This window comes from Virgisporangium aliadipatigenens (assembly GCF_016863615.1).
Classification (GTDB): Bacteria; Actinomycetota; Actinomycetes; order Mycobacteriales; family Micromonosporaceae; genus Virgisporangium; species Virgisporangium aliadipatigenens.
The window spans coordinates 1-55,299 of the sequence record NZ_BOPF01000026.1 but is presented as its reverse complement, the minus strand read 5'-3'; the positions used below and the strand labels follow the sequence as shown (position 1 = coordinate 55,299).

The following is a 55,299-nucleotide window of genomic DNA, read 5'->3' as shown; positions in this document are numbered from 1 at the left end:
GACCGCTTCCACGGCCGGGTTGCCGGCAGCGTCACTCACAGCTGGCCGGTCCGCTCACGCCAGGCGCGCTCCTTGATGATCCACTCGTTGTCCTGCGGGAACTCGTCGATGCCCGGCACCCGCCGGACCTCCGCCTTGAAGCCGGGCAGCGACGGCAGCCGCTTCGCCCACTCGACCGCCTCCGCCTTCGAGGCCACGTCGATGATCCAGTAGCCGCCGAAGAGTTCCTTCGTCTCGCCGTAGGGGCCGTCGGTCACGACCGGCGTCTCCCCGCTCAGGTCGACGACCACGGTCTCGGCCGGGTCCTCCAGCCCTTCGGCCGCCACGAGCACCCCCGCCTTGATCATTTCCTCGTTGATGCGACCCATCGTCGAGAGCATCTCCTCGAACGGCGTCTCCATCATCGCGGCGTTCGTCTCGTCCGTACCCCGCATGATCAGCATGTAGCGCGCCATCGTCGTCTCCCTTGTCCTCGCCGGCGTCCTGGTGATCGCCGGTCGACCTTCTCACCCACAGGTCGAACGGGCCCCGCCACCGATCGACACGGCCGGCAAAATTTTCCGGATCAGTTTTCGCCGGGGCTCACGAGGCCCGTTTCGTACGCCAGCACCACCGCCTGGGCGCGGTCCCGCAGCGAGAGCTTCGCGAAGATGCGGGCCACGTGCGTCTTGACCGTGGCCTCACTGAGTGTGAGCGCCTGGGCCAGTTCCGTGTTGGACAGGCCTCTGCCGAGGAGGGTGAGCACCTCGCGCTCGCGCGGCGTGAGGGCGGCCAGGTCCCGGTGCACGCGCGGCTCGGCGGGCAGAGCGTCACGGCGATTCTCGGTGGCGAAGCGTTCGACCAGGCGTCTCGTGATCGAGGGGGCGAGCAGCGCGTCACCGGTGTCGACGAGGCGCACCGCCGCCGCCAGGTGATCCGCCGTCACGTCCTTGAGCAGGAAGCCGCTCGCGCCGATGGCCAGCGCGGCGTACACGTAGCGGTCCAGGTCGAACGTCGTCAGCATCAGCACCCGGCAGCGCGGTGAACGTTCGAGGATGCGGCGGGTCGCCTGCAGGCCGTCCATCGTCGGCATGCGGATGTCCATCAGCACGACGTCGGGGTTGAGGCGGCGTTCGGCAGCGACCGCCTCGACACCGTCGGCCGCCTCGCCGACCACGTCGATGCCGCGGGCCGTGAGGATCAGTCGGAAGCCGGTGCGGATCAGCTCCTGGTCGTCGACGATCAACACCCTCGGGCCGTCGGTGGGCGTCTCCGGGCCGGGGGTGGGCACGCGCGGGCCGGCGCTCACGGGGCCTCCACCGGGATACGGGCGCGCACGCGGTACCCGCCGCCGAGCCGCCGCCGTGCGTCCAGGCTGCCGCCGTAGACGGCCACGCGCTGGCGCAGCCCGATGAGGCCACGACCGGCGCCGTCCCCACCCCGCGGCCCCGGCCCGTCGCCCTGGCCGGCGTGATCGTGCTGACCGCCCTGACCACCGTGGCCGGGTGGGGCGGGGGTGAGCACGCTCGGGCCGGTGGTCAGGATCTCCACGCGGAGCGAGTGTTCGGCGTAGCGGATCGTCACCTCGGCCTTGCCGCCGGAGCCGTGCTTCAGGGCGTTCGTCAGGGACTCCTGCACGATGCGGTAGGCCGTCACGTCCACACCGCTGGGCAGCGGGCGGGGTTCGCCCGAGATCCGCACCTCGACCGGCAGCCCGGCGAAGGCGATCTTGTCGATCAGTGTGCTCAGCCGGCTCAGGCTCGGCTGCGGGTCGAGACCGCCCTCGTCGCTTCCGTCGGCGGCCGGTGCGAGCAGGCCCAGCAGGTGGCGCAGCTCGGTCATGGTGGTGCGGCCGGCGTTCTCGACCGCGGTCAGGGCGGCCGACGCCTCCTCCGGCAGGCTGGTGAGCACCTCGCGGGCGGCGGCCGCCTGCACGATCATCAGGCTGACGTTGTGGCTGACGATGTCGTGCAGTTCCCGGGCGATCCGGGCGCGTTCGGCGTCGACGGCGGTCTGCGCCGCTGAAGAACGTTCCCTCTCGAGAAGCCACCCGCGCTCCTCCAGCGCGCGGCGGTGCCGGCGCCCGGCGCGGACGGACGCCACCGCGAACCACACGGCGGCCGCGCACGCGAGAACGAGCGCGACGGACAACCAGAGCATGCCCACACCTTCGCAAACCCGGACCGGCCACACATCATCCCCGGCGCCCACCGCGTACATCTCCGGGATGACGGCGACGCAGGGTTACATCCCGCGCCCGACGTCCCGGAACCGCGTCCGCCCGTACGGTGCCGTCATGACCACTGACACGGACGTCGTGCACCTCACCGACGTGCGCAAGGAGTACGGCGACACCACCGCCCTGAACGGCGTCACGCTGAGCGTGCGCGCCGGCGAGGCGGTGGCGGTGATGGGCCCCTCCGGCTGCGGCAAGTCCACGATGCTGAACATGATCGCCGGCCTCGACCGGCCCACCTCCGGCACGGTGCGCGTCGGCGGGGAGGATCTCGGCCGGCTCAACGAGACGAAGCTGGCCCTGTTCCGCCGCCACCGCATCGGCATGATCTTCCAGTTCTTCAACCTGCTGGACGACCTGCCGGCCCTCGACAACGTCGCGCTCGCCGCCCAGCTCACCGGCACCAAGGCCGGCCCGGCCCGGCGGCGCGCCACCGAACTGCTCGACGAGTTGGGCATCGCCGACCGGCGCAACGCGTTCCCGGCCACGCTCAGCGGCGGCGAACGCCAGCGGGTCGCGGTCGCCCGCGCCCTCATGAACCGGCCCGCGCTGCTGCTCGCCGACGAACCCACCGGCGCGCTCGACAGTTCGGCCGGCGAGCAGGTGATGGACCTGCTGCTGGACCTGCACCAGATCGGCCAGACGCTGCTGATCGTCACGCACGACGAGCGCCTCGCGACGAGGTGCGCCAGCCGCGTCATCGAACTGGCCGACGGCCGGATCACCCGGGAGCGCACGCTGGAGCGCACGTCCGTCTCCGGGGCCGGGGCATGAGCGCGGTGTGGCGGGCGTCGCGCGCGGCGGTGCGGAGGCGCCGGGTGCAGACGTTCGTCATCGGGCTGGTCGTGCTCATGTCCACCATGACGGTGGTCATCGGGCTGACCCTGCTGGAGGCGTCGTCGGCGCCGTTCGATAGGGCGTTCGCGCAGCAGCGCGGGCCGCACGCGATCGCCGTGTACGACGCGTCGGCCGTCACGGGTGCCCAGCTGGCCGCCGCGAAGACGGGGGTGGCGGCCAGCGCGGGGCCGTTCGGGACGGCGACGCTGGAGTGGACCGCCGGTGGCGAACCCCGGCGGGCCGACGGGCCGATGACCATCGTCGGGCGGGCCGACCCGAACGGCCCCGTCGACCGCCTCAACCTGTGGCGGGGACGCTGGGCCTCCGCACCCGGCGAGATCGTGCTCGCCTCGCAGGACCACAGCGGCGACGGCTTCCCGGTCGTCGACTCGATCACGCTGAGCGGCGTCGCGTACCGGGTCGTCGGCTGGGCGTACAGCCTGAGCGGCACCGCCGACGGCTGGGTCACGCCGGCCCAGATGGAGACGCTGCGGCCGACCTCGGTGCAGATGCTCTACCGGTTCGCCGGGGACGTGTCGACGCGGGCCGCCGTGCAGGCGCGGCTGGACGCCGTCACCGCCGGGCTGCCGGCGAACGCGCTCAGCGCGGCGGAGCCGTACCTCGTCGCGAAGGAGCAGATCGCCGCCGACATCGGGGTGTTCCTGCCGTTTCTGGCGACGTTCGGCGTGCTGGCCCTGATCGTCGCGGTCGTCATCGTCGGGAACGTCGTCAGCGGCGCCGTCGTCTCCGGTCTGCGCCAGATCGGGATCCTGAAGTCGTTGGGCTTCACGCCACGGCAGGTCGTCACCGTGTATCTCGTCATGGTGTCGGTACCCGCGGTCGTGGGCGCCGTTCTGGGCACCGTCGCCGGCAGCCTCGGCGCGCAGCCGCTGCTCGAGGAGGGCTTCGAGGGGCTCGGGCTGGAGGCCGGGATCCGGGTCAGCCTCTGGACCTGGGGCGTCGGGCTGCTCGGGGTGCCGGCGCTGGTCGCGCTGGCGGCGTTCGTCCCGGCCGTGCGGGCGCACCGCCTGTCGGCCGCGGAGGCGATCAGCGCCGGCAGTGCGCCGCGGCGCGGGCGGGGTACCCGCGCGCAGCGGTGGCTCGCCGGGCTGCGGCTGCCCCGGTCGGTCTCGCTCGGGCTGGGCGTGCCGCTGTCCCGGCCGGGGCGCACGGCGTTCACCGTCGTGGCCGTACTACTCGGTGTCACCACGGTGACGTTCGCGAGCGGGCTCGCCGACTCCCTCGAACGCATCGCCACGGTCCAGGAGAAGGCCTCCGGGCAGGTCCTCGTCATCCCCTCCGACGGAAAGTCGCGGATCGCGGGCCCCAGAGACGTTCCCCCGACCGGTGAACCGGCGAAAACCACGCGCACGGACGCGGAGGTCGAGCAGCTCCTGCGCGGTCTGCCGGACGCGGCCCGGGTCTCCGCCGTGCGCGGCACGACGGTGCCGGCCGTCGGGCAGACCGAGCCCGTGCGGGTGCTCTACTTCCGCGGCGACTTCGCCTCGATGGGTTATCGCGACGAGCTGACCGCGGGCCGCTGGATGTCCGGACCCGACGAGACGGTGGTGCCGTCGGAACTGATGAAGGAGCGCCGCCTCGCCGTCGGTGACACGATCACGCTGGAACTCGGCGGGCGGCGGGCCGCGCTCACGATCGTCGGCGAGGTGATGGACGGGCCGAGCGGCCAGCCCGGCATCTTCGCGGACTGGTCGGTGTTCACCTCGCTCGAACCGGACCGCGTCGTCGCGCCGCACGAGATGGAGTACCAGGTGCAGCTGAAGCCGACCGGCAACGTGGCGGCCTACGCTGACGCGGTGCGCGCGGCCGACCCGGGGCTCGACGCGCTCGACATGTCGGAGCGCCGCAGCGACTTCCAGTACATCGTCGTCGGCTTCTCCTCCACGCTGTCGCTGCTCCTGGCGGCCGTCGCCGCGCTCGGCGTGTTCAACACCGTCGTCCTGAACGTCCGCGAACGCCGCCGCGACCTCGGCATGCTCAAGTCGATCGGGATGACCCCGCGTCAGGTCGTCGCGATGGTGCTGACCTCGATGGCGGCCGTCGGCGTGGTCGGCGGGCTGCTCGGGATCCCGGTGGGCGTGCTGGCCCACGGGTACATCATGCCGGCGGCGGCCGACGCGGCGCAGGTCAGCATCCCGCAGTCGGTGATGGACGTGTGGCAGGCGCCGATGCTGCTGGCGTTGGCGTTCGCCGGGGTCGTGATCGCGATGCTCGGGGCGTTGCTGCCGGCGCGTGGGGCGGCGCGGCTGCGGATCGCCGAGGTGCTGCACAACGAGTAGCCCCTAGAGCGCCGTCCCCGGCCGCGACCAGCCGGCCAACATGTCCAGCACATCGAGAATGGGCTCCTCGTCCTCGTCGCTGCTTCGACGGCTCGCCTGCGCCTCGAAGCGGACGGCGTGGACGAGGGCCTGCAGTTCCGTCTTCACCCGTTCCCGGGTCTCCCCCGCGGCCAGCCGGCTCTGCGCCTCGGCGCGCAGTGCCGCCACGGGTTCCTCCGCCGCCAGTGCGGCCCGCCATGCGTCGTACGTCACGGGTTCCATGATGAGGCTCTCAGTGCGCGCACAGCGCGGCGGAGCGATCATGCGCTCATGACCAGGGTCGTTCCGCTGCTCGCCGTCTCGCGGCCGTGGTTCTGGCCGGTCTCCTGGGTGCCGGCGTACCTGGGCACCGTGCTGGCCGGCCGGGAGTGGTTCCCGGCCCGCGCCGACCTGCCCCGGGCCGCCGTGGCGCTGCTCGTCCTCGGCCCGCTCATCTGGGGCGCCGTCCTCGCCCAGAACGACCTCCACGACCTGCGCAGCGATCTGGCCAACCCGCGCAAGCGGGACGCCCCGCTGGTGACCGGCGCCGTCACCCCGCGACGGCTGCGCGTCTGGTACCGCTGGATCGCCGCGGCCTCTCTCGGCACGGCCCTGTTCGTCGGGCCGCTGTTCGTGCTCGGCGTCGCGGCGGTGCTGGTGCTCGGCTGGGCGTACAGCGCGCCGCCGCTGCGGCTCAAGACGCGGCCGGGCTGGGACGTCGCCGTCAACGCGCTCGTCGTCGGGGTCGTCTCGCCGGCCGCGGGTTGGTCGATCACCCGGCCGCCGTGGGAGTTCCCGTGGCAGTTCGGGCTGATCGGGCTGCTGTTCGCCGCCGCCATGTACACGCCGACGACCGTGGCCGACCTCGGGCCGGACTCCGGTGCGGGTGACACGACGTTCGCGGTGCGCTTCGGGCGGCGGCGGGCCTACCGGGCCGGGGTCGGCATGTGGGCCGCCGGGCTGGGGGTGTCGCTGGTGTGCGCGTATCTCGACGCGGTGGTGCCCCGGTCGACGTTCTGGCCGCAGGTGGTGACGGTGCCGGTACTGGTCGTGGGGTACGCGCTGCTGACCCGCCGGCCGACGCTGCTGTCGCTGGCTGTGCTGTCGGTGCTGTTCGGCGTTCCGACGGTGGGCTTCGCGCTGGCGTACATCGGCTGATCCGCGCGGCGGGTCGGCGACGGCCGTCCCGATGGGGTGAACATCGACGGTCCCGGAACTATCGAACTGCGGAGTTTCGGAGTACCGTAGTCGGGCATGAAGGATGTCCAGAAGCGGCTCGACGAGCTCGCGAAGAGGGTCAGCGCGCTCGAGAAGGCGGCACCGCCGGCGCCGACGGCGAACGCCACCGGCTGGCAGGACCTCACCCCGGAGACGTTCGTCTACGGCGGCCTCGGCGGCTGGGACGAGCGCACCATCGCGTGGCAGATCGCGCGCGGGTGGGACGAGATCCGTGCCGCGCCGGCGGAGCCGAGCGCCGGGGTGCTGGCCGCCCTGGGCAACCCCACGCGCGTGCGGATCGTGGCCGAGCTGCTCCGGCGGCGCCTGACGACCGCGGAGCTGGCGCGGCTGCTGGACCAACCGTCGTCGGGGCAGCTGTTCCACCATCTCAAGGAGCTGCTCGCCGCGGGCGTCATCCACCAGCCGGTGCGCGGGACGTACGCCGTTCGGGAGCACCATGTGGTGCCGCTACTGGCCGTGCTGTGCGCGGTCATGGATCTGCGTCCCTCCGTCGCGGAGGAGTCGTGATCGCCGAGACCGTCGCGCGGCACCGGCGCCGTACGGATGTCCCCGCGATCGCGGCGGCGTTGCTGCCCGCCGTCGGCCCTCCGGAGATCGTCGCGTGCGGCGAGCGGATCCGCGGCGGCGCACCGGTCACCACCGCCGACCGGTGGCACATCGGCTCCTGCATGAAGGCGATGACGGCGGCGACCGTGGCCCTGTTCGTCCAAAGTGGACGGTTGCGGTGGGAGACGCCGCTCGCCGAGGTCTTCGACGGCGTCCATCCCGGCTGGGGTTCGGTGCCGGTCGCGGCGCTCCTCACCGGCACGTCGGGCCTGCCGGCCCACCCGGGTCCGGACGAGCTGCGGTCCGCGCTGACCGATCCGGCGCCGTTGCCCCGGCAGCGTTCCCTTCTGGTCGAACGGTATCTGTGCCGGCCGCCCCGCCACCCCGGCCGGTTCGTCTACTCCAACCTGGGATACGTCGTCGTGGGCGCCGCGTTGGAACGGCTCACCGGTGCGCCGTTCGAGGAGGTGCTCACCCGCGAGCTGTTGCGGCCGCTTCGCATCGGCAACGCGGGCTTCGGGCCGCCGACCGGTGCGCAGCCCTGGGGACACCGCGCCCGGCGCACGTTCCTGGGGATCGGCATGGGGCGCGGACCCGCGATCGACCCGGCCGACCCGTCGCCGGAACATCCACCGGACAACCCGCCGCTGCTCTCCCCCGCCGGGCGGCTGCACGTCGACCTGGCCGGCTGGGCGGAGTTCGTGCGGCTGTTCCTGAACGGCCCCGAGCGGCTGCTCACCGCCGACTCCCTGCGCCGCCTCACCACCCCGCCCGGGACGCACACCCGCCAGGCGATGGGCTGGGCGATCCCGAAGGGCCCGTTCGCCTTCGCGCAGCAGGGATCCAACGCCCGCTGGGTCGCGACGGCGGTGGTCGACCCCGGCCGTTCGACCGCGGCTCTTGTCGTCTGCAACGACGGACGGACCCGGATGCTGCGCGCGAGCCTGGACCTGGCGCTGGCGCTACTGCGCCGGCGGGACGACCCGCGGCCATAGCGGCGCGAGCGCGTCGTGGAACCCTTTCGCCACCACGGCGATGTCGGCGGCGCGGTCCTGGCCGTTGATGACCCGGCGCGCGCCCTTCCACTGCGCGAGCATCGCGGCGTCCCGTTCCTCGGGCGTGTCCGCGCTCCGCGGCAGCTCGTCGGGGATGAAGTCGCCGAGGTCCCGGCCGGTGAAGGCGCCCTCGGCCGAACCGACGACGAGAATCTTCGAGGCCACCTCGGGCACCTCGTTGACGTGCGTGAAGTTGGCGACCAGGTCGATCGGCGGATTCCCCCGCCCACCGAACGTCTTCCCGTCGTGCGTGTAGGAGAAGCCGAGTTCGTTGAGCCTCCTCGACATCTTCTCGTAGTTGTTCCGGAACGTCAGCTGCACATACCCGCGCCCCCGGAAGTCGCTCGCGTCGGTGGTGCCCGCGCGGTTGCCGTTGCGGCCGCCGTACATCCCGTCCCAGTACTCGGCGTCCAGCTCCGCCTCGGTGTCGGCGCCGACCTTCGTCCGCGAACTGTTGTGCAGGTTCGCCCCGTACGTGCCGTCGTCCTGCCTGCGGTACGGGTTGTGGTCCTCCACCCGCGACTCGCTACGCTCGTACTCCCGCGTGCCGAAGCGCGACTCGTGGAACGCCGTCGCCAGCACGTACGCCACCTGCCGGACGTTGTCCATGCCCTGCGCCACGCAGTCGCGCACGATCAGCGGCGCCTCGGCACGGATGTGCCCCTCCGCCTCGGCGCGCTTCGCCTTGCGCGGCTCGTCGAGCATCTCCATTGCCTGCGCCACGACGGCCTCCTCCGCCGCCCGCAGCGCGGCCGAGCCGTCGGCGGCCTTGTCCGCGGCCCGCGGCGCGGCCGAGCCGTCGGCAATCGGGGCGGCGGTCGATGAGTCGCCGCGCGCGGTCGACTGTTCGTCGAGCCAGCGGCGGAACGCCCCGTTGCCGGCCCGCAGCATCTCCGACACGCTCAGCAGCCGCGCCCCGGCCGGCACCTCGTCGGCGGCCGGCTGCTTCCCGGGCTGTGCGGGCACGCGCTCGGCGGTGATCCGTTCGGGCATGGCGCAAGTGTGTCCCGGCCCGCGCCCACCGCCCCGCACTTGCACCGAACCGTGCCGGCCGGCGGCTCCCATCAGCTGGGACAGCCATGATCGTTGTGCACTGTGTCAGCCGATTTCGGCCCGCACGGCTGACGGATTGCACAACGATCATGAGAGGGACCTCATCGGCGGCTCGCGACGAATAGAGTGGGCGATCGATGTCTGAGCTGACGGACGAGATCGTCGAAGAGCTGGCCGGGCCGGTCGTCGAGGCGTTCGGCGTGGTGCTGGCGCGGATCCCGCCGGCCCCGGCCGCAGAGCTGGGGCGGCTGCGCGTCGCCGGCGGGAGCGGGCCGTCGGTGCGCGACCGGGCGCGTGCGGTACTCGCCGCCCGTGGACCGCAGGCCGCCGACCCCGCCGTCCGTGCGCGCGGGCGCGACGACTCGCCGCTCGGTTCGCTCCCGCCCCTTCTGGTCGAACGCCTCCTCGGCACGCTCGAACTGACCGTCGCTGCCCTGGAAACAAACGCTGCCCTGCCTACACCGACGCGCTCGGCCACCGCCTGCGCGGCGAACCGGTGCCGGTGCGGCCGGCGCTGCCGGAGGAGGCGTTCGGGTGGCTGCGCCGCAGCGTCATCGCGCAGGGGGCCACGGTCACGGTCGTCACCGGCCTGCCGACGGACGAGGTGGTGCGGGCGTTCGGGGGCGACCCGCGCGAGCCGGTGTCGCTGCGGCGGATCAACCACGTCGTCCCCACGGTGGCCGTGCTCGACCGGTGCCGATGAACGACCTGGACTTCGGCGACCTGCGCCGCAACAAGCGGGCGATGGGGCTGCTGGCCGTGCGGCGGTTCACCGGACACGAGTTCACCACGGAGGAACTCGAACGCATCACCGCCGCCGACACCGGCTACCGCATCGATCAGCCCTAGTTCTGGTGCCCGTTCAGCACGGACACGACCTCGTCGTAATCGCCGCGCACCTCCGCGTACCGCAGGTACTTGACCCGTTCGACCTGGATCTCCGTGGCGTCCGGCCGCCGCTCGATCAGCTCCACGGCCTCCGCCGTGAACTCCGAAAGCGGCATCGCCAGCGGGTTCTCCTCCTGGCCGGGCAGCAGGTTGGTGCGCACCGACGGCGGCACCAGTTCGAGCACCTTCAGCGACGTTCCCGCGTACTGGACCCGCAGCGATTCGCTGAGCAGGTGGATCGCCGCCTTGGACGCGTTGTAGCTCGGCGTCGGCCCGTACGGCACGAACGCCAGCCCCGACGACACGGTCATGACGGTGGCGTCCGGCCGGCCGAGCAGGTGCTCGACGAACGCGCCGATGAGCCGGATCGGCCCGAGCACATTGGTCGTCACGACGGCCTCCGCATCGGCGAGGAACGTCGACGGGTGCGTCCAGTCCTCGGCGCGCATGATGCCGGCCATCGTGACGAGCACGTTCAGCTCGGGGTGGCGGGTGAGCACCTCCTTGGCGGCGGCCTCGATCGAAGCCGGGTCGGCGGTGTCGATCCGCACGGTGTCGATGCCGGGGTGCTCTTCGGCGATCTCCGCGAGGAGTTCGGTGCGGCGGCCGCCGACGATGACGGTGTTGCCGCGCTCGTGCAGGGCGAGCGCGAGCGCGCGGCCGAGGCCGCCGGTGGCGCCGGGGATGAAGACGGTGTTTCCGCTGATGTCCATGCGTCGAGCGTCGACAACGCGCGGGTGCCGCGGCAGAGTCCGGTCATCGGGGGATCGCCGGTCCCTGGCTGGCCGCCCTCCTTCCGCCGATACTGATCCGATGGAACGGGCGACGCTGGCCGACTTTCTGCGCCGACGCCGTGCGGCGTTACGACCGGAGGACGTCGGGCTCTCCGCGGGGGTGCGCCGGCGCACGGTGGGGCTGCGGCGCGAGGAGGTCGCCGCCCTCGCCGTCATGTCCACCGACTACTACACCCGGCTCGAACAGCGCCGCGGCCCGCAGCCGAGCGAGCAGATGCTGGCGTCCCTGGCCCGGGCGCTGCGGCTGACGACCGACGAGCGCGACTACCTGTTCCGCCTCGCCGGGCACGGCGCGCCGACGCCGGCCGTCGCGGCGACGCACATCGCCCCCACGCTCCTGCGGGTGCTGGACCGGCTCGACGACTCGCCGGCCCTGATCCTCACCGACCTCGGCGAGACCCTCGTGCAGAACGGCATGGCCGCCGCGCTCTTCGGCGACGCCACGGAGCTGACCGGGCCGGCGCGCAGTGCGGTCTACCGCTGGTTCACCCGGCCCGAGGAGCGGCTGATCTACCCGGCGGAGGACCGGGCCCGGCAGGGCCGTGCGCTCGTCGCGGGCCTGCGTGCCGCGCACGGCCCGGCCGGCGCCGGATCGCGCGCCGACGAACTGGTGCGGTTGCTGCACCGGGAGAGCGAGGAGTTCACCGAGGTGTGGGAGCGGCACGAGGTGGCGCGCCGGTTCGAGGACCACAAGACGCTGATCCATCCGCGGCTCGGGCCGATCGAGGTGGACTGTCAGGCGCTGTTCACCGAGGACCGGTCGCAGGTGCTGCTGGTGCTGACCGCCGCGCCGCGCAGCGAGAGCTTCGAGAAGCTGCGGCTGCTCTCGGTGCTCGGCACGGAGCGCTTCCCCGACGGTCAGATGATCAGCAGCGGCACCGCCCGGCCGGCCGATCCCGCGCTCAGGTAGAAGTCGCGCAGCGTGCGGTGATGGGCGATCGCCCCGTCCAGGTCGTCGGCACCCGCCGGGTCGATCCCCACGCTTCGGAGCCTTTCCCGGTCGAACGCGCGGCGCAGCCGATCAACGTCCTCCCCACGAGGGGACTATTCCCCCGGGGTGTCCAGGTCAGTCAGCCAGTCGCGGCTGGCGCGGGCGATGCGGGGCGGGACGCCGAGCGCGTCGAGCAGTTCGGCCGCCGCCGCCATCTCATGGGTGCGCCGGCGGGCGTGCGTGCGGGAGCCGTCGACCAGCCGGTCGAGCGTCGAGGCGTCGGCGCGGATCAGTTCGCCCGCGATGTTCCCCCGGAGCCACTCCTCGAGACCGGCGGCCCGCGCGGCGGTCAGCGCCTCGACCACGGCGGCGGCCATGCCCTTGTAGAAGACGCTGCGCAGCAGCTTGCGCGTCGCGGCGGCACCGACCGGGCCGGCGACGACCTCGACCCGCGCGCCGAACGCCCGCACCGACGCGGCGAACCGCTCCGCGGCCGGCCCGCTGACCGACAGCGGCGTCCGCAGCCCGGTCCCCGGCACCGGCGCCATGATCGCCACGTCGACGACCTCGACCCGGTCGCCCGCGACGGCCGCCACCTTCTCCTTCAGCGCCGGCGAGGCGGTGTTCAGCTCCGCCCAGATCGCCCCGGAACGGCACCCCGGCAGGCCGCCCGCCAGCGCCGTTAGCGCGTCGGCGGAACTGTTGACGCTCAGCACCACGTCGGCGTCGCGACACGCGTCGGCCTCGTCGCGGGACGGGCGCACGCCCTCCGGCGCCGCGACGCGCGGGTCGTAGCCGTGCACCGTCGCGCCCGCGCGCACCAGGTCGCCCGCGAACCGGCTGCCCGCCTCACCGAGCCCGAGCACGGCGAACACGGTCGTCATGCTTGCCTCAACGGCTGTTGACCCCCAGCGCCTCCATCGAACGCAGCGCCTCGATGACGCTGGCGATGTGCTCGCGCATGGCCGCCTCCGCCGCCTTCGGATCGCGGTCGCGGACGGCGGCGATGACGCGTTCGTGCTGCGGCAACGACACGTGCGGCCGCCCCGGCAACAGCGACAGCATGAACTGGTGGCGCACCAACTGACCGCGCAACGTCTCGATGATCCCGTCGGCGGTGCGATGCCCGGCCACCGTGCGGATCAGGGCGTGCAGCCGCTGGTTGAGATCGCTGTACCGGCGGAACTCCCCCGCGGCCACCGCCTCGCGCATCAGCGCACCGATCTCCGCCAACTCGGCCGAGTGCGCGTCGGTCACCTTCTCCGCGGCGCGGGCGGCCACCAGCCCTTCCAGCACCATCCGGACCTCGGTGATCTCGACGGCCTCCTCCAGGGAGACCTTGCGCACCTGGGCACCACGATTGCGCTGAACCTCGACCAGCCCCTCGCCGGCCAGCTCCTGGATCGCCGCCCGCACCGTGAACCGGCTCGCGCCGAAACGCTCACACAGCTGGGCCTCGACGAGGCGTTCGCCGGGCAGGTACTCACCGCTCAGGATCGCCTGGCGCAGCGCGTCACGGGTGTCCGCCGCAGTGGTCCCGCTGCCCGGCCGCGTCGTGCGGCGTCTGTCGGCTTCGTGCTCGGGCGACATGCGTCCTCGGTCGTCGTGGGGCATCGGCGCCCGTAGAATACCCCGCGATCGGCCCGCCCGTTCGTCAACCGGCCGCGTGCTCCCGCTCTGTCAACCGGTCGCGTACGACGCGAGGTCGCCGGCCACCTCGGCCGGCGAGGGCATGCGGGCGATCTCGTCCCGGACGGCGCGGGCGGCGTCGCGTTCGGGGGCGGTGCGCGCGAGCAGCCGCACGACGGCCTCCCGCACGGCCTCCGGGCCGCCCGCCGGATCCGGGCACCCGCCGGCGCCGACCCGCCGCACCGCGTCGGCGTTGCCGAACTGGTCGGCGCCCTGCGGCAGCAGCACCTGCGGCACCCCGGCGGCGAGCGCCCCGAGCGTGGTGCCGCTGCCGCCGTGGTGCACGACGACGTCGGCGTGCGGCATCAGGGCCGCCTGCGGCACCCAGCGGTGCACGGTGGCGTTCGGCGCGGCGGCGCTCACCTCGGCGGGGTCCACCCGGCCGGCGGCCACCACCACGCGTGCATCCACTGTGGACAGTCCACGCAAGACGGTGTCGAGCAGTTCCGCCGTCCCGAACGCCGTCCCGAGCGTCACGAACACCAGCGGGCCGGCGCTCTCCACCGGGAAGCCCGGATCCGGCGGGGAGAACGGGACCGGCCGCAGCGGCAGGCGTTCCACAGTGGACAGGAACGCGGGGTCCTGCAGCGACGGCGGGCAGATGTCGACGTGCGGCAACCCCGGGGCGACCCGCACCGGGGACTCCAGCCCGATCCCTTCCGCGAACATCCGCCCGAACCCGTGCCACAGGCTCGGAATTCCCGCGCGCCGCGCCGCGACGGCCGCGTCCGGCACACCCCAGCCGTGTACGACCAGGTCGGGGCGGAGCCGTTCCAGCTCGGGCGCCAGATCCTCGGCGTAGATCCCGTAGAACGCGTCAGCCGGCCGGAACGGCCGCAGCCCCTCGGCGGCCAGCTCCGGGTGCACCGCTTCACCCACGGCGAAGTGCACCTCGTGGCCGGCGGCCCGGGCGGCCCTCGCCAGCGGCACCATCGGATACGTGTGCCCGACCGAACCGAGGCCGACGAAAAGAACGCGCACCCGCAAGAACCTATCGGGCATGCTGGCTGCGTGACGGGGGCACTGCACGGTTTGGCCATCAATCCCGCGTTGCCGACGGACCTGTTGGACCGGTTCGTGATGGTGGCCGGGCCGGGGATCGGGCAGCGGCTCGCCGAGCGGGACGACCTGTCGGCGGCGCACGTGCGGGTGCTGGCCGCCGGCAACGAGCCGTGGACGCTGGCCGCATTGGCCCGCCGCGGACTCGTCACGACGGCCGACGTCGACCCGGGCGACCCGGAGGTGGTGCTCGCACTGGCGGACGCCGGCGCCGCCGCACACGCCTGGCTGCGGAGCCCGGCGCAGGACGGCACCGCGCGGGTGCGGGAGCGGCTGGCCGAGGCCGCCGGGACACCCGTCGAGATCCTGCGGGCGCTCGCCGGGGACGCCGACATCGACGTGGTGGCGGCGGTCGGCCACGCCGCACACCTCCCACCCGACCTGGCCGAACGCCTCGCCACCCACCCGCATCTCCGGGTCCGCCACGCCGTCGCGGGCAACCCCGCCACCCCGGCGCCGGTCCTCGACGCGCTCGCCACGGGCAGCCTGCCGCCCGCCGGCTCCTGCCCCGGCTGCGACGGCAACGCGTACCCGCCGCCCGGCTGGCACTGCGCCGGTGCGCACGAGGACGGCACGACCGGCGTGCGGCAGGCACTCGCCGCCAATCCCGCCATGCCGCCGCAGGCGTTCGGGGTAGACGTCGACCGGGAGCACACGTTCACCCGCTGGGCCCTCGCCGCACGGGTGGACCTCACCGAGGAGGCCTACCGCCGGCTGTCCGTCGACCCGGTGCCCGGCGTGCGGTCCACGCTCGCCGCCAATCCGGCGATCGCCGCGGACCTCCTCGCGGCCCTCGCCATCGATCCGGATCCCGAGGTGCGCCGGCAGGTAGCGCACCATCCGCACGTGGCGCTCGAGGTGCTGGCGCAGGTCGTTTCAACGACGAAAATCGGGGCGACACTCCTGCCGCGCATCGCGGCCGCGACCGCCGGCGAGGTCCGGTGCTGCGCTGTGGTGCTGCGGGCGCTCGTGGCCGAACGCCGCGATCTCCCGCCGGACGTCGTCGACCGGTTCACGCGCGACCCGGACGCCAAGGTGGTCAAGGCGATCGCCCCACATCCCGGCATCCCGGAGGAACGCCTCCGCGCGATGCTCGCCCGCCACGGCCACCAGGTCGCCACCCGAGTGGCCCGCAACCCCGGGTGCCCGCCCGACCTGCTGCGGGAGTTCCTGCCGTTGCGCCGGGCGCTGCGGGTGATCGCCGCCCATCCGCGCGCCGACGCGGACACGCTCGACGCGTGCGTCCGCCATTCCGACGAGCAGACGGCGCACGCCGCGGCCGCCAACCCGTCCCTCCCCCGGGATGTCATGGCACGCCTGCTCGACGCTTACACTGCCCGCGGCACGCCGTAGCGCGGAGGTCGACGCACCCGTTTGCCGAGCGGAGGGACGCCGGTGCGAACCGGTCGAGGAGACGCCGGGCCCGGCACCGGCGGCGGCGCGGGACCGGCACCACCAGACGCTGCTGCACTCCGCGGTGACGCACGGGTCGCCGGCCTCTGGTGCGGGCGCCGCTCGGGACCGGGGCGGATCGGGTCACGTACGGCGGTCATCCCTACTGACGCGCGGCCGCCGCCACATACCGCCCGGACCTGGGATTCCTCCGCTCACCGAGCTGAACCGCCACGTCCCCGGCCGCTCCGGCGGCCTCGGACGCGGCGCGATCCCGCTCGGCGGCGACCGGCACGGGACCGCCCGACGCGGCGGGGACCTTCGCGGCGGACGGCACGGCGGCGAGCGGCTTGGTGAGCTGCGGCGGGGTGGGTAGTGGGCGGAGGCGGAGGGCGGCCGCCGCGCACATCAGCACCAGGGCGAGCGCCAGCCCGACGACGGCCGCCCAGCCGCCGGCGCTCCACGCCCCCGCCGCGGCGTTGCCGAAGAGGGACGACCCGGCGTAGTAGCCGACCAGGTAGAGCGACGCGGCCGGCCCGGAGGCGACCCCGGCGGCGTGCGCCCGGGCCGGCACCCAGCCGCTCGCGACGCCGTGCACCGTGAAGAACCCGGCCGTCAGCACGGCCAGCCCGGCCACGAGGATCACCAACGGGCCCGCGAGCGTCAACGCGATGCCGGCACCGGTCACCACGCAGCCGACCAGGAGCACGACCTGCCGCCCGAACCGGTCGGCCAGCCGCCCGGACACCGCCGATCCGAGCGCGCCGACCGGATACACCAGGAACGTCAGCCCGACCGCGGTGAGGCTCAGCCCGTACGGCGGCGCGGTCAGGCGGAACGCGAGCGTGTTGAACGTGGCGATGAAGGCACCCATGGCGCAGCACCCGATGGCGTACAGGGCGAGCAGGCGCGGGTCCGACGCGGCGCGCCGGATCAGGCCGGCCAATTGTCGGGGCCGGGCCGGCACCGGCACGAACCGCCGCGACGGCGGCAGCGCCAGCCGCACGACGAGGGCGCACAGCAGGCCGAGGGCGGCCGTGGCGGCGAGGCCCCAGCGCCAGTTCGTGGCGTCGGTGACGATCGCCGAGACGAGCCGGCCGGCCATCCCGCCCATGGCGGTGCCGCCCACGTAGAGGCCGACGGCGCGGGCCTGCACGGCGGCGTCGAGTTCCTCGCGCAGGTAGGCCGTGGCGACCGCCGGCAGGCCGGCGAGGGTGATGCCCTCCAGCAGCCGCAGCGCGAGCAGGGTGTGCCAGCCGGGCGCCACCGCGCAGGCGAGCGCCACCAGGCCGGAGAGGGTCAGCGAGGCGTGGATGAGCCGGGTGCGCCCGAACGCCTCCGACAGCGGCCCCGCGACGAGCAGGGTGACGCCGAGCCCGACGGTGGACAGGGAGAGCGTCAGCGTGCTCGCCCCGGCCGATACGCCGAACTCCGCGGATAACTCGGGTAACACGGCCTGGGTGCTGTACAGCAACGCGAACGTGGCGACGCCCGCCGCGAACAGCGCGACGAGGATGCGGCGGTAGGAACTCACTCCCTCGACTCTGCGCCCACGCAGGCGCATGCGTCCAATGCATTCGTTTCATGGTGGCCATACGTCTCACGTATAGGACACACGTATGCTCGCACCGTGCAGATCGACGACCTCCGCCGCCTGATCGCCCTCGCCGGCCACGAACGGGTCACCGACGCCGCCGCCGCGCTGCGGCTCAGCCAGCCGACCGTGTCCCGGTTGCTCGCCCGCGCGGAGCACACGCTCGGCACCCGCCTGTTCGAGCGGGACGCGCGCGGCGTTCATCCCAACCCGCACGGAGAACTCATGCTCGCGGCCGCACGCGAGATCGTCGAACGCTACGACCGGCTGCGTCGCGACCTCGGCGACCTGCTCGACCCCGACTCCGGCACGGTGCGGCTGGGTTTCCTCAACTCGATGTCGACGTCGGTGGTGCCGCCGCTGCTGCGCGACTTCCGCCGGGCGGCCCCGCGGGTACGCGTGACGCTGCGCCAGGCGCCCAGTCACGAGCTGCTGCAGGACCTGGCCACCGGTACCGCCGAACTGGCCATCATGGGGCCGCGCCCGACCGGCCCGCACGGCTGGATCGCGTTGCAGCGCCAGCGGCTCGTGCTCGCCGTGGCGCCCGGGCACCGGCTGGCCGGGCGCAAGCGGGTGCGGCTGCCGGAGTACGCCGACGAGGAACTCGTGACGGTGCCGACCGGGTTCGGGTTCCGCGCACTCGTCGACGAGCTGTACGCGGCCGAGGGGCTGTTGCCGCGGGTGTCGTTCGAGAGCGAGGACCTCGCCACCGTCGAGGGGCTGGCCGGTGCAGGGCTCGGGGTGGCGCTGCTGCCGGAGCCGCAGGCGGGTGTCTCCACGGTGGTCGTTCCGCTGGGGGCCGCCGCGCAGCGGGTCGTCGGGCTCACGTGGCGCACGGACCGGGTGGCGGCGGCGCCGGCGGCGCGTTTCCTGGAGTTCGTGCGCGACGCGGTTCGCTGATCCGATCCAGGGCTCCCGATCGGCGATCTCATGGGACGAAAGGCATCGCCGAGCGTCGCGCGTTGTGGGGGCTGCTGCGCGACGCCGGCCTGCCGAGCCTTGCCACGCACCCGACGAACCGTCCGCACCTGACGGTGTTGACGTGCCGTTCGCTCGGCAGGGGCTGCCGACGCTGCCCCTGCCCGTCGACGCCGAACCGGCCCGGGTGCGGGAGGTGACCCCGACGGCGCGCGCCTACGACACGTTCTCCCGTACCGTCACCGTCCTGTGGCGCCGCGCCCGCTACCGTCACCGGGTGAGCGATATCCGAACCCTCGCCGCCCGCGCGGACACCAGTGCCATCTGCGACGTCGACCGGAGTGTGCGGGTGATGTCGCCGGAGCTGCGATGCCGTTCGACCGGAAAGGTGATGTGCGGCCCGGCGGTGACGGTCCGCGTCCGCGACGACTTCCTCGGGGTCCTGCAGGCCGTCGTGGCGGCGGCGCCCGGCGACGTCGTGGTGGTCGACGGCGGCGGCAGGTCCACCGCCCTCGCCGGCGAACTCTTCGCCCGGGCGGCCCTCGCCAAGGGGCTGGCCGGGCTGGTCGTCGACGGCGGCTACCGCGACCTCGGCTACGTCGCGGGGTGCGCGCTGCCGGTCTACAGCCGGCTGGTGACCCCGATGGCCGGCACCACCCAGCGCCCCGCCGTCCTGAACGAGCCGGTGACCTGCGGCGGCGTGCCGGTGCGCCCGGGCGACCTGGTCATCGCCGACGGGGACGGCATCGTCGTGCTGGACCCGGACGGGGCGGCGGCGTGCCTGAGCGCGGCCGCCGCGCTGAAGGAGACCGAGGCGCGGGTCGCCGCCCGGTTGGCCGAGGGCGCCGGGCTCGACGAGTGCGTCAACCTCGCCGAGCACGTCGCCCGCCTGGAAGCCGGTGAGCCGTCGAGGCTGACATTCACCGTCTCGGACCGGTGAGTTCGGGGGTTCCCACGGATCGTTAGGGCGTGGACGACTTCACCGCACTCGCCGCGCCGCTGCGGCCGGAGATTCTCGCGCACTGCTACCGCATGCTCGGCTCGGCCGGCGACGCGGAGGACGCGACGCAGGAGACGTACCTGCGGGCGTGGCGGGGGTTCGGGCGGTTCGCCGGGCGGTCGTCGCTGCGCGTGTGGCTGCACCGCATCGCCACGAACGCCTGCCTGCGGGCGATCGAGCAGCGCGGCCGCCGCGCGCTCCCGTCCGGGCTCGGCGCACCGGAGCGGGACTGGCGGCACCCACTGCGCGCGGACACCCGCACGCTCTGGCTCGAGCCGCTGCCGACGCCGGCCGACACCGCCTTCGCGAAGGCGTCGATCCGGCTCGCTTTCGTTGCCGCGCTGCAACATCTTCCGGCGCGGCAGCGGGCCGTCCTGCTGCTGCGCGACGTGGTGGGCCTGCCGGCCGGCGAGGTGGCCGAGGCGCTGGAGATGAGCACCGTCGCGGTCAACAGCGCGCTGCTGCGGGCCCGGGACCGGCTCGCCCGCGCCGCTCCCGTGGCGGACGACCTCGCCGAGCCGTCCGCCGTGCGGCCGCTCGTCGACCGGTACGTGCGGGCGTTCGAGGACGCCGACGTCGGTGCCCTGCGGGAGGTGCTGCGCGAGGACGTGACCCTGGAGATGCCGCCGTTCCCGGCCTGGTTCGCCGGGCGGGCGGCCGTCACCGGGTTCCTCGGGGCGTGGGTGCTGGACCCGCCGAGCCGGTTCCGGTCGTGGGGCGGCACGCCGGAGGCCAACGGCTGCCCGACGGTCGTCACCTACCTGCGCCGTCCCGACGCGACGCTGCACGCGCACGCGATCCAGGTGCTCGAGGTGACGCCGAGCGGCATCCGGCACGTGCACGTGTTCCTCTCCCCCGAGCTGTTCGGGACGTTCGGGCTGAAGCCGGTGACTACCGAGGGCGGTGCGGATCTGTACAGGTGACAAGGGGTTCACAGGACAGGGGGAATTCGCATGACACTGAAAGACCGCACCGTGGTGGTCGTCGGCGGCAGTCGGGGGCTCGGCCGAGGGGTCGTCGAGGCGTGCCGCGAGGCGGGTGCGCGCGTGGTCGCCGTGGCCCGCGACGTGGCGCCGCTGTCCACTGTGGACGTCGAGGCGGTGGCCGCCGACGCGACCGACCCGGAGAGCGCGCGGCGCCTGCTCGACGCGTACCGGCCGGACGTTCTGGTGCTCGTCGCGGGCGCGGTGCCGCCGGGTGTCGCCCTGCTCGACCTCACCTGGGACGATTTCTCGGCGAACTGGCACGCCGACACGCGCATCGCGTTCGAGTGGCTCGGTGCGGTGCTGCGCACCAGGCCGGTCCCGGGCACACGGGTGATCGTCTTCGGCAGCCAGGCGTCCCTGAACGGCTCACCGATCAGCGGCGGCTACGCGGGCGCCAAGGCGATGGTGCACCGGCTCACGCAGTACGCGCGCCTGGAGTCGCGGGGGCCGACGTTCACGGCCGTGCTGCCGGCCCTCGCGCCGGGCACCACGGTCGGCGACGTCGCGGTGCGGGGATACTCGGCGCGGCAGGGCATCGCGGCTGAGGCGTTCGTCGCACGGCTCGCGGCGCCGCTGACCCCTGCGATCGCCGGCGCGGCGGTGGTCGCACTGTCCACGATGGACAGCGTGGCGGACAGTTACCTGCTCGACGGCGCGGGGATCAGGCCGCTCGACGGATGAGGATGTCGCCGTCGAGCGTGCGGGCCCGGATCTCGGCGGTCTCGTCGCCACCGGCGGGGCCGTCGCCGGCGGTCAGTTCACTGTGGACGGTGCCGGAACTGGACTTCACGTCGAGCCACGCCGAGGTGCCCTTGCGCACACCGATCTCGATCGCGCCGGAGGCCGTCTGCAGCACCGCCGCGCCGCGCGCCACCTCGCCGAGGCGCACGCTGCCGTGGGCCGTTCGGGCGACGACGCGTGGGCCGGCGCGGTCGATGGTGATGTCGCCGTGGGCCGAGTTGACGCTGACGTCGCCGCCGGCGTGGCCGATCCAGCTGGGGCCGTCGAGGTTCTTCACCCGGGCGGCGCCGGTCACCTCGGTCAGTTCGACGTCGCCGGAGCCGGTGATCTGCGCGTCGCCGGCGATCCGGTCGACGGAGATCCGGCCGTGCAGCGTGGTGGCGCGCAGGTCGGCCGTGCGGTGGGCGAGCACGTCGCCGTGGTGGGTCCGCACGGTGCAGTCTCCGTACGTGCCCTCCAGCCGCACGTCTCCCTGTCCGGTCAGGGCCTTCACCTGGGAACCGGCGGGAAGCGCCACCGTCACGTCCACTCCGGTGGAACGGGTGGTGAGGTAGACCGACAGCGGCTTGGGCGACTTCACCAGCAGCTTCCCGTCGGCGAACTCGACCCGGGTCTGCGCCGCGGTGCGCACGTCGAACTCACTGGACGGGTCGTGCGGGCGCACCTCGACCACGGTGTCGTGGCGTTCGCCCGCCACGATGCGGATGTCGCCGGTGATCACGTCGACGGTGGCGTGGATCGGTGCGGGGGTGTCGAAGGTCGGCATTGTCGTTCCCTCCTCAGCTGACCCAGCCGCTGAACGACTGGCCGCTCGACGGACGCTTCCGGTTGTCCGGGGTTCCGAGCACGCCGGAGGTGGCCCGCACGAGCCAGGCGTTGACGGAGAGCCCGTCGCGCGCGGCCGCTTCCTCGATGCGGGCCTTGAGGTGCTCCGGCGGCCGGAAGTTGATCCGCGCCGTCGTGCCCTCCTCCTCGACGGCCGGCACGGCCGCCATGGACGGCGCCATGGATGGTGCCACCATGGCGCCGAAATCGTCGGCCGGCGGTCGGGTCACCACGAACGCCGGATCCGTCCCGCGCAGGCGCACCTCGACCGAACCCGGCGCGAGGTCGCCGGTGATCTCGTCGGAGGCAGTGGAGAGCGCGGCCAGCAGAACCAGTCGCAGCGCCGAGTCCAGCGGGGCGACGAGGCGCTCGGCCAGTGCGCGGCCCTCGGGCCCGGCGGCGTCGGCCGCGGCGAGCAGCTCCTGCCGCACCCGCTCCACGAACGGCGTCAACTCCATGGCGCCATCATGGCGCACGTATGGCGCCACGCGCAAGCGCATCCGATCGTCAGGAGTTCCCGCGCAGCAGGGGCAGCAGGTGCGAGCCCTGCCGCTCGATCTCCGGCAGGTACGGGGTGTCGGAGAGGACGAAGTGCGTGATGCCCAGGGCCCGGTACCTGCGCAGCGAGCGCGCGACGTCCTCGGCACTGCCCACCAGCCAGGTGGTGGCCGCACCACCGCCGCCGAACCTGCCGGGCGTGGTGTACAGGTTCTCGTCGAGCACCTCCCCGCGAGCCGCGAGGTCGAGCAGGCGCCGCTGGCCCACCGCGGTGAAACGGTTGGGGTCGAACGGCACCGGGCCGGCGCCGGCCGCCATCCGCGCGACCTTCGCCTCCGCGTCGGCCCAGGCCTGCTCGGTCGTGTCGCGCACCAGGGTCGTGATGCGCAGCCCGAACTCCAGGGGTGCGTGCTCGCGGCCCAGCTTCGCGCTCAGGGTCCGCAGGCGGTCGATGCGTTCGGCGACGCCGTCCAGCGGTTCGCCCCAGAAGAGTTGGACGTCGGCCTCGGTGGCGGCAACCCGTTCCGCCGCGTCCGAAGCGCCACCGAAGTAGAGCCGGGGATGCCGGCGCGCGCCCCGCACGACGGGCCTCGGCAGCACCGTCGACCCGCTCACCCGGAAGTGCTCGCCCTCGAAGGTGACGTCCTCCTCCGTCCACAGTCGACGGACGAGCCGCAGGAACTCCTTCGTCCGCCCGTACCGGTGCGCCTGATCGCCCTCGCTGTCCCCGTAGGCGGCGAGGTCGTCCTTGCCGGAGACGATGTTCACGAGCACGCGACCGCCGCTCAGGTGGTCGAGCGTTGCCGACGCCGAGGCGAAGTTGGGAGGGCGCCAGTAGCCCGGCCGGATCGCGATCAGCGGCCGGAACGTCGTCGTCCGGGCGGTCAGCGCGGTGGCGACCGTGAACGTGTCGGGCCGCCCCCAACCGGTGCCGATCAGCGCACCGTCCCAGCCGTGCTCCTCCAACGCCAACGCCTGCGAGGTCAGCGTCTCCAGGCTGTTGTGCCCGTCGACGACGTCGTCGCCGCGATGGCCGGGCTGCACCTGGTTGGGGATGTACCAGAGAAGTTCGAGGGCCATAACACCCACTATAGCGCTATGTTTAATAGGTAATTCGGAGCGCCGACGAGCGCGGTGTATCGGCGCTGTATGTGCGCTCTTCTACGGTCCCCGGCATGATGAACACGATCGCCGACCGCCTTCTGGGCATGGTCGTGCCGAAGAAGACCGCGCGGGCGGCCTGCCAGCCGTCGACCTACACGTTCGTCCGCTGTATCAACATCGTCCTCTACCGGTACACCTGTCACATCCTGGCCAGCTGCGACGAGCGCTGCACGCGGGTCAGCATCGGCCGCTGCCCCTGACCCACCCGGGCGTCCCGGGCCGGGGGGTGACCGCGGTCCGGGGCGCCTGCCTGTCGCACACGAACGAGTTCGGCAAGTGCGTCGGCGGGCTGCTCTTCCATTACCGCCGCCACGTTCTCGCGAGCTGCGACGACCGTTGCTCGTCGCACATCGTCGGCGGCTGCTGACCCGTTCTTCCGTTCTTCCGCGCAACCGTGGGGCGGTCGTCGGGCCGCCCCACGGCACCGATGGAGTTCAATGACGCGCATGGATGACACGCCACGGGACCGGCTCGGCGCGCGGGACGCGGCGCGCCACGCGGCCATCGCGCTCGGCTACGCCCGTCGGGCGGCCGCGCCGCTGCTCGCCGCGCGTCTCGCGACCACCGTCACGGGCGGCGCGCTGCCGGTCGCGACCGCGTGGCTCACCAAGACCGTGCTCGACATCGTCGCCGACCCGGACCGGCCGTCCGCGGCGCTGGTCGCACCGGTCTGCGCGCTCGCCGCGGCCGGTGTGCTGACCGCCGTCACGCCGCAGCTGGGCGGGTTCGTCGACCGGCAGTTGAGCCGGCGCGTGACGCTCGCCGCGAAGCAGCGGATGTTCGCCGCCGTGGGCCGGCTCGGCGGGCTAGCGCGGTTCGAGGATCCGGCGTTCCACGACCGGCTCCAGGTGGCCGGAAACGCCACGCACGCGCCCGCCGACGTCGTCACCAGCGGGCTCTCCCTAAGCCAGGCCGCGCTGACCGTCACCGGGTTCCTCGGCACGCTCGCCGTGCTCAATCCGTGGTTGCTCGCCGTGGTGGCCGTCGCGGCCGTGCCGACCCTGCACGCGGAACTGGCGATCGGCCGCGTCCGCGCGCGCATGTTCTGGGAACTGAGCCACTCCACCCGCCGCGAGCTGTTCTACGCGCAGCTGCTGACCAGCGTGACGGCCGCGAAGGAGGTGCGCATGTTCGGGTTGAGCGGGTTCCTCGGGCTGCGGATGCGCGCCGAGATGCACGCCATCGACCGCGAGAACAGGCGCACCGACGTGCGTGAACTGCGGGTGCAGGCGGCACTGGCCGTGCTCGGCGCGCTGACGGCCGGCGGCGGGCTCGTCTGGGCGGTGTTCGCGGCGCGCGCGGGGCGGCTCAGCATCGGCGACGTGGCCGTTCTCGTGGCGGCCGTCGCCGGGGTGCAGGGGGCGCTCAGCACGGCGGTCCACGCGATCGGCACCGGGCAGCAGACCCTGCTGGTCTTCGACCACTACGAGCACGTGGTGCGCGCCGGAGCGGACCTGCCGCAGGGCAACCGGCCCGTGCCGCCGCTGCGCGACCGGGTGGAGCTGCGCGACGTGTGGTTCCGCTACGCGCCCGAACTGCCCTGGGTGCTGCGCGGCGTCACGCTGAGCGTCGAGGCCGGCCGGGCCACGGCGCTGGTGGGTCTCAACGGCGCCGGCAAGAGCACCCTGGTGAAGCTGCTGTGCCGGTTCTACGACCCCGAGCGCGGGGCGGTGCTGTGGGACGGCGTCGACGTGCGGGAGTTCGACCTCGGGCAGCTGCGGGAGCGGATCGGCGTGGTGTTCCAGGACTTCATGTCCTACGAGCTGACCGCCGCCGAGAACATCGCCGTCGGCGACGCGCGGCTCCTCGACGATCCGGCCGCCGCGCGGGGCCCGGTCGAGGCGGCCGCCGCCCGGGCCGGCGTCGACGGTGTGCTCGAACGCCTCCCCGACGGCTACGACACGATGCTGAGCCGCATCTTCCTCAGCACGGCCGACCGCGACGACCCGGAGACCGGGGTGGTGCTCTCCGGCGGCCAGTGGCAGCGGGTCGCGTTGGCCCGGGCGTACATGCGCGACGAGCGTTCGCTGCTGATCCTCGACGAACCGAGCGCCGGCCTCGACGCCGCCGCCGAGCACGAGGTCCACAGTGGACTGCGCCGCCACCGGGCCGGGCGCACCAGCGTGCTCATCTCGCACCGCCTGAACGCCATCCGCGACGCCGACACCATCGCCGTCCTCTCCGAGGGTGTCGTCGCGGAGTCCGGCACGCACGACGCGCTCGTCGCCGCCGGCGGCCTGTACGCGGAACTGTTCGAGCTGCAGTCGGCCGGCTACCGCGATCCCGTCATGCCGTGACGCCCGCCCTCGTCCTCGCCGCGCTCCTGACGCCCCTGGGAGCGGTGGCGCTCGGTGCAGTGGCGTTGGTGCGCCGCCGGTACGTCAGCGTCGACATAACCGGCGGCTCGATGCGGCCCACCTATGACGACGGCGACCGCGTGCTCGTGCGCCGCGTGCCGCCCCGCCGGCTGCGCACCGGCGACGTGGTCGTCCTCGCCGAGCCCTCCCCTCGGAAGCCCGAGCCGGGGTCCGGCGCCGGGGAGCGGTGGCTCATCAAACGCGTCGCCGCCCTGCCCGGGGATCCGGTGCCGCGTCACGTGCCCGCGCTCGCGACGGCCGCCGGGGAGCGGGTGCCCACGGGCAGCGTGGTCGTGCTCGGCGACGGCGGGGCGCGCAGCTACGACTCCAAGCAGCTCGGCTATCTGCCGTTGGAGAGTGTGCTCGGCGTCGCGGTGCGCACGCTGACCCGCGCTCACGGCCGCCGGTGACAGATGTTGCGGCGCGGCCGTCTCCGCGGGTCCGGACGAGGGGGTGGGAGGAATGCGGGTAGCCCGTAGCCGGCCACCCGCACCTCCCACCGTCCCCTGTGGCTACTGCCGAAGCTGCTCGGTGGAGCGTGCGGCGGTCAGCGGCCGGCCATGAGCCGGGCCTCTCTCCGCGGTCCCGGCCGGGCGGTCGGTGCCGGTCGCACCTGCGCCGAAGGTCTGGGCGAGCGGCCCGTCGGTGCCGAGTGCGGCGATGGCGCGGCTGGCGCGGCTCTTGACGGTGCCGGCCGAGCAGCCGAGTTCCTCGGCGATCTCGCGTTCGGACAGGCCGGCCCAATACCGCAGCAGCAGTACGATCCGCTGTCGTGGCGGTAGCCGGCGCAGCGCGGCGAGGACCAGGTGCGCGGTGTCCAGGCCGTCGTACGGGTCGGCCGGCCGGGGCTCGGGCAGCACCGCGGCGGGCAGTTCCCGCCACCAGAAGCGCCGGCCGGCCCGCCAGGCCGCACGGGCCATCACCCGCCGGGTGTACGCCTCCGGGTCACCGTGCGGATGCAACCGCCCCCACGCCCGGTACGTCTTGACCAGCGCGTCCTGGGCCAGGTCCTCGCCGTACCCACGGTCGGCGGTGAGCAGCGCGCCGTACCGCACCAGCGCGGGGTACCGCGCGCCGACGAATTCGGCGAAGGCGCCCTTGCGGTCCTCGCTCGTCACGGGCGGATCCCGAACAGCCGCTGCAGCTCGACCAGCGCCTCAGCGCTGAGCCGCACCCGGCCGCCGTCCGACGAAACGGCCTCCCGGCAGTCGTCGTCAAAGGAGATGATGACCGATGTAAGGCCACCCGCCGGATCGGAGGGCGGCAGCACGCCGGGTGTCGCCGGCGGCGGTGCGTCAACGGTGTCCAGGGTGAGACGGGCGGTCGGCTGCTCCTCGGTGGCGCAGGCGCGCCGGTTGTCCGCAACGGCGTCCTGGCTGCCCAGCAGCCGCAGCACGGCGGCAATGGTGTTCGGGTCCGTGGTCTTTCGGTGCGTATCCGGGACCGTTCGCGGGTCGGGGGCCGGTGGGTCCAGGGTTGCGACCGCGACGCTCTTCGGCAGCACGAGCCGGCCGTCGTGTTCGGGCGTGGTCCGCACGGTGTCGATGAACCGCCGCTGCGCCGCGCCGTCGAACCGCAGGTCGATGGAGACCTGCGCCCAGGGGATCACGAGGGTGTTGTGGTAGCCGTAGCCGGGTGGCCTCTCGCCGTTGTGGACATCGTCGGTCGTGCCCGTGGCCAGCCAGGCCGGTTCCCCACCCGCCAGCGTCAGCATCCGCGGCGCCATGAGGTACAGGGCTTTCCCACCGGTTCCGAGCTCACCTTGTCCCATCGGGAAGGGGGTGCGTCGACCCCGGATCTCGATCCGGGCGAGCGGGCAGCCGTGGTCGTCGGGACCGGCGATGACCACGGTGTTTTCCAAGGTCTCGCAGTTGGGCGTGTCGGGCTCGATCCGCCGCCACTCCGGTGAGTCGGGCGTGACCACCCGCCAGCCCGCCGGCACGGGTATGACCACCCCACCGGCCACGATCTTGCCGTCGACCAGCCGAGGTGTCGGGGGCCGGCCGCCGACCGGGCTCGCCGTCTCCGGCGCAGCGTCCCGCGCCGACATGGAAGCCACGGCAACGCCCCCTGCGAGCAGGGTGGCGCACGCCACCGCCCCGGCCGCCACGGCCCGCAGCCGCTGGCTGCGGGCGCGTTGTACTACTGCCGGTACCGGGTCCTTCACCTGCGGCTCCACATGCTCCACCGCGCTGTCGAGCAACTCTCTGATGCGCTGCGTCATCACACGCTCCCATCGCCCACCGAATCTGCTGCCCTACTAAGGCAGTGACCGACGGAGGTGGTTCCATGCCTCGCGGAACGAATGAAGGTGGGGTCAGGCCTCCGCTTTCAGGAGTTGGTCGAGGTCGTGGGCCGCGTCGTCGTTCCCCAGGCGGTGGAACAGGTCCCGCGCGGCGGTCCACGCGTCGCGCGCGCCCGCGACGTCACCCCGCGCCGCGTGCGCCGAACCCAACACCCGCAACGTGCGCGCCTCCGGGAACGGCGTTCCGCACCGGCGCCACAGCACACCCGCCGCGTCGAGGTGCTCGACCGCCTCGTCGGGCCGGTCCTGCGCGACGGCCAGTTCGCCGAGTCCCAGCAGCGCCAACGCCTCGCCGAACGCGGACCCCTGTTCGCGGCTGCGCACCAACGCGCGACCGAGGACGGAGGCGGCGTCCCGGCGGCCCAGCGTCGCGTAGGCGGATCCCAGATGCGCCAGCATGAACGCCTCCTGCAACGGGTCGCCGGAGGCCGTCGCCACGGCGTGCCCGCGGGCGAAGCGTTCCGCCGCGGTCGCGTGGTCGCCGCCGGACGCCGCGAGCAGGCCGAGCATCCCCAGCGCGACGCTCTCGTCCCGGGGGCTGCCCACCTCCCTGGCGACGGCCAGCGCCGCCTCCGCGCACTCGCCGGCCAGATCCGTTCGCCCGCGCGCCCGGTGCACCATCCCGGTCATCTGGTGCACGTGCAGCTCCCCCAGCCGGTACCCCACCTGCCGGGCCGCGTCGAGGCTCGCCGCGAGGCAGCGCAACGCCTCCTCGTACTCGCCGCGGGCGCGGTGCACGTCGGCGCAGCTGAGCCAGGCGTCGGCGGCACCGGCCGGCTCGCGCAGTTCGACCAGCAGGTCGCGGGCCTCGGACGCCCACGCCAGCTTGTCGTCGAGGGTGAACCCGCGCCCCGACACGTGCAGGTCGGCGAGGTTGCGCAGCAGCACCGCGACGCCCAACCGCACACCCGCCGCCCGGCACGCCGCCAGCGCGGCCCGATGCGTGTCGACCGCGTCCGCGTAGTAGCCGTACAGCTCGCAGAACGCGTGCAGCGCCGCCGCGAGCCGCCACGCCGCATCGGCGAGTCCGGCCCGCGCGGCCCGGTGGACGGCGGCGACGAGCACGTGCCGTTCGGCCTCGAACCAGCGCACCGGGTCGTCGTCCCCCGTGGGAACCGTTGCGGTGTAAGGGATCGGTGCGACGGTGCGGCGTTCCAGGCGGGCGTCGGCGTCGGTGGCCCGCGCGAGCAGGCGGGCGCACACCTCTCGCAAGGCGGCGCGTCGCTCGGCGGCGGGTAGTTCGCACTCAGCCCGTTCGACCGCGAAAAGCCGGACCAGGTCATGGAAGCGGTAACGGGCGCGGCCGGTGGCGTCCGGACCCTGGTCCTCCAGAAGGCGCGCGGCGACCAGCTGACGGACGGCGCCGTCGGGGACGGCCTCCTCGGTGACGTCGGGAAGGTCGAGCGCGGCCAGGATCCGCAACAGGCGGCGGGCCTCCGGCGGCAGCGACGCGTCGGCGGTCGCGAGGCTGGCCCGCACGTCGAGGTCGCCGACGGTCAGCTCGGCGAGGCGGCGGCGCTCGTCCCGCAGCCGCCCGGCGAGCGCCGCCAACGGGTACCGGGACTCGCCGGCCGCGCGGGCGGCGGCGATGCGCACGGCGAGCGGGAGAAAGCCGCACAGCCGCACGATCTCGGCGACGGCGGCGGTGTCCCCGGCGCGTGCCGGCGACACGACCGCGGCGAATAGCGCGCCCGCCTCCGCCGGCGTGAACGTGTCCAGGTCCACGAACGCCGCGCCGGCCAACCCCGCGAGGCGCGCCCGCCCGGTCACCAGAACCGCGCAGCCGCCCGCGCTCGGCAGCAGCGCGCGCACCTGCGCGGCGTCGGCGGCGTTGTCGAGCACCACGAGCACGCGGCGCTCGGCGAGTTCGGTGCGCAGGAGGCCGAGGCGCTCGTCGGGGTCCTCCGGCAGCCGCGCCGGCGGCACGCCGAGCGCGCGCAGAAACAGGCCGAGCACGTCGCCGGGGCGCGCCGGGACGCTGCGGTCGCCGCCGAGGTCGGCGTAGAGCTGCCCGTCGGGGAACCGCGCCCGCAGCCGGTGCGCGACATGCACGGCCAGCGCGGACTTTCCCACGCCGGGCGGCCCGGACACGGCGAGCACGCGAAGCGTCGCGTGGCCCTGCTCCAGCAGCGCCACGCAGCGCGCCACCGTCTCCGCGCGGCCGGTGAAGTCGGCGACGTCCGGCGGCGTGAGAAACGGCACCGGTCTGTCCGATGTGGACAGTGTGACGGCCGGCGCGGCCGGATCCAGGGCCGGGTCCCGTTCCAGGATCGCGCGGTGCAGCAGCACCAGATCCGGCCCTGGCTCCAGGCCCAACTGGTCGACCAGCGCCGCCCGGGCCCGCGCGAACACCTCCAGCGACGCCGACGCGTCGCCGCACCGGTAGAGCGCGAGCATGAGCTGACCCTGCGCGCGTTCCCGCAACGGGTTGTCCGTGACGAACCGGCGCAGCAACGGCACGATCTCGGTGACCCGGCCGAGCGCCAGCTTCAGCTCCACCAGGTCCTCGACGATGACCCGCCGCTCCTCCTCCAGGCGGGCCGCGTACTCCGCGAGCGCCGGCCCCACGGCCACGTCGGCGAGGCTCTCCCCGCGCCACGCCTCCAGCGCCAGCTCGTACAGCCGCGCCGCGTCGAACGGCACGCTGCCGGCCACCGCCCGGGCCCGCAGCACCCGTTCGCGCACCTCGCTGACGTCGAGCTGGGACGAGGCCACGCGCAGCTCGTAGCCGCCCGGCCGGGCCAGGATCGGCGAGGCGCCGGCCCCGTCACTGAGCGAACGCCGCAGCCCGGCGACGTACGTGCGCACATTGGCGGTCGCCGACGCGGGTGGCGAACCGGCCCAGATCTCCTCGACGAGGTCGTCGATGATGACCGGTTCGTTGGCCTTCATCAGCAGGTAGGACAGCAGGATGCGCCGCTTGGCGGCCGGAACGGGCACCGGCGCGCCGTCCCGGCACACCTGCATCGGGCCCAGCACCCGATAGGTCCACGTCATCGCGTCACCCCCGTAACGACGTCCGACGAGTGCGAAGCATATTCGATGTATCGCCGCTGTACAGGTGCCCGCGTACGGTCGGCGGATGCCGTTCCTCGTTGCCGCTGTCGTCCTGCTCACCGCACTGGTCGCGTTCGATCTGTTCCTGACGCTCGGCGTGATCAGGCGGCTGCGCGAGCACACCGAACTGCTGTCGCGGGTGCCCGCCGATCCGCTCGGGCCGGGCATCGTCACCACGGGTGGGACGGTCGGCGAGTACGCGGCGACCACAGTGGACGGTCGCGCCGTGAGCCGCGCCGACCTCGCCGGCGGCACCACGGTCGTCGGCTTCTTCTCCACGACCTGCCCGGCGTGCGAGAAGCGGCTGCCGGAGTTCGTCGACGAGGTGCGCGGCGCCGGGCGGGTGCTCGCCGTCGTCGTCGGCAGCGGCGCGGCCGCGGAGGACATGTGCCGCCGGCTGTCCGAGGTGGCCGGCACGGTCGTGTGCGAGACGGACGAGGACGGGCCGCTGGCGCGGGCGTTCGCGGTCACCGCGTATCCGGCGTTCGCCCTGGTGGACGGCGACGGGATGGTGCTTTCGGGCGGGCCGACGCTGCCCCGCGCAACGCCCGCGCGCGGGTGAGGAGCCGCTGAGTAGCGTTCCCGACCCGCTCGGTGTCGCGGCCCACCGGCGCGAACCGGTCGCGGCCCGCAGCCGTACCTCCTGGCGACGGAGGTTCCGGGGACGGGTCGCGACGGGGAGGTGACGGCGGGTGGCGCTCATTACGCGGCCGCGGCCCGACAGCGCCCCGCCCGCCGCGGAGCCACCCGTTCGGCGGAGCCGGCCGAGATGGCGGCGGATCGCCTCGGACCTGCTGACCGCGGGGGCGTTCCTGCTGGTGATGGCGATTCTGACGGCGCCCAACCGGATCGAGCGGCTGACGCCGGGCGAGTTCGTGCGGATCCCGGTGGAGGGGGTGCTCGCGGCGGCGCTGCTGCTCGGGGTGCCCGCGCGGGCGCGCCGGCCCGTGGCCGCGGTGATCGGCCTCGCCCTGGGGATCGTGGGCGTGTTGAAGATCGTGGACATGGCGTTCATCGCGCTGGTGGCGCGCTCGTTCGACCCGGTGCTGGACTGGAGCCTGCTCCCGGTGGCGGTGGAGACGCTGAAGGAGACGTTCGGGCGTGCGGGCGCCTACGGGCTGGCGACGCTGGCCGTCTCGGCGGCGATCGGCGTGCCGCTGCTGACGATGCTGGCGGTGCTGCGGCTGAGCCGGCTCGGGGTGCGTCACCGGGACGCCACCACGCGGGGCACGATCGTCCTCGCCGTGGTCTGGGTGGTGTGCGCGGCCATGAGCGTGCAGCTGGTGCCGGGTGCGCCGTTCGCGTCGCGGACCGTCGCGGGGCTCACGTACTACCGAATGGTCGCGATGCGCAAGAGCCTGGCCGACGAACGGGCGTTCGCGGCGCAGGCGCGACAGGACCCGTTCAGGAATGTGCCGTCCGACAAACTTCTCACCGGGCTGCGCGGCAAGAACGTGATCGTCGCCTTCGTGGAGAGCTACGGGCGGGACGCGGTGCAGAACCCGCTGTACGCCACGCAGGTCGGCGCGGTGCTGGCCGACGCGGACGGCCGGTTACGGGCGAAGGGATTCGCCTCGCGCAGCGCGTTCCTGACGTCGCCGGTGTACGGCGGCGGGAGCTGGATGGCGCACGCGACGCTCCAGTCCGGCCTCCGGGTCGACAACCAGCAGCGCTTCCGAACCCTGGTGTCGAGCGAACGCCTCACGCTGGCACAGGCGTTCCGCAGCGCGGAGTGGCGCACCGTGGCGGTGACCCCGGCGAGCGTGCGCGCCTGGCCGGAGGCGTCCTACTTCGGCTTCGGCGACGTGTACGACTCGCGCAATCTCGGCTATCGGGGCCCGCGGTTCGGCTACGCGGCGATGCCGGACCAGTTCACGCTGGAGGCGTTGCGGCGGCGGACGGCCGGCGGTCGACCGTTCATGGCCGAGGTCGACCTGGTGTCCAGCCACACGCCGTGGGCGCCGGTGCCGCGGATGGTGGGCTGGGACGAGTTGGGCGACGGCTCGGTCTTCGGGCCCATCGCGGCCGCCGGCGCGACGCCGGACGAGGTGTGGCGCGACGCCGACCGGATCCGCACGGAGTACCGCCGTTCGATCGAGTACTCGCTGACGAGCCTACTGTCCTATGTGGAGCGTTACGGCGACGCGGACACGGTCGTCGTCTTCCTCGGCGACCACCAGCCCGCGTCGCCGGTGGTGGCCGCCGACGCCAGCCGGGACGTGCCGGTGACGGTGCTCGCCCGCGACCCGGCGGTCCTTTCGCGGGTCGCCGGCTGGGGTTGGCGGGACGGGCTCAGGCCCGCGCCGGACGCGCCGGTGTGGCCGATGGCGGACTTCCGGGACCGGTTCCTGACCGCGTTCGCGTAGGCCGCGGCGCGGGCCCCGTCGGGCTGCCCCGGCGGAGAAAACATCGATCCACTCATTGACGGCGATAGCTGTCGCTCGTACGTTGTGGAAACGGTTCGAAACACACTGAACTCGATTCCGAAACTTTCGTACGTGGAGGCGGGATTGACGCAGGTAAACAGCCCTCCTCCGGTTGTGGTGGGGGAGGCACCTTCACCCGGGGAAAGGGCTTACCCCGAAAGTTTCGACAAACGGCGGGGTCCGCGCAAAATCGCACGTGATCGCTTTTTGATCTTCGCAATACTGCCCGGATTGTTGCTCCTGCTGACGTTCCATTATCTGCCGCTGCTCGGCAACGTCATCGCGTTCAAGGACTTCCAGCCGTATCTCGGACTGGTCGACAGCCCCTGGTCAGGGCTCACCAATTTCCGGGTCCTGGTCGAGGGCGACCCGTATTTCCTGAACGCGTTGCAGAACACCGTCGTGATCATGCTGCTGCAGATCCTGGTCGTGTTCACCGTCCCGATCGCGCTCGCGCTCCTGCTCGACAGCCTCATTTCCGAACGCCTCAAGCGCGTCGTGCAGACCGTGCTGTACCTGCCGCACTTCCTCTCCTGGGTGATCGTGATCGCGATCTTCAACGAACTCCTCGGCGGCAGCGGCCCGCTCAACAGCTTCCTGCGCCGGCACGACCTCGGCACCATCGACATCGTCGGCAACGCCGCCGTCTTCAAGGAACTCGTCACCGGCCAGGTGCTGTGGAAAGAGGCCGGCTGGGCGATGATCCTGTTCCTCGCCGCGCTGTCGCGCATCGACCCGCACCTGTACGAGGCGTCCAGTGTGGACGGTGCCGGAAAGGCCCGCCAGCTCTGGCACATCACCCTCCCCGGCCTGCGCAGCGTCATCGTGCTGCTGCTCATCCTGCGGCTCGGCGACGCGCTCACGGTCGGGTTCGAGCAGATCCTGTTGCAGCAGCAGGCGGTCGGCCTCGGGACGAGCGAGGTGCTCGACACGTACGTCTACAACAACGGCGTGGTCGCCGGCGACTGGGGCGTCGGCGCGGCGATCGGGCTCGTGAAGGGACTCATCGGCGTGGTGCTCGTGTTGGGCGCCAACAAGGTGGCGCACCTCTTCGGCGAGCCGGGGCTCTACCAGAAGGATCCGCGATGACGAAGGCCCTGAAGGGCGCACTGCTGACGCTCTGCTGCGCGCTGGTCGTCGTGCCGTTCCTCGGCATCGTCGCCACGAGCGTCTCCACGCGCGAGGACATCGTGCGAAACGGCGGCTTCGTGCTGATCCCACGGGAGATCACGTTCGCGGCGTACCGGGCGCTGCTGACCGGCGGGGTCGTCCCGCGGGCGGTCGGCGTCAGCGTCTTCATCACGCTCGTCGGCACCGCGCTCAGCCTCGTCGCCACGACCCTGCTCGCCTACGGGTTGAGCCGTCCCGGGTCGTTCGGGCACCGGCCGGTGCTGATGCTCGTCGTCGCCGCCCTGCTCTTCACTCCCGGGATCATCCCGGGCTATCTCACGGTGTCGGAGCTGGGCCTGCTCGACACGTACTGGGCCGTGATCCTCCCGGCCGTGGTCAACGCGTTCAACGTCGTCATTCTCAGAGCGTTCTTCATGGAACTTCCGAGTGAACTGCTGGAGAGCGCGCGGATCGACGGGGCGAGCGACGGCCAGACGTTCGTGCGGATCGTGCTCCCGCTGTCGAAGGCCGTCCTGTCGGTCATCGGCCTCTTCTACGCGGTCGGCTACTGGAACGCCTTCTTCAGCGCCCTGCTCTACCTCAACGACTCCGCGAAGTGGCCGGTCCAGTTGGTGCTGCGCACCTACGTGGTCAACCAGACGCAGCTCGGTGTCGACCAGGTCGGCACCGCCAACCTGCCGCCCCAGGAGGCGCTGCAGATGGCGATCCTCGTCGTGTCGATCGTGCCGATCCTGCTCATCTACCCGTTCGTTCAACGCCATTTCACGAAGGGCGTGCTGGTCGGCGCCGTGAAGGGCTAACCCCCAGGAGAACAAGCATGAACCCACCCCCCACCGTCACCCGACGCACCCTGCTCGCCGGCGCCGCCGCCGCCGGACTGTTGACCGCCTGCGGAAGCGGCGATGCGAACAAGAACACCGCCGAGGCGAACCAGGGCGTCAACCTGCCGAAGTACACACCGTCCACTGTGGTCAAACCCGACCTGCCGGGTACGCCCGAGGGCGTGCTTGACGCGTTCCTCACCTATCCGGAACCGCCGGTGAAGCAGTTCACCGCCGCGCCGGGCAAGGGCGGCACGGTGTCGGCGTTCGTGCTCACCGGGTCGCCGGTGCCGCCGCCGAAGGGCAACAACCCGTTCTGGCAGGAGCTGGACCGGCGGCTCGGCGTCGACCTCCAGCTCACCATCACGCCGAGCGGCGAGATGGCGACCAAGTTCTCCACCCTGATCGCCGGCGACGACCTCCCCGATCTGATCGTCCCCGCCCTTTTCCTGCCGAACGGCGTGCCGGCCGGCATCGGCAACCTGCCGCAGTGGATGGCGACGAAGTGCACCGACCTGACGAAGTTCGTCGGTGGCGACAGCGTCAAGGAGTATCCCAACCTGGCGGCCATCCCGACGGCGGCGTGGCGCCAGTGCGTCTACAACGGCGGCGTCTACGGCGTGCCGGTCCCCCGCGGCGTCGCCGGCACCCTGGTGTTCCGCCGCGACGACGTCATCGGCGGGCTGGGCGTCGACCCCGATCCGAAGAGCTTCACCGAGTTCCGCGAGATGTGCCGGAAGGTGACCGACGCGAAGGCGAACCGCTGGGCGTGCGTCAACGCGGGCATGCTGGTCTTCATCATCCAGCAGATGCTCGGCGGCGCCAACGACTGGCGCTGGGCCGACGGCAAGCTCGTGCACCAGGTGGAGACGGAGGAGTTCAAGAAGGCCGTTTCCGATGCCGCGGCGATGTTCAAGGAGGGGCTGGTGCACCCGGACAGCTTCGCCAGCAACGCGCCGGTGAAGCGCTGGTTCGGGGCCGGCGAGGCGCTGCTCATCGCCGACCGGTACACCGCGTGGCCGCAGTTCTACAACGAGAACATCGCCGGGGCGGCGTTCGCCATCAGCCCGATGCGCATCCCGACCTACGACGGCGGCGGGCTGGCGAAGGTGTGGCAGTCCAACGCCGGTTCCACAAACAACTTCACGGTGTTCAAGAAGGCGGACGACGGCCGGATCCGGGACCTGCTGAAGCTCTGCGACTACCTGGCCGCGCCGTTCGGCACCGAGGAGTACCTGTTCCGCCGCTACGGCCAGCCCGGCACGCACTACACGATGCAGAACGGCGGCCCCGTGCCCAACCAGGCCGGCGTCGCGCAGACCGCGCTCGGCATCCGCTACATCGTGGACGCGCCCGACGTCATCTACATCCCGGGCCGGCCGGAGGCCACGAAGCTCTCCTACGACTACCAGAAGGCCATCGTCCCGGACTCGGTGCCCAATCCGGTGGTGGCGGGCGGGCTCTTCTCCGACGAGTGGTCGCGCAAGCAGCCCGTGCTCGGCGGCATCGTCAGCAACGGCCAGAACGACATCATCGCCGGACGGCAGCCACTGTCCTATGTGGACGAGATGCGCGCCCAGTGGAAGGCGCAGGGAGGCGAGCAGGTGCGCAAGGACTTCACCGCACAGTTCGAGAAGCTGGGGATCAAGTGAGGGTGGCCATCGTCGGCACGGGGAACATCGCCCGGTTCCACGTCGAGGCGTTGCGCTCGCTGGACGCGCCGGTGCGGATCGTGGCCGGGGTCGACCTCGACGCCGGCCTCGCCACCTCGTTCTGCGCGGCGCACGGGATCCCGTTCGCGGACACCGACGTCGAACGGGCGCTCACCCACACCCGGCCGGACGTGGTGCACGTGTGCACGCCGCCCGGCGCGCACCTGGCACCGGCCCGCGCCGCGCTGAACGCCGGGGCGCACGTGGTGGTGGAGAAGCCGCCCACGCTGTCGCTGCGGGACTTCGACGCGCTGGCCGACGCGCAGCCGGCCGGGGGGCCCTACGTGGCAACGGTTTTTCAGCATCGGTTCGGCTCCGGCGCACGCCGGATCAGGGCGCTGCTCGACGCGGGCGTGCTCGGCCGGCCGCTCGTCGCGCGCTGCGACACCCTCTGGTACCGGCCCGACGCGTACTTCGACCCGCCGTGGCGCGGGCGCTGGGAGACCGAGGGCGGTGGGCCGACGATGGGACACGGCATCCACCAGATGGACCTGCTGTCGGCCGTTCTCGGCGAGTGGACGCGGGTGTCGGCGCTGGCCCGGCGGCAGGCCCGCCGCACGGCCACGGAGGACCTGTCGGTGGCGCACGTGTCGTTCGCGAACGGCGCCGTCGCCAGCGTGGTCAACAGCCTGCTGTCCCCCCGCGAGGAGAGCTACCTGCGCTTCGACTTCGAGTACGCCACGGTCGAGCTGACCCACCTGTACGGCTACGGCGACGACGACTGGCGCGTCACGCCGGCACCCGGCCACGAGGAGTCCGTCACCGCGGCCTGGAAGGCGGGCGAGCACGGGCGCAACAGCGGCCACGCGGCGCAGTTCGCCCTCGTCGCCGACGCGGTGCGGGAGGGTTCCGTGCCGCCGGTGGACACCGCCGAGGCGCGCCGCACGATGACGCTCGTCGCCGGCGTGTACGCGTCGGCGTTCGGCGGCCGGCCGGTCGGACCCGACGACGTCGGCCCGGGATCACCCCACTACGAAAACATGCGTGGCGACGGTCCACCGTGGACGGAGGAGACATGACCGAACCGATACCGGCCGGGTTGGGCGTCGTCCACGAGCACGGACGCTCCGTGCGGGTCACCTGGCACGGCCGTCCCCTGGCACGCTACGTGTACGTGCCGTGGGAAGCGCAGCTGGAGTCGCCCCGGCCGTACGTCCATCCGCTGTGGACGCTCGACGGCCGGCCGGTGAGCCTGTACCGGCCGCACGACCACGTGTGGCACAAGGGCATCTCGCTGGCGCTCAGCAACGTCGGCACGGAGAACTTCTGGGGCGGCCCCACGTACCTGCGCGCCGAGGGCGGGTACGCGCAGCTGCCCAACAACGGCACGCAGGCGCACGAGGCGTTCGACGAGGTGGGCGTCGCCGACGGGGTGGTGACGATCGCGCAGCGCCTGCGCTGGGTCACCGAGGCGGGCGCGAGTGTGCTGACCGAACGGCGGCGCATCACGTTCGACGCGGACCCGGACTCCGGCGCGTGGCGGCTCGGGTTCACGTCCACGGTGGACAACGTCAGCGGGGTGCCGATCCCGTTCGGCAGTCCGACCACGGAGGGGCGGCCCGACGCGGGCTACAGCGGGCTGTTCTGGCGCGGGCCGCGCTCGTTCAGCGGGGGCGGCGTACTCACTCCCGACCGGGCCGGCGCGGACGACCTCAACGGCACCGTCGCGCCGTGGATGGCGTTCACCGGGCGGCACGACGGCGACGGGACCCACAGCACGCTGCTCTTCGTCAACCGGCCCGGGCCCGTGGAGTGGTTCGTGCGCAGCGAGGTGTTCGCCGTGGTCTGCCCGGCGCCGTTCTTCTCCGCGGTGCACACCCTGCCGGCGGGCGGCACGCTGGAGTTCGCGCACGACGTGTGGGTCGCCGACGGCGCGCTCGACGCGGCGGCCTGCGAACAGCTCGCGAAGCGCGAACCGCCGGCCTGAGCGACCTCTCCGGCGGGGCCGCCGCCTACGCCAGGACCGACCCACGCAGCGGCCCGTAGGCCTCCCGGTACGCCTTCGGCCCCGCGAACGGCAGCGCCAGATCGCGCAGCCACGTCGGCATCGCGGCGGTGCGCGCCAGCCGGTCCGTCGCGGCCCGCACATGCTCGACCCGCGCACGCCGCCGCTCCTCGAACGCCGCACCGGCCTTCGACGCGTCGAGCCCGCCCGCGAGAACGTCGGCGAGCACCAGCGCGTCCTCGACGGCCAGCGCCCCGCCCTGCGCCCAAAACGGCGCGATGGCGTGTGCCGCGTCCCCGATGAGCACCGCCCGCCCCGCGTGCCAGCGCGGGATGCGCACCTCCTCGACCGGCGAGTGGTACACGTCGCCGAGAGTCGCCACCACGGTGCGGACCGGCTCGGGATACTTCGCGAACGTCGCCTCGATCCAGGTCCGGTCCGTGCCGATCGTGTCGCCCTGGGTCGCCGACGCATAGCCGTACAGCCGCCCTCCGCTCATCGGGATAAGCAGCATCGCGCCCTTCGCGTCGGACCAGAGCGTCCACGCGTCTATCCCACCCGGATCGCGCCCCACGAACCGCAGGCTCGTGGCCGACACCGGCGACACCGTGCGAGCGGCTCCCGGGAACACGCTCTCGCGCACCGTCGAACGCACACCGTCGGCGCCGACCACCAGGTCCCCGCGCTCGATCGTGCCGTCCGCCAGCTCCACCTCGGCACCGGCGTGGGTGGCGCGCACCGCGCTGACGGAGGCGTTCCACCGGATGCTGTCGACGGGAAGGCCGTCGGCGAGGGCGGCGGCCAGGTCGGGGCGGAGCACGCAACGCGGGACGAGCGGCTCGCCCCAGAACTCCCGCTCGTCCACCGTGAACAGCAGCCGGCCGCGCGGGGTGCGGTACTCGCGGCGGTCGACCGGCGGGCCGAGCTGCCGCAGCGGGACGCCGACGCCGACCTCGTCGAGGGCGCGGATCGCGTTGCCGGGCAGGTTGATGCCGAGGCCCTCGGTGGTGGTGCCCGGGCGCTTGTCGAACGCCACGGCGTCGATGCCGTGCTTCGTCAACGCCCGCACCAGTGCCAGGCCGGCGATGCCGGCGCCCACGACGAGGATCCTCATGGTGCCCCACCGTAGTCACGGGACCGATCCGTCCACAAAGGACCGACCTGTCTTGTATCCGTCCCACTAGCCCTGCGGCAGGATGCGCCTCGCCGCGCCTTTCGACCACTCCACCAGAAGCATCGTGGCGTCGTCGGTCGGCGGCCCGTCGAGGTGATCGAGCACCGCGTGGGACAGCCGCCGCAGCGTCTCCGGCGCGGGCAGCCCCTCGGCCGCGTGGCGTTCGGCCAGCTCGGCGAGGCGCTCCTCACCGAAGTGCGCGCCGGTGCGGTCGCGCGCCTCGGTGACGCCGTCGGTGAAGCACAGCAGCCGATCACCCGGCTCGAGCATCATTTCCGCCGGGACGGCCGGCGGGCTGTCGAGGCCCAGCGGCAGCCGTCGCCCGCCGTCCAGCCGGCCGACGACCGACGCGCCGCGCAGCACCAGCGGCGGCGGATGGCCGGCATTGATGTAACGCAGCAGCCCGGTGTCGAGGTCGAGTTCGGCCAGTACCCCGGTGGTGAAGCGCATGTCGGTGAACTGTTCCAGCAGTGCCGCGTCGACGGTCGCCGGCAGCTCCTCCAGGCGCCGGCCGTCGCGGCGGGCCGAACGCATCGCCGCCAACGCGACCGCGGTGCCGAGCCCGGCCGGCAGCCCGTGTCCCGTGGTGTCCAGCACCGTCAGGAACGTGCCGTCGCCGCCGACCGCGTAGTCGAACCCGTCGCCGCCGACCTCGTAGCACGGCTCCAGCACGGCCGCGACGGCGAACCGTTCGCAGGCGTACGTCAGCGGCGGCAGCAGGTGCCAGAGCAGTTCCGCCGCGGGGGACATCGGGCGGGTGCGCCGCACGCTCGACAGGCCGTCGCCGTAGGGCAGCTTGCCCACCAGCAGGTGCCCGACCAGCGCGGCGAACAGGTCCAGCTGCTCGGCGAAGCGGGGATCGGCGACGGCGTGCCGGTCGGCGTCGACCCGCAGCACGCCGAGGCGTTCGGCGCCGTCGAGCAGCGGCATCCAGAGCCGGCCCGGCCGCACCCGCACCACCTCGGTGTGCATGAACGCCCGCCCGGCCTCCGTGGTGGCCACGTCCAGCGACGGCCCGGCCGCCCGGCCCGGCTCCGGCACGGCGTGCAGGGTCCGCTGCTCGTGATCCACCAGGTAGATGGCGGTCCGCACGCCCAGTCCGGCGAGCGCGTTGTTGACCTCGATCGGGTACCGGTCCGGCTGCGCCAGGCGGCTGCGGGCGAGCAGGTCGACGATCGCCGCGCGCCAGGAGGTCCGCTCGGGCATAACCATACGAATGACCCTAGGCGCTATCCGCCGACGTGCACGACGGGACGGCGACCCGGGTCGTGTTCCACCTGGCGGATGATCTCCCGCACCACCGGAGCGGTGTCCCCGCGCCCGAGCAGGACGTAGCGCAGCATGTGCACCAGCGGGCTCCCCTCGGCCCACTCGAAGTGGCAGTGCGGCCGGACCCCGGTCCCGTCGCGCAGGGCGAGCAGGACGGCGGCGATGGCGTTCGGGGCGGCGGGGGCCTGCGCGCGCAGCACCCGGTGTGCCTCGACCTCGACGCCGCGCACCGCGAGCACCCCCTGGAACGTGGACGGGTCGACCACGTCGATCTCCAGGAAGATGACGTCGGCGTTGCGCGGCAACGGGTTCAGGCCGCGCTGTTCGCGTTCCTTGGCGTCGTACTCGACGGCGGCGTCGCCGGCGCTGCGACGGTTGGCGACCAGGTTCAGTTCGCCGTCGTGGGCGATGGACTGGTCGACGAACCGGCGGGCCGTCTCGTCGAACTCGATGTGGTCGGCGCGCAGCTCGGTGGTGCGGGCCACCCGGGAGATCAGCGAGATGACGACGATCCCCGCGATGAACATCGCCGAGATGGCGATCCCGTCCGGCTTCTCGCGGATGTTCTCGGCGAGGGCGTAGATGAGCACCAGCGTGAGCGTGCCGAACCCGGCGATCGCGGGGCGCTGCCGGCGGCGCACCGCGCTGACCGTGACGGCGAACGCGCCCGAGACCATCATCGCGAGGATGCCGGTGGCGTAGGCGCCGGCCTGGGCGTTGACGTCGGCGCCGAACGCGATCGTGATCACGATGCTGATCGCCGTGTAGACCAGCACGACCGGGCGCACCGCCCGGGCCCAGTCGGGCGCCATGCCGTAGCCGGGCAGGTAGCGCGGCACGATGTTGATCAGGCCGGCCATGGCGGAGGCGCCGGCGAACCACAGGATCAGGATGGTGGAGACGTCGTAGACGGTGCCGAAGATCTCGCCGAGGCGTTCGTGCGCCAGGTAGGCGAGGGCGCGCCCGTTGGCCTCACCGCCCTCGGCGAACTTCTCCTGCGGGATCAGCAGCGTCGTCACGATGCTGGTCGCGATCAGGTAGGCGCTCATGACCAGCGCGGCGACCGTGAGCAGCCGGCGGGTGTTGCGGACGCGGTCGGCGAGCTTCGCCTCGGGGTCCGCGCCCTCGGCCTTCACCAGGGGCATCATGCTGACCCCGGTCTCGAACCCGGACAGGCCCAGCACCAGCAGCGGAAAGGCCAGGATCGCGGGCCCGACCACGTCGCCGCCCGAGCCCGCCGCCGACCACCAGTCGCCGATCCGGGAGGGCGACCCGGCGATGTCCACCAGCCCCACGACGACGACCGTGGCGTTGAGCACCAGGAAGACGGCGACGAGCGGGATGGCCACCCCGACCGCCTCGTTGAACCCCATGAGGAACACCCCGCCGAGCACCAGCAGCAGGATCACCACGAGCGCCACGGCGTGGCCCTCGACGAAGTGCGGCGCGTACGGGTTCTCCAGCAGGTGCACGCCGGCGTCGGCGGCCGAGAGCGTGATCGTGACGATCCACGACGTCGCCACGAAGCCGAGCAGCGCCAGCACGAACAGCTTGCCCCACCAGAACGGCAGCAGGTCCTCCAGCATCGCCACCGAACCGGCGCCGTGCGGGCTCTCCTTCGCGACCCGCCGGTACATCGGCAGCATGCCGAAGAGGGTCAGTGCCACGATGAGCAGCGTCGCGAGCGGCGAGAGCAGGCCGGCGGCGAGCGCCGCGATCGCCGGCAGGTAGGCGAGCGTCGAGAAGTAGTCGACGCCGGTCAGGCACATCACCTTCCACCAGGCCTGCTCGGTGGTGTGCGCCTCGCCCGCGGCCGGGCCGGCGGGCTGGACGCGGTGCGCGAGGAGCCAGCGGGGCAGCCGGCCACGGGGCGGCTTCGCGCGGGCCCGCTCCGGGTTGTCGACCCGTTCGGGCAACTGGATGCTCATGATCTGTCCAGTTAAGCGGCAAAGCCCGCTTCACGCAGCACGTCGGCCCGTCGGCGGGGTGTGAGGTGGTCGACGTAGAGGGTGCCGTCGAGGTGGTCGGTCTCGTGCTGAAGGCAGCGGGCCAGCGTGCCGGTGCCGGTCACGGTGATCGGCCGTCCCGTGCGGTCGAACCCGGAGACGGTCGCCGACGCCGGCCGGGTGAGCGCCGCGCGCGGTCCGGGCACGGACAGGCAGCCCTCCTCGTCCGAACTGGCGCCGGCGGTCGCCTCCAGCACCGGGTTGACGACGTGCCCGATGCGGCGCACGTTGCCGGCGTCGGTGCAGTCGTACACGAACACCCGCAGGTCGACACCGATCTGGTTGGCGGCGAGGCCCACGCCGTCGGCGGCGTACATGGAGGCGAACATGTCCTCGACGAGCGTGCCGAGGCCCCGCCCGAAGACGAGCACCTCGGCACAGCGGCGGTGCAGCACGGGGTCGCCGTAGTACGAGATCGGGTGCACCCGGCCCTCCTGCGACGACATCGCTGCAGCGTACCCCGCGGATCAGGGCTGGAAGATCACCTCCGGATACCGGTGGGACCCCCCGTTGAGCAGCGGCTGCGGGATTCGGCGCAGGTGGCGGTCCAGCACCGCGGCCACGTAGGTCCGCGTGATCTCGGTGGCCCGTTCCCCCGAAAGCTCCTGGATCGGGAGGCCGAGCTGGTCGGCCAGGACGGCGAGGTCGGTGAAGGACGAGTGGGTGGTCCCGGTGACGCTGAGCCACCGCTTCCAGCCCGACAGATTCGCCCAGGTCGTGTCCCAGGTCCGGGTGGGTTCCGCGCCGGGCTGTCCGTGCTCCTCGTTGCCCATCATGAGGAACGGCCTGGGCATGCCGGACGGCGGCAACGCGGGATGGAAGGTGCCGTCCAGGTTGACGCCCACGTCGACGCGGGGATCGGCGAGCATCGTGGCCAGTGCGGCGGCGCCGCCCATCGAGTGGCCCACCATCGCGATCCGGTGCGGATCCACCGGCACCCCGAGGCTCGGCAGCCGGTCGAGCACGAACGACACGTCCCGCGCCCGCCCGCCGGCCACCCGCTCGCCCGAAAGCCCCGGCACCTCGCAGGCCACGCACCCGGTGACCCGCCCGTCGGGGAGCGTGACGCCGAACGCCTCGTAGGTGTGGTCGACGCCGACGACCACGTACCCGCGCGAGGCGAGGTCCTCGGCGAGCCCGGTGAGGGTCGCCCGCGGAAAGCTGAACCCGGGTGAGAGCACCACGACCGGCCACCCGCCGGGGCGCGGTTTCGCGGGAGTGTCCACAGTGGAGTGGGTGGCGACGGTGCTCAGGATCTCCGGCGGCACACCCGGCGCCGTCAGCCGCGACATGAACAGCCGGGACTCCGCCGGGCTCAGGTAGGGCGCGGTCGGCCCGTCGTCGTGCCGCGCCGGATACCAGACGGAGAGCATCAGCTGCCGGCGTTCGGTCGGCACCCAGGGATCCGGGCGCGACTCGTCGACGAGGTGGCGCACGGCACGCGCGGTGTGCAACGGGCCGGTCGGCGGGGGCAGGGACAATCCACTGTGGACGGTGGGCTCGGCGGTCGCGGGTCCGGGCGCGACCAGCACCATGACGGCCGCGATGAGCAGCACCGCCGCAAACGTCGGTATTCGCATGTTCCCGACCCTGGTGCACCTTTGCGAAGAACACATCGGGGACCGGCCCCTAAGTGGGGGTAGCACCAACGGCCTTCGGCGGCGCAGTACTCCTGACCGGCCACAGCGGTGTCGGCGAGCTGCCGTTCGCAGCGGTCATGGACCCGACCGGCCAGACTTGCGCACGCAGGGCACCGCCGCGTCGTCTGCCGCACCGACGCCAACCGGGGAACAACACCTCGAACAGCCTCACATCGACCATGCTCGTGTCACGACGTTGCGTGCAGTAACCTGCCCAGATGGAGAACCTGGACATCGCTGCGCAGGTCGCGCACGATGTCGTTGATGCTCGCCAGCTGCTCACAGGGACGGGGAATCTGCCGGGCGTCGCGGACGTCGACCGTGCTCTTGTGTCGATATTGTGCCACCTCAGCGCGGTAGGCATGGCGCACGTAACGGTCAGCCGGCGCTGGTTTTCCAACACGGTGAAGTCGCGACCGCTTGACCGCGGCGAGGCGGAGCAGGTGCAGCTGCAGATCGCTGACCTCAAGGCGAGCCTCGCCCGCCTGAAGGAACTCATCAGGACACCTGAACGTGTCGCTCCCCACCTGCCCAGCAAGGAGAGGTACAGGCAGCGGACCCGCATGGAGGCCGCGATCGTTGCCGAAGCTCAGCAGCTGGTCGGCCGGATCGACGGGATGTGGGGCCGGTTCCGGGGCATTGCCACGCTCTTCGTCCCGTACTGGGTGCACCAGCACCCGGACGGCTATTTCGTGGCATCCGCCAAGCTCAGCCACAACGACCTTGGTGGGGTCACGACGTCGGGCCTGGCTGGGCAGAACGGTGAACCGAACACGGTCGACGTCGCAGAGCAGCATCTCCTCGAGGCGCTGATCAATAAAGTCAACCGCTTCGAGGTTCCGTTGGTAGCCCTGCCGTTCAACCCTCCGGAAGGCCCCGTTCTGCGGCTCACGGTCAGAATGCCCTGATGCGATGCCCAACCTGCGCGGCCTGAACGCGGCGGCGGAGATTCTGCGGGGCCGCCGCATCACCACGACGGTTCGTATCGTGTGGGCTGCCGGTGTGATCGGCATGCGGGGTTGGCGTCGTATCCCGTGACCATCTGCACTCCAACCGGGTCAGGGTGACGGGGAAGGATGCCCCGTAGCCCGCTCATCGGTGATCATGATCTCACCGCGCCGGCAGATCGCGTTCCTCGTCCTACGTGGTGCCGGGCTTCGCCCTGCACGACGAGCTGGAACTGCTGGTGGGCGGGCGTTCCGCCCCTGGCGGCGCTCACGGCGACCTCGACGCCCGCGGCGTACCTCGGCACGAACGCCGGCGTGATCGCCTGCTGGCGGACGTGCGCGCGGCGGCACAGGAGCCGGTCGCGCCGACCCTCCTGCGCCGCACCTGCGCCTGTTAGGCGGCTAGCGCATGCTCACCACGACCACCCGCGCCATGCCGTCGTCGTCATCGTCGTCATCGTCGTCGTCCCCACCGCCGCCGCACGCGAGCACGAGTGCGAGGGCGAGCGCGGCACCGGCCAGGGCAGCCAACTTCTTCAGCATGGACTCCGGTCTACCAGTGCCCGGCCGGTGCCGCATCCGGGGGCGGATGAACTTATCGGTACATCCGCACGTAGTCGAAGATCGCGGTGGCCGGCGGGTCGGCGGCGGCGCCGCCCTGGGAGACCAGCCCGATGCGGGGTGCCGTCCCGGCCGCGAACGTCCACACCGCGCCCCACTGCCAGTGCCGCCCGTCGGTGCTCCAGCCGGCGCGGTAGCGATGTTCGCCGCGGACGGTGGTGTGCGCCAGGCGCAGCCAGGTGGTGGTCGCCGGCGGGCCCTCGACCGCGCCACCGTAGGAGAGGCGGCCGGCGTAGGGCAGTTCGCGACCGAACTCGATCTGGCGGGTGTTCCAGATCGCCACGTGCGTGAGCCGCGCGAAGTCGTCGTCACCGGCGTACACGATCAGCCCGGCCTGCTGGTAGTTGCGCACCGCGTCGACGCCCAGGTCGATGGTCAGCTTCGTCTCGACCACGTAGTCGCCGGCGGGTGCCGGGCGGGTGAGGACCGCGGCGGCGTTCTCCGGGCCGACGAGGTCGGTCGCCTGGGTGGGCCAGACGAGCGCGCCGCCGGTCACCGTCGCGCGGGTGTCGCGGCGCGTCCAGGTCCAGCCGTTCAGGGCAGTGCGGTCGAACTCCTCCGAGTGGCGCCGATCCACCCTCCCCACCCGTGGTGTGTCCACTGTGGACGGGCGGCCGCTCGTGCCGGGAGCGGGCTGCGGGGTCTCCGAGGCGCGGGCGCTCGGCCAGCCGCCGTCCCAGGAGAGCGGGTCGATGAGCATCGGGCGGCGGTTGATGCCCTCCGTCCCGTTGAGGTACGGCGCGGCGCGGTCGATCGCGTGGTACACCAGCCAGTCCCGGCCGGCCGCGTCGGTGGCGATCGAGTTGTGTCCGGTGCCGATCCAGCGGTTGCCGTTCTGCTGGATCACCGGTGTGCCGCCGACCCGGGAGGTCAGCAGGGACGCGCCCGCCCGGTCGGTGAACGGCCCGGCCGGGTGCCGCGACCGGCCCGCGAAGACGCTGTATCCGGTGGTCGGGCCGGCGCAGCAGTTGGCCGCCGAGGCGAACAGGTAGTACCAGCCGGCGCGGCGCACCACGTAGGCGCCCTCGTACCGGTTGTCGATCGTCACCTGCGTCGGCGTGCCGGCGACGCGCAGCCCGTCCGGGTCCAGCGGCACCGTCCAGATGCCGCCGAAGTAGGAGCCGTAGTAGAGCCAGGAACGCCCCTCGGTGTCGGTCAGCTGCGCCGGGTCGAACGTCCACAGGAAACCGCCGCCGGGCGCCGCGCGCGGGGCGATCACGGGTGCGCCGCTGTCCGTCCACGGGCCGAGCGGGGTCGGGGCGGTGGCCACACCGATCGCCGAGTCCTCACCGGGGTTCAGCGTCGTGTCGGTGACGGTGTAGTAGAGGACGTAGCGGCCGGCGATGCGGCGGATGTCGGGTGCCCACAGGCCGGCCGTGGGGGCGGCCCACGCCGGCCGGGCCGTGAACGCGTCACCGGCGTAGGTCCAGTGCACGAGGTCCGGCGAACGCAGGATCGGCAGCAGGCGCGGCGTCGTCTCACCGGCCCGCAGCGGGTCGCTGGTGCCGAAGGCGTACCAGCTTCCGTCGTTCCCCCGGATGACGGCGGGATCGGCGAACGTGTCGGCGGCGGGGGCCGACACCGGATTGCGGTAAGTGGCGGGTCGGGCCTGCACCGGCGCGGACGCCGGGACGACCCCGGTCGCGCCGAGCACCGCGGCCACGAGTAAGGCGGGCAGTTTCATCGGTTCACCCCTTGATCCCGCTGCGCGACACGCCCTCGATGACGTACCGCTGGGCGAGCACGAACAGCAGCAGCGCCGGAACGCTGGCCAGCACGGCACCGGCCATGACGACCGGGTAGTCGGTGATGTAGGCGCCCTGGAGGAGCCCCAACCCGGCCGGCATGGTCAGCCGGTCGGCGCTGAACAGAATGAAGATCGGCCAGAGGAAGTCGTTCCAGTTGGTGAGGAACGACAGCACGACGAGCGTGGCCAGCGCCGGCTTCGACAGCGGCAGCACCACCCGCGCGAACACCTGCCACGGGCCGGCGCCGTCGAGGATCGCGGCCTCCTCCAGCTCCCGCGGCAGCGACAGGAAGAACTGGCGCAGGAAGAAGACCCCGAACGCGCTCGCGGCGCCCGGCACCACCACGGCGGTCAGGGTGTCCAGCCAGCCGAGCGTGTCCACGATGAGGAAGTTGGGGATGATGAGCGTCGCCGGCGGCACGAACAGCGCCCCGACGACCAGCACGAAGACCGCCTGCCGGCCGCGGAAGCGCATCCGCGCCAGCGCGTAGGCGGCCGGGGCCGCCGTGGCGACCACGAGCGCCGCGTGCAACGTGGCCGCCAGCATGCTGTTGACGAACCACCGGTGCACCGGCGTCTGGCTGCCGGCCCGGAACAGCCGCCCGTAGCCGTAGTCGGAGACCGGATCGGGCAGCCACACCGGCGGGCTCTGCTGCGCCACCGGATACGTCTTCAGCGACGTCAGCACCATCCACACCAGCGGCACGACGAACACGGCCGTCAGCGCCAGCAGCGCCGCGTAGAGCGGGATCCGCCTCATCATTCCTCCCGGTACCGGAAGATGCGGAAGTTGGCGGCGCTCACCAGGGCCAGCAGCAGCGCCAGAGTGACGCTCATCGCCGCGGCCCGGCCGGCGTCGTTGCGCGCCAGTCCCAGTTCGACCATGTAGGAGACGACCGTGCGGGTCTCGTTGCCCGGCGCGCCCTGCGTGATGAGGTAGGACTGGCCGAACATGTTCGCCGACGCGAGGATCGTCGTCGTGATGACGAACAGCAGCACCGGCCGCAGGCCCGGCAGCGTCACGTGGCGGAACCGTTCCCACGCCGTCGCGCCGTCCACGGTGGCCGCCTCGTACAGCTCGCGCGGGATGTCCTGCAGCCCGGCGAGGTAGATGACGGCGTTGAACCCGCACGTCCACCACACCGTCACGCCGACCAGCGACACCCACGCCCACGGCGTCCCGGTCAGCCACGGCGTGCCGATGCCGAACAGGTGGTTGACGAGGCCCAGGTTGGCGTCGAGCAGGAAGCGCCACAGCAGCCCGATGACGGCCACGCCGAGCACGTACGGCGCGAAGTACACGGCCCGGAAGAACGTTCTGCCCGGGAACGAGCGGTTGAGCAGCAGCGCCATCCCGAGCGGCAGCGCGACGAGCAGCGGCACGCTCGCCACCGTGAACACGGCCGTGGCCCGCACGCTCTCCCACCAGTCGCCGTAGACCAGCGAGTCGGGCGTGAAGAGCTCCTGGTAGTTGTCGAGCCCCACGAACGGCTTGTTGGGCAGCTGGAAGTCCCACTGGTGCAGGCTCAGCCAGCCGCCCAGCACAATCGGCAGCAGGCCGAAGACGCCGAACAGCAGCAGGTACGGCAGGAGGAACAGGTAGGGCGTCGCGCGTGCGCGCACCGTTCAGTCCCCGTACTTCTTGCGGTTGTCCTCGAGGAGCTTGTCGGCCTTGGCCACCCCGTCGTCGAGCGCCTGCTTCGGCGGCTTCTTGCCGAGGATCGCCTCGTTGAACGCGGTGTAGAAGAGGTTCGTCACGTCGCCGATGCCGGGGGTCGCCGGCGGGAAGGCCGCGTCGGGCAGTTCGGCCGAGAGCGCCTTCGCCTCGGTCAGCGCGATGAACTTCGGGTCCTCCAGCACCGAGCGGCGCGCCGGCACCTGTCCCCCGGCCGCCCAGTCCAGCGAGTGCTGGCTCAGCCAGTTGATGAACACCTTCGCGCCGGCCACCTTGTTGGCGTCGGTGCGCTTCTGCTGGACGATGGCGAAGTTGTGGGAGTTGGCCCACACCGCGCGCTTCGATCCGATCTGCGGCACCGGCGCCACGCCCCACTGCACCTCGGGGCTCTTCTTGAGGTCGTTCACCTGCCAGATGCCGTTGACGTTGAAGGCGTTCTGGCCGGCCTTGAGGGCCAGGTAGTCGGCGTCCTGCCCGACGTCGGCCGGCGAGTGGCCGTCGGTGACGAGCTTGCGCAGCCAGCTGACCGCCTCGACGGCGGCGTCGCTGTTGAACGTCGCCTTCGTCGCGTCGGCGTTGTAGAGCGCGCCGCCGAACTGGTACACGAGCGAGTAGGCGGTCATCCCGCCGGTGAACTGGAACGGGCTGATCCAGAACCCCTGGATGCCGGCGCCCTTCAGGGCCGCGAGGGCGGCCTCCATCTCGGCGCGGTCCTGCGGCGGCTTCGCCGGGTCGAGGCCGGCGCGCTGGAACAGGGCCTTGTTGTAGTACAGGCCCACCGGGTGCATGTCCAGCGGGATGCCGTAGCGCTTGTCCTTGTACAGGCCGCCCTTCCAGACGGTCGGCGCGAAGTCGTTCTCGGAGAGGCCGAGTGCGGTGGCGACGTCGTCGACGGGTGCGATCACCTTGCGCGCGGCGAACGTCGCCAGCATGTCCATGTGCATGACGGCGACGTCCGGCCCGTTGCCGCTGGTGACGGCGCCGGGCAGCTTGGCGTAGTAGTCCTCCCAGCGGTAGGTGGCGACGGTGACGGCGATGTTGGCGTGCTCGCCGTTGAACGTGTCGACGAGCTTCTTGAAGATGTCGCCGTCGCCGCCGGTGAAGCCGTTCCAGAGGTTGAGCGTGACCTTCGGGCCGGTGTAGTCCTTGCCGCCGTTTCCGGCCGCGGTGCCGGCGGAGTCGTCATCGTCGCCGCAGCCGGCGAGTCCTAAGGCGGTGGCGCCGGCGGCCCCGAGGCCGAGGGCGAGGAAGTGACGTCGGGTGCTCATGGGGGTGCTCCTATGCGGGGGGTGGCGAGCTGGTCGGGCTGGCTACTTCTCGGTGGCGAAGCGGATCAGGTTCCAGGAGGCGGCGGGCAGCAGGATCCGGGCGCGGCCGGCGTCCAGCGCCGGGACGCCGACGTGCCGCGGGACGACGCGTTCCGGTGCGTCGGCGGTGTTGGCGGCGTCGGGCGCGGCGCCCGCGTCGAGGGTGGTGTGCGCGACGCCGGCGAGGCCGGGCAGGCCCCGCAGGTCCACGTCGAGCACCAGGTCGGAGTCGCCGCGGTTGACGGCGAAGAGCGCGAGCGCGCCGCTGTCGCTGTCGTACGTGGCGACGGTGTCCACTGTGGACACTTCCCCGTGGCGGGTGGTCTCGTGGGTCGGTCCGGTCGGCTCGGTGCGCAGCACGGTGCCGGTGGCGTGCCGGGCCGTGAGCGCGAACGGGTGGAAGATGCTCTGCCGCCACGCCGGCCCACCGGTGATCGTGCGGATCGGCGCGATGACGTTTGCCAGCTGCGCCTGGCAGGCGATGCCGACCCGGTCGGCGTGGCGCAGCAGCGTGACGAGCAGGTCCCCGACGACGACCGCGTCGAGCGCCGTGTAGGTGTCCTCGATGAGGGCCGGCGCCTCCTCCCAGCCGCGCCGGTCGAGGTCGTGTTGCAGGCGCGCCTGGTACCAGACGTTCCACTCGTCGAAGGAGATCTTCAGCCGCCGGCGCTGCCGCTGCTTCGCGGCGACGTGGTCGGCGGTGGCGACGACCTCGCGGATGAACGCGTCCATGTCGACGGCCGACGCGAGCATGCTGGCCCGGTCGCCGTCGGACGGGTCGTAGTAGGTGTGCGCGGAGATGTAGTCGACGTGGTCGTAGGTGTGCTCGAGGACGGTCGCCTCCCACGCGGCGAACGTCGGCATGCCCCGGTTGGAGCTGCCGCAGGCGACGAGGCTCACCGACGGGTCGACGAGCTTCATCGCCTTGGCGGTCTCGGCGGCCAGCCGCCCGTACTCCTCGGCGGTCTTGTGCCCGACCTGCCACGGGCCGTCCAGCTCGTTGCCGAGGCACCAGAGCCGCACGCCGTAGGGCTGCTCGACGCCGTGCTTGCGGCGCAGGTCGGAGAAGTGGCCGCCGCCCGGGTGGTTGGCGTACTCCAGCAGGTCGCAGGCCTCCTGCACGCCACGCGTGCCGAGGTTGACGGCGAGCATCGGCTCGACCCGCGCCGCGCGCGCCCACCGCATGAACTCGTCCAGCCCGAACGCGTTGGTCTCGATGCTCTTCCACGCCAGGTCCAGCCGCCGGGGCCGGTCCCCCACCGGGCCGACGCCGTCCTCCCAGCGGTAGCCGGAGACGAAGTTGCCCCCGGGGTAGCGCACCACGGACACGCCCAGCTCGCGGGTCAGCGCCAGGACGTCGCCCCGCAGGCCGGACGGGTCGGCCTCGGGGTGGCCGGGCTCGAAGACGCCGCCGTACACGCAGCGGCCCATGTGCTCCACGAACGAGCCGAACAGGCGCCGGTCGACGTCCCCGATCGCGAACGCCGGGTCGATACTCACGCGTGCCGTGTCCAAGCCGGGCTCCTCTCGGACTTGCTTTGCACAGGTTTTACAACGTTGAATACAACGTTGTAAAGAGCGGTGGCGAGGTAGCATCCCCTCGTTCGCGATCTCTAGGGGGAAACGGTGCGGCACCGGCTCAAGGACGTCGCCGAGCGCGCCGGGGTGTCCGTCAAGACCGTCTCCAACGTCGTCAACGGCTACGCGCACGTGCGTCCCGACACCCGGGCCCGGGTGCTGGAGGCGATCGAGCTGCTCGGCTACCGGCCCAACCTCAACGCCCGCAACCTGCGCCGCGGCCGCACCGGCGTGATCGCGCTCGCCGTTCCCGAGCTGGACCTGCCCTACTTCGCCGAACTGGCCCGACACGTGGTCGCCGCCGCCGCGCGGCACGACTGGACGGTGCTGATCGACCAGACCGGCGGCGATCCCACGCGCGAACGGGAGGTCGCCTCCGGCATCCGGGACCACATGATCGACGGGCTCGTCTTCAGCCCGCTCGCGCTCACCGGGGCCGACCTGGCGGCCGTTCATCCGACGCCCATGGTGCTCGTCGGCGAACGGGTCGACCACGCCGGCGCGGACCACGTCGCCGTGGACAACGTCGCCGCCGCGCACGACATGACCGCGCACCTGATCGGCACTGGGCGTCGACGGGTGGCCGCGATCGGCGCCCAGCACACCGTCGAGGGGGTCACCGCGCGGCTGCGCCTGGCCGGCTACACCGCCGCGCTGGAGGCGGCCGGGCTGCCGGTCGACCCGACCCTGATCGCGCCGGCGACGCACTGGCACCGGGCGGACGGCGCGGCCGCGATGCGGGCGCTGCTCGAGTCCGGGGCCCGCCCGGACGCGGTGTTCTGCTTCAACGACACGCTCGCCCTCGGGGCCCTGCGGGCGCTGCACGACGCCGGGCTGCGGGTGCCCGACGACGTGGCGGTCGCCGGGTTCGACGACATCGAGGACGGGCGCTACTCGGTGCCCACGCTCAGCACCGTGGCCCCGGACAAGGCGGACCTCGCCGCCCTCGCCGTCGACCTGCTCGCCGCCCGTATCGCCGCGCCCGACGGCGCACCGCCCGGCGAGCGCACCGTTCCGCACACGCTGCACGTGCGCGAGAGCACAGCGGCCTGATCCTCGAGTCGCGGGTGGGCCGGTTCACTGGTAAACCTTGGCGGTGGGTGGGATGAAGATCTGGCCGGGTGTGCCGTATCCGTTGGGCGCGACGTACGACGGGGGCGGCACCAACTTCGCGCTCTTCTCCGAGGTGGCCGAACGGGTCGAGCTGTGCCTGTTCGACGCCGACGGTACGGAGACGCGGGTCGACCTGCCCGAGCGCGAGGCGTTGGTGTGGCACGGCTACCTGCCCCGCGTGCTGCCCGGCCAGCGCTACGGCTACCGCGTGCACGGCCCCTACAACCCCGGCGCCGGCCTGCGCTGCAACCCGCACAAGCTGCTGCTCGACCCGTACGCCAAGGCGATCGACGGGCGCATCGGGTGGAACGAGGCGCTCTTCTCCTACCGGTTCGGGGACCCGGACTCGTACAACGACGACGACTCGGCGCCCTACGCGATGAAGTCCGTCGTCATCAACCCGTTCTTCGACTGGGCGAACGACACCCCGCTGCGCATCCCGTTCCACCAGACGGTGATCTACGAGGCGCACGTGAAGGGCCTCACGATCAACCATCCCCGGATCCCGGCCGACGTGCGGGGTACCTACTCCGGACTCTCCCACCCGGTGATGATCAAGTACCTGAAGCAGCTCGGTGTGACGGCCGTGGAGCTGATGCCGGTGCACCAGTTCGTGCACGACAGCGGACTCGTGGAGAAGGGGCTGTCGAACTACTGGGGCTACAACACGATCGGCTTCTTCGCCCCGCACAACGACTACGCGTCGTTCCACGGCGCGGGCGGGTC

57 protein-coding genes and 1 pseudogene (1 of these 58 only partly in view) are annotated in these 55,299 nt (G+C 72.7%); 29 read left to right on the top strand and 29 right to left on the bottom strand.

From position 1 onward, the window contains the following. The 4 genes from Val02_RS31155 to Val02_RS31140 form a co-directional block, all read right to left on the bottom strand. Window positions 1–39, bottom strand: partial view of an RNA polymerase sigma factor gene (locus Val02_RS31155; RefSeq protein WP_203902825.1) — the 5' end (the start) only. 1,248 nt of this gene lie to the left of the window's left edge; only the first 39 of its 1,287 coding nucleotides appear in the window; the start codon lies at window positions 37–39; its stop codon lies off the left edge, out of view. Then, entirely contained in the window at window positions 36–455 is a 420-nt protein-coding gene (locus tag Val02_RS31150; RefSeq protein WP_203902824.1) for a YciI family protein, read from the bottom strand. The genes Val02_RS31155 and Val02_RS31150 overlap by 4 nt, the downstream gene beginning before the upstream one ends. 110 nt (window positions 456–565) lie before the next feature. Beyond that, window positions 566–1,288, bottom strand: a complete 723-nt coding sequence (locus Val02_RS31145) for a response regulator (protein WP_239153466.1) — start codon at window positions 1,286–1,288, stop codon at window positions 566–568. Further along, window positions 1,285–2,139, bottom strand: coding sequence for a sensor histidine kinase (locus Val02_RS31140; RefSeq protein ID WP_203902823.1), 855 nt, complete (start codon window positions 2,137–2,139; stop codon window positions 1,285–1,287). Before Val02_RS31140 ends, Val02_RS31145 begins: the two co-directional genes overlap by 4 nt. Window positions 2,140–2,275: 136 nt before the next feature. On the opposite strand from Val02_RS31140, the gene Val02_RS31135 reads away from it, so the two are divergent. Beyond that, the gene (locus tag Val02_RS31135) at window positions 2,276–2,989 is read left to right on the top strand and encodes an ABC transporter ATP-binding protein (protein ID WP_203902822.1); all 714 of its coding nucleotides are present in this window, start codon (window positions 2,276–2,278) and stop codon (window positions 2,987–2,989) included. Then, the gene (locus Val02_RS31130) at window positions 2,986–5,352 is read left to right on the top strand and encodes an FtsX-like permease family protein (protein ID WP_203902821.1); all 2,367 of its coding nucleotides are present in this window, start codon (window positions 2,986–2,988) and stop codon (window positions 5,350–5,352) included. Before Val02_RS31135 ends, Val02_RS31130 begins: the two co-directional genes overlap by 4 nt. Before the next feature lie 3 nt (window positions 5,353–5,355). On the opposite strand, the gene Val02_RS31125 is transcribed toward Val02_RS31130, so the two are convergent. Then, window positions 5,356–5,604 (bottom strand): hypothetical protein, encoded by a 249-nt coding sequence (locus Val02_RS31125; protein WP_203902820.1) that lies wholly within the window; start codon window positions 5,602–5,604, stop codon window positions 5,356–5,358. 57 nt (window positions 5,605–5,661) lie between these two features. Here Val02_RS31125 and Val02_RS31120 point away from each other — a divergent pair, with 57 nt between their 5' ends. From Val02_RS31120 to Val02_RS31110, 3 genes are all read left to right on the top strand, one after another. Further along, window positions 5,662–6,528 carry a UbiA prenyltransferase family protein gene (locus tag Val02_RS31120; RefSeq protein ID WP_203902819.1) on the top strand — a complete coding sequence of 289 codons (867 nt, stop codon included), beginning with the start codon at window positions 5,662–5,664 and terminating at the stop codon, window positions 6,526–6,528. A gap of 96 nt (window positions 6,529–6,624) precedes the next feature. Then, a complete protein-coding gene (locus Val02_RS31115; protein WP_203902818.1) occupies window positions 6,625–7,116 on the top strand; it encodes an ArsR/SmtB family transcription factor in 492 nt (163 codons plus the stop codon). Then, a complete protein-coding gene (locus tag Val02_RS31110; protein WP_203902817.1) occupies window positions 7,113–8,150 on the top strand; it encodes a serine hydrolase domain-containing protein in 1,038 nt (345 codons plus the stop codon). The genes Val02_RS31115 and Val02_RS31110 overlap by 4 nt, the downstream gene beginning before the upstream one ends. Here the strand turns inward: Val02_RS31110 and Val02_RS31105 are convergent. Continuing rightward, entirely contained in the window at window positions 8,118–9,203 is a 1,086-nt protein-coding gene (locus tag Val02_RS31105; RefSeq protein WP_203902816.1) for a hypothetical protein, read from the bottom strand. The genes Val02_RS31110 and Val02_RS31105 overlap by 33 nt on opposite strands. A 556-nt stretch (window positions 9,204–9,759) precedes the next feature. Here Val02_RS31105 and Val02_RS31100 point away from each other — a divergent pair. Together Val02_RS31100 and Val02_RS31095 are read left to right on the top strand one after the other, a co-directional pair. Then, window positions 9,760–9,966 (top strand): hypothetical protein, encoded by a 207-nt coding sequence (locus Val02_RS31100; RefSeq protein ID WP_203902815.1) that lies wholly within the window; start codon window positions 9,760–9,762, stop codon window positions 9,964–9,966. Then, window positions 9,963–10,112 (top strand): hypothetical protein, encoded by a 150-nt coding sequence (locus tag Val02_RS31095; RefSeq protein WP_203902814.1) that lies wholly within the window; start codon window positions 9,963–9,965, stop codon window positions 10,110–10,112. Before Val02_RS31100 ends, Val02_RS31095 begins: the two co-directional genes overlap by 4 nt. Here the strand turns inward: Val02_RS31095 and Val02_RS31090 are convergent. Beyond that, window positions 10,109–10,864 carry an SDR family oxidoreductase gene (locus Val02_RS31090; protein ID WP_203902813.1) on the bottom strand — a complete coding sequence of 252 codons (756 nt, stop codon included), beginning with the start codon at window positions 10,862–10,864 and terminating at the stop codon, window positions 10,109–10,111. The two genes, Val02_RS31095 and Val02_RS31090, sit on opposite strands and share 4 nt — an antisense overlap. Before the next feature lie 100 nt (window positions 10,865–10,964). Between Val02_RS31090 and Val02_RS31085 the strand changes: the two genes are divergently transcribed. Then, complete coding sequence (locus Val02_RS31085) at window positions 10,965–11,855, top strand: helix-turn-helix transcriptional regulator (protein ID WP_203902812.1); 891 nt, start codon at window positions 10,965–10,967, stop codon at window positions 11,853–11,855. On the opposite strand, the gene Val02_RS48335 is transcribed toward Val02_RS31085, so the two are convergent. From Val02_RS48335 to Val02_RS31070, 4 genes are all read right to left on the bottom strand, one after another. After that, window positions 11,804–11,926: a hypothetical protein gene (locus Val02_RS48335; RefSeq protein ID WP_275415632.1), complete on the bottom strand. Its 123-nt coding sequence runs from the start codon at window positions 11,924–11,926 to the stop codon at window positions 11,804–11,806. The two genes, Val02_RS31085 and Val02_RS48335, sit on opposite strands and share 52 nt — an antisense overlap. A 63-nt stretch (window positions 11,927–11,989) precedes the next feature. Then, window positions 11,990–12,760 carry an NAD(P)-dependent oxidoreductase gene (locus Val02_RS31080; RefSeq protein WP_203902811.1) on the bottom strand — a complete coding sequence of 257 codons (771 nt, stop codon included), beginning with the start codon at window positions 12,758–12,760 and terminating at the stop codon, window positions 11,990–11,992. A gap of 7 nt (window positions 12,761–12,767) precedes the next feature. Then, complete coding sequence (locus tag Val02_RS31075; RefSeq protein WP_203902810.1) at window positions 12,768–13,466, bottom strand: GntR family transcriptional regulator; 699 nt, start codon at window positions 13,464–13,466, stop codon at window positions 12,768–12,770. A 90-nt stretch (window positions 13,467–13,556) separates the two neighbouring features. Further along, entirely contained in the window at window positions 13,557–14,567 is a 1,011-nt protein-coding gene (locus tag Val02_RS31070) for a glycosyltransferase (protein ID WP_203902809.1), read from the bottom strand. A 9-nt stretch (window positions 14,568–14,576) separates the two neighbouring features. Between Val02_RS31070 and Val02_RS31065 the strand changes: the two genes are divergently transcribed. Further along, window positions 14,577–15,977, top strand: a complete 1,401-nt coding sequence (locus tag Val02_RS31065; protein ID WP_203902808.1) for a hypothetical protein — start codon at window positions 14,577–14,579, stop codon at window positions 15,975–15,977. 202 nt (window positions 15,978–16,179) lie between these two features. Here Val02_RS31065 and Val02_RS31060 read toward each other — a convergent pair whose 3' ends face one another. Further along, complete coding sequence (locus Val02_RS31060; protein ID WP_239153465.1) at window positions 16,180–17,550, bottom strand: MFS transporter; 1,371 nt, start codon at window positions 17,548–17,550, stop codon at window positions 16,180–16,182. Window positions 17,551–17,646: 96 nt separating this feature from the next. Between Val02_RS31060 and Val02_RS31055 the strand changes: the two genes are divergently transcribed. From Val02_RS31055 to Val02_RS31040, 4 genes are all read left to right on the top strand, one after another. Continuing rightward, a complete protein-coding gene (locus tag Val02_RS31055; protein ID WP_203902806.1) occupies window positions 17,647–18,510 on the top strand; it encodes a LysR family transcriptional regulator in 864 nt (287 codons plus the stop codon). A 142-nt stretch (window positions 18,511–18,652) separates the two neighbouring features. Further along, on the top strand, window positions 18,653–19,468 hold the full coding sequence (locus tag Val02_RS31050) for an RraA family protein (RefSeq protein WP_239153464.1): 816 nt from the start codon (window positions 18,653–18,655) through the stop codon (window positions 19,466–19,468). Between the two features lie 29 nt (window positions 19,469–19,497). Then, window positions 19,498–20,451, top strand: coding sequence for an RNA polymerase subunit sigma-70 (locus tag Val02_RS31045; RefSeq protein ID WP_203902805.1), 954 nt, complete (start codon window positions 19,498–19,500; stop codon window positions 20,449–20,451). A 30-nt stretch (window positions 20,452–20,481) separates the two neighbouring features. Continuing rightward, complete coding sequence (locus Val02_RS31040) at window positions 20,482–21,195, top strand: SDR family NAD(P)-dependent oxidoreductase (protein ID WP_239153463.1); 714 nt, start codon at window positions 20,482–20,484, stop codon at window positions 21,193–21,195. On the opposite strand, the gene Val02_RS31035 is transcribed toward Val02_RS31040, so the two are convergent. Genes Val02_RS31035 through Val02_RS31025 form a run of 3 tightly spaced genes read right to left on the bottom strand, consistent with a single transcriptional unit; the run spans window position 21,176 to window position 23,658 of the window. Further along, the gene (locus Val02_RS31035) at window positions 21,176–22,021 is read right to left on the bottom strand and encodes a DUF4097 family beta strand repeat-containing protein (protein ID WP_203902804.1); all 846 of its coding nucleotides are present in this window, start codon (window positions 22,019–22,021) and stop codon (window positions 21,176–21,178) included. The two genes, Val02_RS31040 and Val02_RS31035, sit on opposite strands and share 20 nt — an antisense overlap. A 13-nt stretch (window positions 22,022–22,034) precedes the next feature. After that, window positions 22,035–22,538 carry a hypothetical protein gene (locus tag Val02_RS31030; protein ID WP_203902803.1) on the bottom strand — a complete coding sequence of 168 codons (504 nt, stop codon included), beginning with the start codon at window positions 22,536–22,538 and terminating at the stop codon, window positions 22,035–22,037. A 49-nt stretch (window positions 22,539–22,587) separates the two neighbouring features. Beyond that, the gene (locus Val02_RS31025) at window positions 22,588–23,658 is read right to left on the bottom strand and encodes an LLM class flavin-dependent oxidoreductase (RefSeq protein ID WP_203902802.1); all 1,071 of its coding nucleotides are present in this window, start codon (window positions 23,656–23,658) and stop codon (window positions 22,588–22,590) included. Window positions 23,659–23,753: 95 nt separating this feature from the next. On the opposite strand from Val02_RS31025, the gene Val02_RS31020 reads away from it, so the two are divergent. The 4 genes from Val02_RS31020 (at window position 23,754) to Val02_RS31005 (ending at window position 26,509) form a co-directional block, all read left to right on the top strand. Continuing rightward, window positions 23,754–23,942 (top strand): hypothetical protein, encoded by a 189-nt coding sequence (locus tag Val02_RS31020; RefSeq protein ID WP_203902801.1) that lies wholly within the window; start codon window positions 23,754–23,756, stop codon window positions 23,940–23,942. Between the two features lie 26 nt (window positions 23,943–23,968). Beyond that, the gene (locus tag Val02_RS31015; RefSeq protein WP_203902800.1) at window positions 23,969–24,109 is read left to right on the top strand and encodes a hypothetical protein; all 141 of its coding nucleotides are present in this window, start codon (window positions 23,969–23,971) and stop codon (window positions 24,107–24,109) included. Window positions 24,110–24,188: 79 nt separating this feature from the next. After that, window positions 24,189–26,039, top strand: coding sequence for an ABC transporter ATP-binding protein (locus Val02_RS31010; protein ID WP_203902799.1), 1,851 nt, complete (start codon window positions 24,189–24,191; stop codon window positions 26,037–26,039). Continuing rightward, complete coding sequence (locus Val02_RS31005; protein WP_203902798.1) at window positions 26,036–26,509, top strand: S26 family signal peptidase; 474 nt, start codon at window positions 26,036–26,038, stop codon at window positions 26,507–26,509. The genes Val02_RS31010 and Val02_RS31005 overlap by 4 nt, the downstream gene beginning before the upstream one ends. 102 nt (window positions 26,510–26,611) lie before the next feature. Here the strand turns inward: Val02_RS31005 and Val02_RS31000 are convergent, their stop codons facing one another. The 3 genes from Val02_RS31000 to Val02_RS30990 all read right to left on the bottom strand — a co-directional run bounded on the left by Val02_RS31000 (window position 26,612) and on the right by Val02_RS30990 (window position 31,401). Further along, complete coding sequence (locus tag Val02_RS31000) at window positions 26,612–27,217, bottom strand: SigE family RNA polymerase sigma factor (RefSeq protein WP_203902797.1); 606 nt, start codon at window positions 27,215–27,217, stop codon at window positions 26,612–26,614. Continuing rightward, a complete protein-coding gene (locus Val02_RS30995; protein ID WP_203902796.1) occupies window positions 27,214–28,323 on the bottom strand; it encodes a hypothetical protein in 1,110 nt (369 codons plus the stop codon). The genes Val02_RS31000 and Val02_RS30995 overlap by 4 nt, the downstream gene beginning before the upstream one ends. Window positions 28,324–28,416: 93 nt before the next feature. Further along, a complete protein-coding gene (locus Val02_RS30990) occupies window positions 28,417–31,401 on the bottom strand; it encodes an AfsR/SARP family transcriptional regulator (RefSeq protein WP_203902795.1) in 2,985 nt (994 codons plus the stop codon). Between the two features lie 85 nt (window positions 31,402–31,486). On the opposite strand from Val02_RS30990, the gene Val02_RS30985 reads away from it, so the two are divergent. From Val02_RS30985 to Val02_RS30955, 7 genes are all read left to right on the top strand, one after another. Continuing rightward, complete coding sequence (locus Val02_RS30985; protein ID WP_203902794.1) at window positions 31,487–32,023, top strand: TlpA family protein disulfide reductase; 537 nt, start codon at window positions 31,487–31,489, stop codon at window positions 32,021–32,023. A gap of 130 nt (window positions 32,024–32,153) precedes the next feature. After that, window positions 32,154–33,827 (top strand): sulfatase-like hydrolase/transferase, encoded by a 1,674-nt coding sequence (locus Val02_RS30980; protein ID WP_239153462.1) that lies wholly within the window; start codon window positions 32,154–32,156, stop codon window positions 33,825–33,827. A gap of 291 nt (window positions 33,828–34,118) precedes the next feature. Continuing rightward, window positions 34,119–34,976 carry an ABC transporter permease gene (locus tag Val02_RS30975; protein WP_239153461.1) on the top strand — a complete coding sequence of 286 codons (858 nt, stop codon included), beginning with the start codon at window positions 34,119–34,121 and terminating at the stop codon, window positions 34,974–34,976. Beyond that, window positions 34,973–35,818, top strand: a complete 846-nt coding sequence (locus Val02_RS30970; RefSeq protein WP_203902793.1) for a carbohydrate ABC transporter permease — start codon at window positions 34,973–34,975, stop codon at window positions 35,816–35,818. Before Val02_RS30975 ends, Val02_RS30970 begins: the two co-directional genes overlap by 4 nt. Window positions 35,819–35,835: 17 nt before the next feature. Then, window positions 35,836–37,491, top strand: a complete 1,656-nt coding sequence (locus Val02_RS30965; RefSeq protein WP_203902792.1) for an extracellular solute-binding protein — start codon at window positions 35,836–35,838, stop codon at window positions 37,489–37,491. Continuing rightward, window positions 37,488–38,570, top strand: a complete 1,083-nt coding sequence (locus tag Val02_RS30960) for a Gfo/Idh/MocA family protein (RefSeq protein ID WP_203902791.1) — start codon at window positions 37,488–37,490, stop codon at window positions 38,568–38,570. Before Val02_RS30965 ends, Val02_RS30960 begins: the two co-directional genes overlap by 4 nt. Continuing rightward, window positions 38,567–39,478: a DUF6807 domain-containing protein gene (locus Val02_RS30955; protein WP_203902790.1), complete on the top strand. Its 912-nt coding sequence runs from the start codon at window positions 38,567–38,569 to the stop codon at window positions 39,476–39,478. The genes Val02_RS30960 and Val02_RS30955 overlap by 4 nt, the downstream gene beginning before the upstream one ends. Before the next feature lie 25 nt (window positions 39,479–39,503). On the opposite strand, the gene Val02_RS30950 is transcribed toward Val02_RS30955, so the two are convergent. The 5 genes from Val02_RS30950 to Val02_RS30930 form a co-directional block, all read right to left on the bottom strand. Next, window positions 39,504–40,610 carry an FAD-dependent monooxygenase gene (locus Val02_RS30950; RefSeq protein WP_203902789.1) on the bottom strand — a complete coding sequence of 369 codons (1,107 nt, stop codon included), beginning with the start codon at window positions 40,608–40,610 and terminating at the stop codon, window positions 39,504–39,506. 66 nt (window positions 40,611–40,676) lie between these two features. Continuing rightward, window positions 40,677–41,882: a PP2C family protein-serine/threonine phosphatase gene (locus tag Val02_RS30945; RefSeq protein WP_203902788.1), complete on the bottom strand. Its 1,206-nt coding sequence runs from the start codon at window positions 41,880–41,882 to the stop codon at window positions 40,677–40,679. A 17-nt stretch (window positions 41,883–41,899) separates the two neighbouring features. Next, a complete protein-coding gene (locus Val02_RS30940) occupies window positions 41,900–43,867 on the bottom strand; it encodes an APC family permease (protein ID WP_203902787.1) in 1,968 nt (655 codons plus the stop codon). Window positions 43,868–43,878: 11 nt separating this feature from the next. Continuing rightward, window positions 43,879–44,391 (bottom strand): peptide deformylase, encoded by a 513-nt coding sequence (gene def / locus Val02_RS30935; RefSeq protein ID WP_203902786.1) that lies wholly within the window; start codon window positions 44,389–44,391, stop codon window positions 43,879–43,881. Between the two features lie 21 nt (window positions 44,392–44,412). After that, on the bottom strand, window positions 44,413–45,525 hold the full coding sequence (locus tag Val02_RS30930; protein ID WP_203902785.1) for an alpha/beta hydrolase family protein: 1,113 nt from the start codon (window positions 45,523–45,525) through the stop codon (window positions 44,413–44,415). 278 nt (window positions 45,526–45,803) lie between these two features. Between Val02_RS30930 and Val02_RS30925 the strand changes: the two genes are divergently transcribed. The 3 genes from Val02_RS30925 (at window position 45,804) to Val02_RS30920 (ending at window position 46,930) form a co-directional block, all read left to right on the top strand. Next, window positions 45,804–46,493, top strand: a complete 690-nt coding sequence (locus Val02_RS30925; RefSeq protein ID WP_203902784.1) for a hypothetical protein — start codon at window positions 45,804–45,806, stop codon at window positions 46,491–46,493. 4 nt (window positions 46,494–46,497) lie between these two features. Next, complete coding sequence (locus Val02_RS48330; protein WP_275415631.1) at window positions 46,498–46,623, top strand: hypothetical protein; 126 nt, start codon at window positions 46,498–46,500, stop codon at window positions 46,621–46,623. A gap of 109 nt (window positions 46,624–46,732) precedes the next feature. Further along, window positions 46,733–46,930, top strand: a complete 198-nt coding sequence (locus tag Val02_RS30920; protein ID WP_203902783.1) for a hypothetical protein — start codon at window positions 46,733–46,735, stop codon at window positions 46,928–46,930. A gap of 4 nt (window positions 46,931–46,934) precedes the next feature. Here Val02_RS30920 and Val02_RS30915 read toward each other — a convergent pair whose 3' ends face one another. Genes Val02_RS30915 through arfA form a run of 6 tightly spaced genes read right to left on the bottom strand, consistent with a single transcriptional unit; the run spans window position 46,935 to window position 53,397 of the window. Continuing rightward, the gene (locus Val02_RS30915; RefSeq protein WP_203902782.1) at window positions 46,935–47,075 is read right to left on the bottom strand and encodes a hypothetical protein; all 141 of its coding nucleotides are present in this window, start codon (window positions 47,073–47,075) and stop codon (window positions 46,935–46,937) included. Between the two features lie 52 nt (window positions 47,076–47,127). Continuing rightward, window positions 47,128–48,837, bottom strand: coding sequence for a glycoside hydrolase family 43 protein (locus Val02_RS30910; protein ID WP_203902781.1), 1,710 nt, complete (start codon window positions 48,835–48,837; stop codon window positions 47,128–47,130). Between the two features lie 4 nt (window positions 48,838–48,841). Next, the gene (locus tag Val02_RS30905) at window positions 48,842–49,660 is read right to left on the bottom strand and encodes a carbohydrate ABC transporter permease (protein ID WP_239153460.1); all 819 of its coding nucleotides are present in this window, start codon (window positions 49,658–49,660) and stop codon (window positions 48,842–48,844) included. Beyond that, the gene (locus Val02_RS30900; protein WP_203902779.1) at window positions 49,660–50,523 is read right to left on the bottom strand and encodes a carbohydrate ABC transporter permease; all 864 of its coding nucleotides are present in this window, start codon (window positions 50,521–50,523) and stop codon (window positions 49,660–49,662) included. Before Val02_RS30900 ends, Val02_RS30905 begins: the two co-directional genes overlap by 1 nt. A 3-nt stretch (window positions 50,524–50,526) precedes the next feature. Continuing rightward, the gene (locus Val02_RS30895) at window positions 50,527–51,843 is read right to left on the bottom strand and encodes an ABC transporter substrate-binding protein (protein WP_203902778.1); all 1,317 of its coding nucleotides are present in this window, start codon (window positions 51,841–51,843) and stop codon (window positions 50,527–50,529) included. A 42-nt stretch (window positions 51,844–51,885) separates the two neighbouring features. After that, entirely contained in the window at window positions 51,886–53,397 is a 1,512-nt protein-coding gene (arfA, locus tag Val02_RS30890; protein WP_203902777.1) for an arabinosylfuranosidase ArfA, read from the bottom strand. Between the two features lie 111 nt (window positions 53,398–53,508). Here arfA and Val02_RS30885 point away from each other — a divergent pair, with 111 nt between their 5' ends. Both Val02_RS30885 and Val02_RS30880 read left to right on the top strand, forming a co-directional pair. Next, window positions 53,509–54,513 (top strand): LacI family DNA-binding transcriptional regulator, encoded by a 1,005-nt coding sequence (locus Val02_RS30885; protein ID WP_203902776.1) that lies wholly within the window; start codon window positions 53,509–53,511, stop codon window positions 54,511–54,513. 52 nt (window positions 54,514–54,565) lie between these two features. Next, window positions 54,566–55,299: pseudogene (locus tag Val02_RS30880) on the top strand (glycogen debranching enzyme); the annotation flags it as partial.

What these genes read in the sequence shown, in the direction of transcription:
- Val02_RS31150 (WP_203902824.1), bottom strand. Translation starts at nt 455, where the DNA reads ATGGCGCGCTACATGCTGATCATGCGGGGTACGGACGAGACGAACGCC.
- Val02_RS31140 (WP_203902823.1), bottom strand. Translation starts at nt 2,139, where the DNA reads ATGCTCTGGTTGTCCGTCGCGCTCGTTCTCGCGTGCGCGGCCGCCGTG.
- Val02_RS31135 (WP_203902822.1), top strand. Translation starts at nt 2,276, where the DNA reads ATGACCACTGACACGGACGTCGTGCACCTCACCGACGTGCGCAAGGAG.
- Val02_RS31130 (WP_203902821.1), top strand. Translation starts at nt 2,986, where the DNA reads ATGAGCGCGGTGTGGCGGGCGTCGCGCGCGGCGGTGCGGAGGCGCCGG.
- Val02_RS31120 (WP_203902819.1), top strand. Translation starts at nt 5,662, where the DNA reads ATGACCAGGGTCGTTCCGCTGCTCGCCGTCTCGCGGCCGTGGTTCTGG.
- Val02_RS31115 (WP_203902818.1), top strand. Translation starts at nt 6,625, where the DNA reads ATGAAGGATGTCCAGAAGCGGCTCGACGAGCTCGCGAAGAGGGTCAGC.
- Val02_RS31105 (WP_203902816.1), bottom strand. Translation starts at nt 9,203, where the DNA reads ATGCCCGAACGGATCACCGCCGAGCGCGTGCCCGCACAGCCCGGGAAG.
- Val02_RS31095 (WP_203902814.1), top strand. Translation starts at nt 9,963, where the DNA reads ATGAACGACCTGGACTTCGGCGACCTGCGCCGCAACAAGCGGGCGATG.
- Val02_RS31090 (WP_203902813.1), bottom strand. Translation starts at nt 10,864, where the DNA reads ATGGACATCAGCGGAAACACCGTCTTCATCCCCGGCGCCACCGGCGGC.
- Val02_RS31085 (WP_203902812.1), top strand. Translation starts at nt 10,965, where the DNA reads ATGGAACGGGCGACGCTGGCCGACTTTCTGCGCCGACGCCGTGCGGCG.
- Val02_RS31080 (WP_203902811.1), bottom strand. Translation starts at nt 12,760, where the DNA reads ATGACGACCGTGTTCGCCGTGCTCGGGCTCGGTGAGGCGGGCAGCCGG.
- Val02_RS31075 (WP_203902810.1), bottom strand. Translation starts at nt 13,466, where the DNA reads ATGTCGCCCGAGCACGAAGCCGACAGACGCCGCACGACGCGGCCGGGC.
- Val02_RS31070 (WP_203902809.1), bottom strand. Translation starts at nt 14,567, where the DNA reads ATGCCCGATAGGTTCTTGCGGGTGCGCGTTCTTTTCGTCGGCCTCGGT.
- Val02_RS31040 (WP_239153463.1), top strand. Translation starts at nt 20,482, where the DNA reads ATGACACTGAAAGACCGCACCGTGGTGGTCGTCGGCGGCAGTCGGGGG.
- Val02_RS31035 (WP_203902804.1), bottom strand. Translation starts at nt 22,021, where the DNA reads ATGCCGACCTTCGACACCCCCGCACCGATCCACGCCACCGTCGACGTG.
- Val02_RS31030 (WP_203902803.1), bottom strand. Translation starts at nt 22,538, where the DNA reads ATGGAGTTGACGCCGTTCGTGGAGCGGGTGCGGCAGGAGCTGCTCGCC.
- Val02_RS31025 (WP_203902802.1), bottom strand. Translation starts at nt 23,658, where the DNA reads ATGGCCCTCGAACTTCTCTGGTACATCCCCAACCAGGTGCAGCCCGGC.
- Val02_RS31020 (WP_203902801.1), top strand. Translation starts at nt 23,754, where the DNA reads ATGATGAACACGATCGCCGACCGCCTTCTGGGCATGGTCGTGCCGAAG.
- Val02_RS31010 (WP_203902799.1), top strand. Translation starts at nt 24,189, where the DNA reads ATGGATGACACGCCACGGGACCGGCTCGGCGCGCGGGACGCGGCGCGC.
- Val02_RS30995 (WP_203902796.1), bottom strand. Translation starts at nt 28,323, where the DNA reads ATGACGCAGCGCATCAGAGAGTTGCTCGACAGCGCGGTGGAGCATGTG.
- Val02_RS30990 (WP_203902795.1), bottom strand. Translation starts at nt 31,401, where the DNA reads ATGACGTGGACCTATCGGGTGCTGGGCCCGATGCAGGTGTGCCGGGAC.
- Val02_RS30985 (WP_203902794.1), top strand. Translation starts at nt 31,487, where the DNA reads ATGCCGTTCCTCGTTGCCGCTGTCGTCCTGCTCACCGCACTGGTCGCG.
- Val02_RS30970 (WP_203902793.1), top strand. Translation starts at nt 34,973, where the DNA reads ATGACGAAGGCCCTGAAGGGCGCACTGCTGACGCTCTGCTGCGCGCTG.
- Val02_RS30965 (WP_203902792.1), top strand. Translation starts at nt 35,836, where the DNA reads ATGAACCCACCCCCCACCGTCACCCGACGCACCCTGCTCGCCGGCGCC.
- Val02_RS30955 (WP_203902790.1), top strand. Translation starts at nt 38,567, where the DNA reads ATGACCGAACCGATACCGGCCGGGTTGGGCGTCGTCCACGAGCACGGA.
- Val02_RS30950 (WP_203902789.1), bottom strand. Translation starts at nt 40,610, where the DNA reads ATGAGGATCCTCGTCGTGGGCGCCGGCATCGCCGGCCTGGCACTGGTG.
- Val02_RS30945 (WP_203902788.1), bottom strand. Translation starts at nt 41,882, where the DNA reads ATGGTTATGCCCGAGCGGACCTCCTGGCGCGCGGCGATCGTCGACCTG.
- Val02_RS30940 (WP_203902787.1), bottom strand. Translation starts at nt 43,867, where the DNA reads ATGAGCATCCAGTTGCCCGAACGGGTCGACAACCCGGAGCGGGCCCGC.
- def (WP_203902786.1), bottom strand. Translation starts at nt 44,391, where the DNA reads ATGTCGTCGCAGGAGGGCCGGGTGCACCCGATCTCGTACTACGGCGAC.
- Val02_RS30930 (WP_203902785.1), bottom strand. Translation starts at nt 45,525, where the DNA reads ATGCGAATACCGACGTTTGCGGCGGTGCTGCTCATCGCGGCCGTCATG.
- Val02_RS30925 (WP_203902784.1), top strand. Translation starts at nt 45,804, where the DNA reads ATGGAGAACCTGGACATCGCTGCGCAGGTCGCGCACGATGTCGTTGAT.
- Val02_RS48330 (WP_275415631.1), top strand. Translation starts at nt 46,498, where the DNA reads ATGCCCAACCTGCGCGGCCTGAACGCGGCGGCGGAGATTCTGCGGGGC.
- Val02_RS30915 (WP_203902782.1), bottom strand. Translation starts at nt 47,075, where the DNA reads ATGCTGAAGAAGTTGGCTGCCCTGGCCGGTGCCGCGCTCGCCCTCGCA.
- Val02_RS30910 (WP_203902781.1), bottom strand. Translation starts at nt 48,837, where the DNA reads ATGAAACTGCCCGCCTTACTCGTGGCCGCGGTGCTCGGCGCGACCGGG.
- Val02_RS30905 (WP_239153460.1), bottom strand. Translation starts at nt 49,660, where the DNA reads ATGAGGCGGATCCCGCTCTACGCGGCGCTGCTGGCGCTGACGGCCGTG.
- Val02_RS30895 (WP_203902778.1), bottom strand. Translation starts at nt 51,843, where the DNA reads ATGAGCACCCGACGTCACTTCCTCGCCCTCGGCCTCGGGGCCGCCGGC.